The organism is Halomonas sp. XH26 (assembly GCF_024138895.1).
Lineage (GTDB): Bacteria > Pseudomonadota > Gammaproteobacteria > Pseudomonadales > Halomonadaceae > Vreelandella > Vreelandella alkaliphila.
In genome coordinates, this window is the sequence record NZ_CP071889.1 from 1324987 (window position 1) to 1382657 (window position 57671).

Annotated in this window: 48 protein-coding genes and 3 rRNA genes (2 of these 51 only partly in view); 34 read left to right on the plus strand and 17 right to left on the minus strand. The window is 51.3% G+C overall.

Features of this window, described 5'->3' with window-relative positions; translation table 11 throughout:
* The 6 genes from J4377_RS06125 to J4377_RS06150 form a co-directional block, all read left to right on the plus strand.
* Positions 1–351 carry the 3' end of an AMP-binding protein gene (locus J4377_RS06125; protein ID WP_120387210.1) on the plus strand. 1320 nt of this gene lie to the left of the window's left edge, so 351 of the gene's 1671 nt are visible here — the last part of the coding sequence; its start codon lies off the left edge, out of view; the stop codon is at positions 349–351.
* Between the two features lie 100 nt (positions 352–451).
* Positions 452–4465 carry an ATP-dependent RNA helicase HrpA gene (gene hrpA, locus J4377_RS06130; protein ID WP_253487417.1) on the plus strand — a complete coding sequence of 1338 codons (4014 nt, stop codon included), beginning with the start codon at positions 452–454 and terminating at the stop codon, positions 4463–4465.
* Between the two features lie 108 nt (positions 4466–4573).
* Positions 4574–5695, plus strand: coding sequence for a beta-ketoacyl-ACP synthase III (locus J4377_RS06135; RefSeq protein WP_253487419.1), 1122 nt, complete (start codon positions 4574–4576; stop codon positions 5693–5695).
* A 75-nt stretch (positions 5696–5770) separates the two neighbouring features.
* Entirely contained in the window at positions 5771–6571 is an 801-nt protein-coding gene (locus J4377_RS06140; RefSeq protein WP_253487421.1) for a VacJ family lipoprotein, read from the plus strand.
* An 8-nt stretch (positions 6572–6579) separates the two neighbouring features.
* Positions 6580–7773: a PP2C family protein-serine/threonine phosphatase gene (locus J4377_RS06145; protein WP_095602252.1), complete on the plus strand. Its 1194-nt coding sequence runs from the start codon at positions 6580–6582 to the stop codon at positions 7771–7773.
* Complete coding sequence (locus J4377_RS06150) at positions 7763–8278, plus strand: STAS domain-containing protein (protein ID WP_038482938.1); 516 nt, start codon at positions 7763–7765, stop codon at positions 8276–8278. Before J4377_RS06145 ends, J4377_RS06150 begins: the two co-directional genes overlap by 11 nt.
* A gap of 164 nt (positions 8279–8442) precedes the next feature.
* Here the strand turns inward: J4377_RS06150 and tal are convergent, their stop codons facing one another.
* On the minus strand, positions 8443–9381 hold the full coding sequence (gene tal / locus J4377_RS06155) for a transaldolase (RefSeq protein ID WP_038482941.1): 939 nt from the start codon (positions 9379–9381) through the stop codon (positions 8443–8445).
* A gap of 161 nt (positions 9382–9542) precedes the next feature.
* On the opposite strand from tal, the gene J4377_RS06160 reads away from it, so the two are divergent.
* The 8 genes from J4377_RS06160 to arsJ all read left to right on the plus strand — a co-directional run bounded on the left by J4377_RS06160 (position 9543) and on the right by arsJ (position 18546).
* The gene (locus J4377_RS06160; RefSeq protein ID WP_038482944.1) at positions 9543–10736 is read left to right on the plus strand and encodes a multidrug effflux MFS transporter; all 1194 of its coding nucleotides are present in this window, start codon (positions 9543–9545) and stop codon (positions 10734–10736) included.
* A gap of 51 nt (positions 10737–10787) precedes the next feature.
* Complete coding sequence (locus J4377_RS06165) at positions 10788–11519, plus strand: sulfite exporter TauE/SafE family protein (RefSeq protein WP_038486613.1); 732 nt, start codon at positions 10788–10790, stop codon at positions 11517–11519.
* A 129-nt stretch (positions 11520–11648) separates the two neighbouring features.
* Positions 11649–12662 (plus strand): substrate-binding domain-containing protein, encoded by a 1014-nt coding sequence (locus tag J4377_RS06170; RefSeq protein ID WP_038482947.1) that lies wholly within the window; start codon positions 11649–11651, stop codon positions 12660–12662.
* A gap of 151 nt (positions 12663–12813) precedes the next feature.
* Positions 12814–14064 (plus strand): phosphate ABC transporter permease subunit PstC, encoded by a 1251-nt coding sequence (pstC, locus tag J4377_RS06175; protein WP_038482950.1) that lies wholly within the window; start codon positions 12814–12816, stop codon positions 14062–14064.
* An 18-nt stretch (positions 14065–14082) separates the two neighbouring features.
* Complete coding sequence (gene pstA, locus J4377_RS06180; protein WP_038482953.1) at positions 14083–15249, plus strand: phosphate ABC transporter permease PstA; 1167 nt, start codon at positions 14083–14085, stop codon at positions 15247–15249.
* Between the two features lie 26 nt (positions 15250–15275).
* Positions 15276–16115, plus strand: a complete 840-nt coding sequence (gene pstB / locus J4377_RS06185) for a phosphate ABC transporter ATP-binding protein PstB (protein ID WP_038482956.1) — start codon at positions 15276–15278, stop codon at positions 16113–16115.
* A 156-nt stretch (positions 16116–16271) separates the two neighbouring features.
* The gene (locus J4377_RS06190) at positions 16272–17318 is read left to right on the plus strand and encodes an ArsJ-associated glyceraldehyde-3-phosphate dehydrogenase (protein WP_253487427.1); all 1047 of its coding nucleotides are present in this window, start codon (positions 16272–16274) and stop codon (positions 17316–17318) included.
* A 16-nt stretch (positions 17319–17334) separates the two neighbouring features.
* Positions 17335–18546: an organoarsenical effux MFS transporter ArsJ gene (gene arsJ, locus J4377_RS06195; protein ID WP_253488115.1), complete on the plus strand. Its 1212-nt coding sequence runs from the start codon at positions 17335–17337 to the stop codon at positions 18544–18546.
* Positions 18547–18556: 10 nt separating this feature from the next.
* Here the strand turns inward: arsJ and J4377_RS06200 are convergent, their stop codons facing one another.
* The 5 genes from J4377_RS06200 to arsH are packed head-to-tail and all read right to left on the minus strand — an operon-like array spanning position 18557 to position 21805.
* Entirely contained in the window at positions 18557–18850 is a 294-nt protein-coding gene (locus J4377_RS06200) for a CC/Se motif family (seleno)protein (protein WP_038482962.1), read from the minus strand.
* Positions 18851–18890: 40 nt separating this feature from the next.
* On the minus strand, positions 18891–19298 hold the full coding sequence (gene arsC, locus J4377_RS06205; protein WP_198350134.1) for an arsenate reductase (glutaredoxin): 408 nt from the start codon (positions 19296–19298) through the stop codon (positions 18891–18893).
* A 17-nt stretch (positions 19299–19315) separates the two neighbouring features.
* Complete coding sequence (locus J4377_RS06210) at positions 19316–19987, minus strand: NADPH-dependent FMN reductase (RefSeq protein ID WP_038482967.1); 672 nt, start codon at positions 19985–19987, stop codon at positions 19316–19318.
* Between the two features lie 15 nt (positions 19988–20002).
* On the minus strand, positions 20003–21070 hold the full coding sequence (gene arsB, locus J4377_RS06215) for an ACR3 family arsenite efflux transporter (RefSeq protein ID WP_038482970.1): 1068 nt from the start codon (positions 21068–21070) through the stop codon (positions 20003–20005).
* Between the two features lie 15 nt (positions 21071–21085).
* Positions 21086–21805 (minus strand): arsenical resistance protein ArsH, encoded by a 720-nt coding sequence (arsH, locus tag J4377_RS06220; RefSeq protein ID WP_095602241.1) that lies wholly within the window; start codon positions 21803–21805, stop codon positions 21086–21088.
* A gap of 154 nt (positions 21806–21959) precedes the next feature.
* On the opposite strand from arsH, the gene J4377_RS06225 reads away from it, so the two are divergent.
* Positions 21960–22385, plus strand: coding sequence for an arsenate reductase ArsC (locus J4377_RS06225; RefSeq protein WP_038482976.1), 426 nt, complete (start codon positions 21960–21962; stop codon positions 22383–22385).
* A 14-nt stretch (positions 22386–22399) separates the two neighbouring features.
* Complete coding sequence (locus tag J4377_RS06230) at positions 22400–24076, plus strand: methyl-accepting chemotaxis protein (protein ID WP_253487429.1); 1677 nt, start codon at positions 22400–22402, stop codon at positions 24074–24076.
* A 33-nt stretch (positions 24077–24109) separates the two neighbouring features.
* Here the strand turns inward: J4377_RS06230 and J4377_RS06235 are convergent, their stop codons facing one another.
* Positions 24110–25297 carry an acetyl-CoA C-acyltransferase gene (locus tag J4377_RS06235; protein ID WP_231658638.1) on the minus strand — a complete coding sequence of 396 codons (1188 nt, stop codon included), beginning with the start codon at positions 25295–25297 and terminating at the stop codon, positions 24110–24112.
* Between the two features lie 128 nt (positions 25298–25425).
* Here J4377_RS06235 and J4377_RS06240 point away from each other — a divergent pair, with 128 nt between their 5' ends.
* The 8 genes from J4377_RS06240 to rlmM all read left to right on the plus strand — a co-directional run bounded on the left by J4377_RS06240 (position 25426) and on the right by rlmM (position 37983).
* Positions 25426–25989, plus strand: coding sequence for a TetR/AcrR family transcriptional regulator (locus J4377_RS06240; protein WP_089037912.1), 564 nt, complete (start codon positions 25426–25428; stop codon positions 25987–25989).
* A gap of 189 nt (positions 25990–26178) precedes the next feature.
* On the plus strand, positions 26179–27849 hold the full coding sequence (locus J4377_RS06245) for an AMP-binding protein (protein WP_095602238.1): 1671 nt from the start codon (positions 26179–26181) through the stop codon (positions 27847–27849).
* 16 nt (positions 27850–27865) lie between these two features.
* A complete protein-coding gene (locus J4377_RS06250) occupies positions 27866–28633 on the plus strand; it encodes an SDR family NAD(P)-dependent oxidoreductase (protein WP_231658639.1) in 768 nt (255 codons plus the stop codon).
* Positions 28634–28886: 253 nt separating this feature from the next.
* Complete coding sequence (locus J4377_RS06255) at positions 28887–30692, plus strand: acyl-CoA dehydrogenase C-terminal domain-containing protein (protein WP_253487430.1); 1806 nt, start codon at positions 28887–28889, stop codon at positions 30690–30692.
* A 661-nt stretch (positions 30693–31353) separates the two neighbouring features.
* Positions 31354–32888, plus strand: a 16S ribosomal RNA gene (locus J4377_RS06260).
* 319 nt (positions 32889–33207) lie between these two features.
* Positions 33208–36100 (plus strand): 23S ribosomal RNA (locus J4377_RS06265).
* A 128-nt stretch (positions 36101–36228) separates the two neighbouring features.
* Positions 36229–36344 (plus strand): 5S ribosomal RNA (gene rrf / locus J4377_RS06270).
* Together the 16S, 23S and 5S rRNA genes form the textbook arrangement of a ribosomal RNA operon.
* Before the next feature lie 571 nt (positions 36345–36915).
* A complete protein-coding gene (gene rlmM, locus J4377_RS06275) occupies positions 36916–37983 on the plus strand; it encodes a 23S rRNA (cytidine(2498)-2'-O)-methyltransferase RlmM (RefSeq protein ID WP_198350099.1) in 1068 nt (355 codons plus the stop codon).
* 30 nt (positions 37984–38013) lie between these two features.
* Here the strand turns inward: rlmM and J4377_RS06280 are convergent, their stop codons facing one another.
* Positions 38014–38301, minus strand: a complete 288-nt coding sequence (locus J4377_RS06280) for an antibiotic biosynthesis monooxygenase (RefSeq protein ID WP_038482998.1) — start codon at positions 38299–38301, stop codon at positions 38014–38016.
* Between the two features lie 28 nt (positions 38302–38329).
* Between J4377_RS06280 and tusA the strand changes: the two genes are divergently transcribed.
* A complete protein-coding gene (tusA, locus tag J4377_RS06285; RefSeq protein WP_038483001.1) occupies positions 38330–38581 on the plus strand; it encodes a sulfurtransferase TusA in 252 nt (83 codons plus the stop codon).
* Positions 38582–38668: 87 nt separating this feature from the next.
* Here tusA and J4377_RS06290 read toward each other — a convergent pair whose 3' ends face one another.
* From J4377_RS06290 to J4377_RS06300, 3 genes are all read right to left on the minus strand, one after another.
* Positions 38669–39370 (minus strand): hypothetical protein, encoded by a 702-nt coding sequence (locus J4377_RS06290; RefSeq protein ID WP_038483004.1) that lies wholly within the window; start codon positions 39368–39370, stop codon positions 38669–38671.
* Positions 39371–39482: 112 nt separating this feature from the next.
* The gene (locus tag J4377_RS06295) at positions 39483–40481 is read right to left on the minus strand and encodes a DUF3080 family protein (RefSeq protein WP_038483007.1); all 999 of its coding nucleotides are present in this window, start codon (positions 40479–40481) and stop codon (positions 39483–39485) included.
* A gap of 3 nt (positions 40482–40484) precedes the next feature.
* Positions 40485–41903, minus strand: coding sequence for an MATE family efflux transporter (locus tag J4377_RS06300; protein WP_253487432.1), 1419 nt, complete (start codon positions 41901–41903; stop codon positions 40485–40487).
* A gap of 155 nt (positions 41904–42058) precedes the next feature.
* On the opposite strand from J4377_RS06300, the gene J4377_RS06305 reads away from it, so the two are divergent.
* Positions 42059–42640, plus strand: a complete 582-nt coding sequence (locus tag J4377_RS06305; RefSeq protein WP_099049300.1) for an elongation factor P hydroxylase — start codon at positions 42059–42061, stop codon at positions 42638–42640.
* Here the strand turns inward: J4377_RS06305 and J4377_RS06310 are convergent.
* Both J4377_RS06310 and J4377_RS06315 read right to left on the minus strand, forming a co-directional pair.
* Complete coding sequence (locus J4377_RS06310; protein WP_038483013.1) at positions 42637–43116, minus strand: hypothetical protein; 480 nt, start codon at positions 43114–43116, stop codon at positions 42637–42639. The two genes, J4377_RS06305 and J4377_RS06310, sit on opposite strands and share 4 nt — an antisense overlap.
* A 12-nt stretch (positions 43117–43128) precedes the next feature.
* Positions 43129–43980 carry a TatD family hydrolase gene (locus J4377_RS06315; protein ID WP_193068412.1) on the minus strand — a complete coding sequence of 284 codons (852 nt, stop codon included), beginning with the start codon at positions 43978–43980 and terminating at the stop codon, positions 43129–43131.
* Positions 43981–44249: 269 nt separating this feature from the next.
* On the opposite strand from J4377_RS06315, the gene J4377_RS06320 reads away from it, so the two are divergent.
* Genes J4377_RS06320 through J4377_RS06340 form a run of 5 tightly spaced genes read left to right on the plus strand, consistent with a single transcriptional unit; the run spans position 44250 to position 51168 of the window.
* Positions 44250–45482: an ABC transporter substrate-binding protein gene (locus J4377_RS06320; protein WP_038483019.1), complete on the plus strand. Its 1233-nt coding sequence runs from the start codon at positions 44250–44252 to the stop codon at positions 45480–45482.
* Between the two features lie 41 nt (positions 45483–45523).
* Complete coding sequence (locus tag J4377_RS06325; RefSeq protein WP_253487434.1) at positions 45524–47080, plus strand: fatty acyl-CoA synthetase; 1557 nt, start codon at positions 45524–45526, stop codon at positions 47078–47080.
* A gap of 2 nt (positions 47081–47082) precedes the next feature.
* A complete protein-coding gene (locus tag J4377_RS06330; RefSeq protein WP_198350102.1) occupies positions 47083–48225 on the plus strand; it encodes an acyl-CoA dehydrogenase family protein in 1143 nt (380 codons plus the stop codon).
* 50 nt (positions 48226–48275) lie between these two features.
* Positions 48276–49463, plus strand: coding sequence for a beta-ketothiolase BktB (bktB, locus tag J4377_RS06335; RefSeq protein WP_038483029.1), 1188 nt, complete (start codon positions 48276–48278; stop codon positions 49461–49463).
* Between the two features lie 37 nt (positions 49464–49500).
* Positions 49501–51168, plus strand: coding sequence for a fatty acid--CoA ligase (locus tag J4377_RS06340; RefSeq protein WP_038483032.1), 1668 nt, complete (start codon positions 49501–49503; stop codon positions 51166–51168).
* A gap of 3 nt (positions 51169–51171) precedes the next feature.
* On the opposite strand, the gene J4377_RS06345 is transcribed toward J4377_RS06340, so the two are convergent.
* Positions 51172–52185 carry an AraC family transcriptional regulator gene (locus tag J4377_RS06345; protein WP_038483037.1) on the minus strand — a complete coding sequence of 338 codons (1014 nt, stop codon included), beginning with the start codon at positions 52183–52185 and terminating at the stop codon, positions 51172–51174.
* Between the two features lie 153 nt (positions 52186–52338).
* On the opposite strand from J4377_RS06345, the gene J4377_RS06350 reads away from it, so the two are divergent.
* Positions 52339–54258, plus strand: coding sequence for an ATP-binding cassette domain-containing protein (locus J4377_RS06350; RefSeq protein ID WP_038483040.1), 1920 nt, complete (start codon positions 52339–52341; stop codon positions 54256–54258).
* Between the two features lie 50 nt (positions 54259–54308).
* On the opposite strand, the gene J4377_RS06355 is transcribed toward J4377_RS06350, so the two are convergent.
* Positions 54309–54761 carry a universal stress protein gene (locus J4377_RS06355; RefSeq protein WP_038483043.1) on the minus strand — a complete coding sequence of 151 codons (453 nt, stop codon included), beginning with the start codon at positions 54759–54761 and terminating at the stop codon, positions 54309–54311.
* 179 nt (positions 54762–54940) lie between these two features.
* Between J4377_RS06355 and J4377_RS06360 the strand changes: the two genes are divergently transcribed.
* Positions 54941–55483 (plus strand): hypothetical protein, encoded by a 543-nt coding sequence (locus tag J4377_RS06360; RefSeq protein ID WP_038483046.1) that lies wholly within the window; start codon positions 54941–54943, stop codon positions 55481–55483.
* Positions 55484–55491: 8 nt separating this feature from the next.
* Here the strand turns inward: J4377_RS06360 and slyA are convergent, their stop codons facing one another.
* Both slyA and J4377_RS06370 read right to left on the minus strand, forming a co-directional pair.
* Positions 55492–55944 carry a transcriptional regulator SlyA gene (gene slyA / locus J4377_RS06365; protein WP_038483050.1) on the minus strand — a complete coding sequence of 151 codons (453 nt, stop codon included), beginning with the start codon at positions 55942–55944 and terminating at the stop codon, positions 55492–55494.
* Between the two features lie 71 nt (positions 55945–56015).
* Complete coding sequence (locus tag J4377_RS06370) at positions 56016–57173, minus strand: DUF5924 family protein (RefSeq protein ID WP_038483053.1); 1158 nt, start codon at positions 57171–57173, stop codon at positions 56016–56018.
* Between the two features lie 271 nt (positions 57174–57444).
* On the opposite strand from J4377_RS06370, the gene fadB reads away from it, so the two are divergent.
* Positions 57445–57671, plus strand: the start of a protein-coding gene (gene fadB / locus J4377_RS06375) for a fatty acid oxidation complex subunit alpha FadB (protein WP_253487436.1). It continues 1948 nt past the right edge of the window; the window shows 227 of its 2175 coding nt (coding positions 1–227); it begins with the start codon at positions 57445–57447; the stop codon falls past the right edge of the window.

Sequence of the window (57671 nt, forward strand, 5' to 3'; positions counted from 1 at the left end):
TTGCAAGATGATGGCTACATCAAGATCGTTGATCGTAAAAAAGATATGATTTTAGTATCTGGCTTTAATGTCTACCCAAATGAAATAGAAGATGTAGTGGCTGCGCATCCAGATGTGTTGGAGTCTGCAGCAGTGGGTGTGCCAGATGAAGGTGCTGGAGAAGCGATCAAGCTATTCGTTGTTTCCAAAAACAGTGAGTTAGACGCTGAGACGCTGCGCAAGTGGTGCAAAAAAGAGTTAACTGGCTACAAAGTTCCGAAGTACGTAGAGTTCCGTGATGAGCTTCCCAAAACCAACGTTGGTAAGGTGCTGCGTCGACAGCTCCGCGATCAGGAAACAAGCAACGCTTAAGCGCTTAATGAGTTCACTAATAGGTGGCTGTTAGGCGTCCTGTTATCGAAGGCGTTACAATAGTCGGCCCACTCATGCAGTGGGCCGATTTTATTCTGAGATGGAAACCGAGCCTAACGTGACCACCGACACGCAAACTTCCCATGCTGACGCCCAGAACGCTTATCCACTCACCGCATTAGATGAGGAGATAAGGCACGTTATGCTGCGTGATGCACAGCAGCTAGCGCGTCGTGTGGCAGGCCTTAAGCGGCGTCAACGAGACAGAAAACCGATCGACCACGGTGTCCAACAGGTTCAGCGCGACCTTGAAAAAGCTAAGCGGCTGCTTGCTAACCGTGAAGCACTGAAGGTGGCGCTGGATTATCCTGCCGAGTTGCCTGTAGTAGAACGACGAGAGGATATCCTAAACGCTATCCGCGACCATCAGGTAGTAGTCGTGGCGGGGGAGACAGGGTCGGGTAAAACCACTCAGCTGCCTAAAATTTGTCTAGAGCTTGGCCGTGGGCGTAAAGGGGTGATTGGGCATACCCAGCCACGTCGACTGGCAGCGCGTAGCGTTGCCGGGCGGTTAGCGGAAGAAATGAGCGTGCCGCTGGGTGAGCAGGTGGGCTACCAAGTGCGCTTCAATGATCAAAGTTCCCCGAATACGCTCGTAAAGCTGATGACGGACGGTATCCTGCTGGCAGAAACCCAGCACGATTCTTTGCTGCTGCGTTACGACACGCTGATTATTGATGAGGCGCACGAGCGCAGTCTTAACATCGACTTTTTGCTGGGGTATTTAAAGCGCCTGCTGCCGAAACGTCCTGATCTAAAAGTCATTATTACCTCAGCCACCATTGATGTAGATCGTTTTGCTGCCCATTTCGGCAGTGCCAACGCGCCTGCGCCGGTGGTTGAAGTCTCTGGCCGCACTTTTCCCGTCGATGTACATTACCGCCCGCTGGCGCGTAGCGAAGAGGATGAGGATGACCGGACACTGCAAGAAGGCATTTTGCACGCAGTGCGCGAAATCGAAACCATCGAGCGTGAGAAAGGCTGGCTGCATGGTCCACGCGACGTGCTGGTGTTTTTACCCGGGGAGCGTGAGATTCGTGAGACAGCCGATTCGCTGCGACGGGCCGACTTAACCGGCACCGAAATATTGCCACTCTATGCTCGGCTTTCCAACGAAGAGCAAAATCGTGTCTTCGCTTCCCACAAAGGGCGGCGAATTGTGCTGGCTACTAACGTTGCTGAAACCTCGCTCACGGTACCGGGAATTCGCTACGTTATTGATCCTGGTTTGGTGCGTATCAGCCGCTACAGCTATCGGGCGAAAATACAGCGACTACCGATTGAGCCGATTAGCCAGGCCAGCGCCAATCAGCGTAAAGGCCGCTGTGGCCGTGTTGCGGAAGGGGTATGTATTCGTCTTTATGATGAAGAGGATTTCCTATCGCGGCCAGCGTTTACCGACCCAGAAATTCAGCGTACCAATTTAGCGTCAGTTATCCTTTCCATGCTGGCGCTGAAGCTTGGCAGTATTGAAGCTTTTCCCTTTGTCGACCCGCCCGATAGCCGATTCGTAAAAGATGGCTTTCGTTTGCTGTTTGAGCTGGGAGCGGTAGACGACCAGCAGCGCCTGACCCCGCTGGGCCGCAAGCTCGCTAAGCTACCCATCGACCCACGCCTAGCGCGCATGGTGCTGGCAGGTGCCGAACGAGGCAGCCTGAGGGATGTATTGATTGTGGTATCGGCTCTGGCGATACAAGACCCTAGAGATCGGCCTGCTGACAAACGCCAAGCGGCGGATCAAGCGCACCAGCGCTGGCATGATCCCGATTCTGATTTCGTTGCGTTGCTAAACTTATGGCATGGCATCGAAAATGCCCGCGAGGCTCTCTCAGGCAACCAACTGCGTCGCTGGTGCCGCGAGCACTATATTAACTATCTGCGCATGCGCGAATGGCATGACACGTTCCGTCAATTGCGTCAGCTGCTGCGCGATATGGACATCGACGTGCCCGCACCGCTGCCCAGAGATGAAGACGAAAGCGAAGAGCAAGCCAAGCAAGCGCGTCGTAAAACGTCAGGAAAACTGCACCAAGCGCTGTTATCTGGGCTGCTTTCTAACCTGGGAACACTACTGGAAAACCGTGAATACCTGGGCGCGCGTAATCGTAAGTTTATGATTCACCCCGGTTCAGGGCTGGCGAAAAAAACGCCGAAGTGGGTAATGGCGTTTGAACTGATTGAAACCACTAAACTATTTGCCCGTACAGTGGCGAAAATTGACCCCCAGTGGATTGAGCCTCAAGCGCAGCACTTGATAAAAAGCAGCTACAGCGAGCCGCACTGGGAAATGAAACGTGCCCAGGTAGTCGCGTTCGAGCAAGTAACGCTGTTTGGTCTGCCGATCGTTGCCCGTCGCCGTGTGCATTATGGCCCTATTGCTCCCCAAGAGTCCCGGGAGCTGTTTATTCGTCGTGCGTTAGTGGAAGGCGAATTTCAGACTAAGGGGGAGTTTTTTGCCCATAACCGAGCGCTGATTGAAGAAGTCGAGGCACTCGAAGATCGTGCACGTCGGCGCGATATTCTGGTCGATGAAGAGGCGTTGTTTGCTTTTTATGATGAACGACTCCCTCACGATATCGTTAATGGCAAAGGGTTTGAGCATTGGCGCAAGCAGGTGGAGCGTGAGTCTCCTGACTTATTAAAATTCGATATTGAGGCACTTAAAGCGCGGGATGCCAACGACGTTACTCAGGCGCAGTACCCTGATCACCTAACGTTGGCAGGGGTTGCCTATCCGGTTAGCTATCACTTCGATCCTGATGCAGAAGATGATGGCGTTACGCTGACCGTACCTGCCGCTATGCTGCCTCAGTTGCCCGTGCATGCCCTTGAGTGGTTAGTACCGGGGTTGCTGCGCGAAAAGTGTATTGCGCTACTTAAATCCCTGCCGAAAAGCATTCGTCGTCAAGTGGTCCCCATTCCCGACTGGGTCGATGCGGCACTGGAAATGCTTGTGCCTGATCAGCGCCCACTGACCGAGGCGCTTGGCGAGTTTATTCGGCGGCGAACGGGTACGCGGGTACATCCTGATGACTGGCGGCTTGACCTGCTAGCACCACATTTAATTATGAACGTGCGCGTTGTTGATCACGCTGGTAAAACGCTGGGCCAGGGGCGTGACGTACGTGCCCTGGAAAGGCGCTTTGAAGAAGCCGCCAGTAGGGGAGCCCAGGCGTTAGCAGAACAGGCTAATCAGGCCCCGGCGCTTGAAAGTCTGCCTAGTGAGCCGCTCCCTGAATCTCGGGTGACGACCCAGGCGGGGATCCGTGTCGAAGCTTACCCGGCACTGGTGGCAGAAGATTCACGCTTCAAAGTGGCACTTTTCGACCATCCCGCCAAGGCAGCGGCAGCGCATCAAATGGGTGTGGCCCGTTTGGCGATCTCACAACAGCCGGATCAGGTGAAAGCTATTAAGCGTTTGCCTGGCGTGGAAAAATGCGCATTGTTGTTTGCGAAGGTAGGAAACAAAAATGAGTTGGTTGATGATCTTTTGCTGGCGGTGTTTACTCAAGTAGTGGCTAAGCATCCTCTGCCACGTTCGGAGCAAGCCCTTAAGCAGCGCTTGCAAACTTCTGAAGAAAGCTTGTTAGCGCATGCCCAAACACTGTTAACGCATGTTGAGGCGGCGCTTAAGGGGCACTTGGCAGTAACCAAAATTTTAAAAGGGAAGCTCAATTTTGCATTGGCGCTTGTTTACAGCGATGTCAGCGCGCAGATGAAGCGATTGGTTTACCCCGGTTTTATTCGCGATGCAGGTGAGTGGTTAACGGAGTATCCTCGTTATACAGAGGCTGCATTAATCCGGCTGGAAAAAGCCGCGCGCGAGCGAGGGCGCGACCAAATGCTGATGCACGATGTCCAAGCATTAGAAACGCGTTTCGACGCGCGCCGAAAAAGCGAACGCAGGGGCGACGCAGAAGACCCAGAGTTGGTGGCATTTGGTTGGTGGATTCAGGAGCTCCGGGTGTCTCTGTTTGCCCAGCAGTTGGGTACTAAAATGCCCGTTTCTGTGAAGCGCCTAGAAAAGCGTTGGGAAGAGCTTATTAGCGTTTAACGCTTGTCGTAATACGATAATAGGCTTACGTAGTTAAGCCAATGCACCAAGATGACAACATCGATTGACAGCCAGCGACTCTCAGTAAGCCGCTAAAAGGAGAAAGGCATGACACATGTGGTGATTACCGGTACAGGACTTTACACGCCGGAACACGCCATTGATAACGCGTCGTTGGTGAAAGCATTTAACGCGTGGGTAGACAGCCAAAATGCTCGGCATGCTGATGCAATCTCACGTGGTGAACGAGAGCCGTTGTCACACTCCAGTAGCGAGTTTATTGAAAAGGCATCTGGCATTAAAAGTCGTTATGTGTTGGATGCCTCAGGAATTCTTGACCCAGCGCGAATGCGGCCTAAACTGCCACAGCGTAGCAATGATGAACCGTCTATTCAGTGTGATATGGCTACCCAGGCGGCACAACAGGCATTGGCAGCAGCTAACGTCGATGCCGCTGACATCGAGCTTGTCATCGTAGCGTGTTCGAACCTAGAACGTGCCTACCCAGCTGTGGCTGTCGAAGTTCAGCGGGCGTTAGGCACCAGCGGTTACGGTTTCGATATGAATGTAGCCTGTAGTTCAGCCACATTTGCGCTTGAAATAGCGGCCAATGCGATTGCATCTGGTAGCGTAAAGCGGGCTCTCATTGTAAACCCAGAGATCTGTTCGGCACATCTCAACTTTACAGATCGCGATAGCCACTTTATTTTTGGCGATGCTTGTACAGCAATGGTACTGGAAAGCAGTGATTGCGCTGTGTCTGATGAGCAGTATGAAATATTAGGTACGCGTCTAGTGACGAAGTTCTCTAATGCGATTCGTAATAACGCAGGTTTCCTTAATCGCGTTACCGACAGTGACCCGCTGGCGCTGGATAAGTTATTTGTACAAGAAGGGCGGCGGGTGTTCCGAGAAGTGTGCCCTATGGTTGCTCAACTGATTTCGAGCCATTTAGCTTCTCTAGAACTTTCTGGAAGCGATTTGAAGCGCATGTGGCTGCATCAGGCTAATCAGCACATGAATGACCTGATTGCGCGGAAAGTGCTAGGTGTGGAACCTAGTAAAGCGCAAGCGCCCATTATTCTTGATCGCTATGCTAATACCAGTTCGGCAGGATCGATAATTGCCTTTCACTTGCATCGTGAACAGTTAGAAGGTGGTGATATTGGTGTGATTTGTTCGTTTGGCGCAGGTTACAGTGCCGGTAGTGTTGTTATACGTCGTCAATAACAGGGCTTTGGGTTAATTTTTTTAGGCGTGAAATGCGACGAACTGCACGCCACACATGTTGAAAGAGGAGCTACCATGCTTGGGTTGTTAGCAAAGCACAAAAGCGCGTTTAGCTGGCGCTACAAGGGATTGCCTGTCTTGCTGCTAGCCGTATTAAGCATGAGTGGGTGTGCTAGTTCAGGGGGGAATGTTGGCGAGCAAGTCCACCCTGAAGATCCTTGGGAAGGGTTTAACCGTCGCGTGTTTGCTTTTAATGACGTGTTAGATCGCTATACGTTAAAACCAATAGCTAAAGGTTACCAGACGGTTACCCCCGACCCCGTACAAACTGGGGTAGGTAATTTTTTCGCTAACCTGCGTGACGTGCGAACCGCATTAAACAGTTTGCTCCAAGGCAAGCCCGCTAATGCAGGGCTTGCGACGTCGCGCTTTTTAATTAACTCGACTGTTGGCATAGGCGGGCTATTGGATTACGCCACGTTGATGGAAATCAATGCTGATAGGGAAGATTTCGGTCAAACGTTGGCGGTATGGGGATGGGATGACTCGCGCTATTTGGTGTTACCATTGCTCGGTCCTGGAACGCTACGAGATACCGCTGGGTTGCCCTTTGATATTGCTGCTCACCCTATTACCTATCTGGATGACCATACACTTAGGGCTGGTTTGACGGCACTGGATATTGTCCAAATTCGCGCAAGGCTACTGGATCAGGAAGCGTTAATTAGTGGCGATCGTTATCGCTTTGTTCGTGATGCCTTCTTACAGCGCCGTCAGTTTGAGATTAGTGATGGTGAGCTTGGGGATGACCCGTTTGCTATGGACGATTTTGAATTCGACGATACCGATTTTGGTGACGACGATTTCGCCGATTGAGGCTTAATATGGATCATTCCAAGCAGTTGATCGCGGTGATCGATGAGCCAGGGCAAGAGCGTGACGCGCTAGCAGAAGCGATTACGTGCGATGGCTTGTGGGTATTTGCAGCAGATAATATTGACAATTTGCCTGCCGACACAGCGCTCATCGTTGCTCATGCAAGGGCAGTGCCGCGCCAGCAGTGGTCGCAACTGACACATCGTTTGCCTACCTTAGTTGTCAGTGATTCTCGTCAGGACGCGGACCTAATTAAGGCAGTTGATGTTGGTTTAGTTGACTATATTGTTCATCCACTACGCCACGCAGAACTGTTGCGCCGGATGATTCGTAAAGCCATTGAGCTTCACACATTGGCTCAGGAGCGAGATCGAGACCGAGAGCGTCTGGCCGAATTAAACGAAAGCCTGGAAACGCATCTAGCCTTGCTGCGTATGGATCAACAGAGCGGTGGTCATATTCAGCGCCGCTTATTGCCTATTCATCCCAAAATCATCAACGGTGTGTACTACGATTACTGGTTTGCACCTTCGCTGTATTTGTCGGGAGACTTCCTTGACTATCAGCGCTATAACGATCGCTACAGCGCATTCTATTTTGCCGATGTGTCTGGGCATGGGGCATCCTCTGCGTTTGTTACCGTACTGCTCAAGTATCTATGCAATCGATGGCTTAATGAGTGGGATGGCCAATCGCCAGAACAGTTGGCACCTAACTGGTTGGCGGCATTAAACAGAGAGTTGCAGGACACTGATATTGGCAAACACGCGACCTTGTTTGTTGGTGTCATTGACCACCAGGAGCGAACGCTTCACTATTCGCTCGGTGCGCAGCTTCCTATGCCACTGCTAGTGTCTGGTGGTAAGCTAATGCGTCTGGCAGGAGAGGGAATGCCAGTAGGTCTTTTTCCAGATGTAGAGTATCCTTCGCTCAGCTGTGCTTTACCGGCCGATTTTCATTTATGGCTGTGTTCAGACGGTGTATTGGAATGCTTGCCGGGTAAGACACTCGACACGCGGCTCAAGGAACTTGAGCAATTAGTAAGTGAAAGTGTCACGCTTGAGCAGTTGCGCGATCGGCTAGCCAACACCAACTCCCTTCTTATAGAAGGCGATGCGGATAATGAGGCGAACCAGGACCGCGATGCTTTACCCGATGACCTAACAATCATGATGGTGAGCGGATTTGGTCATGCTGATTGAAGAAGGCCGCATTAAAGCGGCGTTCGACTCCGGTGTTTTTGTTTTAAAATTATGTGGTGACGTGCGCCTAACGCTGTGCGCCACGCTTGATACCCAAGCTCAGCGCCTTGCTGAAACGCCTGGGCTAACGGCGGTAATGATCGACCTGCGCGAAGCAACGAATGTTGATTCGACCGCGCTGGGCTTTCTTGCCAAAGTTGCTATGGCGGTAAAAGGACGTTTAGAGCATCCACCCACCATCATTGCTGATAATCCAGATGTACGACAAATGCTGGATGTGATGGGCTTTGCTCGTTTTTTTACGCTGATGGAAGCGCCATTGCAGCAAGCGTCGAAACTAACATCGGCCCTAGAAGACTTGCCTGCTGAGCCAGCTGACGAAGAGGGGCTGCGTGAACGTATTTTAGAGGCCCATCGAATTCTAATGCATATGAACGAGCACAACCGCGAACAGTTTCAACCGCTTGTGGAAATGCTCGAAGCGCAAAACACAACGGCCCACTAACGCACTTTATCTGTATATAGGTTTCAAGAACTAGGTTTCAAGAACTAGGTTTCAAGAACAACGCGTCTACTAGACAAGGCCCCCTAAGATAAACATCCTAGAGGGCCTTTTGGCTTTTTTTGTCGCCTATCTATGTTAGCGATCCAGCGGAGTCAGCAATCGAATTAGCTGCTGCGAAGCTTACTAAGCAGTTCTTCGAGCTTGCGCTGGTCAGCCATAAATTTGCGAATACCTTCTGCTAGTTTGTCCGTCGCCATTTCATCTTCGTTCATTGCCCAGCGGAAATCTGCCTGCGCTAACGCTTCACTCGGTGCGCTGCTAGCTGCTTTGGGAATAAGTTGTTGCGGCAACTCTCCTTGAAGTTCGTCTAGTTCGTTAAGTAGTGCAGGGGAAATCGTCAAACGATCACAGCCAGCTAGCGCCTGAATTTCACCCACGTTTCTGAAACTTGCGCCCATGACGATGGTGGAGTAGCCATGGCCTTTGTAGTAGTCGTAAATGCGCTTAACAGACTGCACGCCTGGGTCGTTGGCACCGCTAAAATCTGTGTCAGGGGCTTTAGCTTTATGCCAATCGAGAATACGGCCTACGAACGGTGAAATAAGCGTTGCACCAGCATCTGCACAGGCCTGTGCCTGGGCAAAGCCAAATAATAGGGTTAAGTTAGTGCGAATGCCGTCACGTTCAAGTTGGCGAGCGGCTTGGATGCCTTCCCATGTCGACGCCATTTTGATCAAAATACGCTCTGGGCCTACTCCATGCTGGGCGTATCGCTCAATCAATGAGTGCGCCTTGGCAATGGTGGCATCACGGTCAAACGATAGTCGGGCACTGACTTCAGTCGACACGTAGCCAGGTACCAGTTCACTGATTTCGCTACCAATATCGACAGCCACGCGATCTACCGCGTCTTCAAGGTCGGTGCTTTCTTTGGCAATGCTGGCAAGTCGTGCGCGTCGGTCTTCTTGCTGGGCAGCTTGCAAGATAAGCGAGGGGTTGGTTGTGGCATCTTGCGGCTGAAAGCGGCGGATAGCCTCAAGGTCGCCGGTGTCAGCGACAACCGTGGTCATCTCTTTTAATTGAGTTAGTAGGCTAGTGGCCATGCATCGTTCCTTGTCGTCGTTGAGATAGTTGTCGTTGGATACTTTAGCAAGGGCATTGCGTGGCGAACAGTGACCGACAAATGAATTGAAATCGATTATGATTAGCGGCCTATCAATTCAGAGGCATTCTCTGCTGAATAATGCCAACTTCAAGGATGTTTATGGAACTTAATCCTCGTCGAGTGGCGCTGTTGGTGGCGGCCAACACAGCGCTTGCGCCGTTTGCGATTGATGCTTACTTACCAGCCATTGGGGTACTGGCAGAAAACATCAATGCGAGTATTCATCATACTGAACTCTCAATCAGTATGTTTTTATTTGGCTTCGCAATCGGTCAGCTGTGCTTTGGACCGCTGTCGGATAGGGTGGGGCGTAAGCCTGTTTTGCTCAGTGGCTTGGTGGTGTTTATGCTCGCGAGCTTAATGATCACCACCGTCGATAGTTTGACCTCTTTGCTGGTGTGGCGATTTATTCAAGCACTGGGCGGCGGCGCTTGTGTGGTGAACTCAGCGGCGATTGTGCGCGACTGTTTCAGCGGACGTGAAGCCGCTAAAGTCATGTCAACGATGGCTATGATCATGATGCTTGCGCCGTTGGTGGCACCTGCCGTGGGTAGTATCTTGCTGCACATTGCGGGGTGGTGGCTGATATTTGTATTTTTGGCCGCTTACGCAGGTTTTTTGCTTTGGCTGCTAGGTACGCGTTTACCCGAAACACGAGATACTAACTTACCCGCAGCTTCGCCCCGCCAAGTTATACGCAATTACGCCAGTGTGCTCTGTCATAAAGAGGGGATGGGCTATATTTGCGCTGTCGCAGCTTCATTCGCTGGGCTGTTTGCTTTTGTAACCGCCTCTCCATTTTTATACTTAGACTACTTCTCACTATCGCCTAGCGTTTACCCAATGGTGTTTGGCGTCAATGTGCTTGTGATTGCGCTGTCTAATCGCGTCAATATTCATTTACTGCGTAAGCGCTCGCCACAACAGAATTTACGACTAGGGTTAACGATTCAGTTAATTGCGGCACTGGGGCTTGTTATCGCGACAGCGCTTAATTTGGCTTCGCTATATGTGGTGGTGCCTCTAGTCATGTTGTTTACCGGTATGATTGGTCTGATCACACCTAATGCCATTTCTGCGTTACTGGACCATTTTGGACATATCAGTGCCACGGCAACTGCACTGCTAGGTGGCATCCAGTTTAGTTGTGGCGCAATTGCTGGGGTGCTGGTGGGCTTGTTCCAGGTAGAGCACCTATGGCCGATGGTGCTCACTATGTTGGGGGCCGCGTTGCTGGGTAATATCGGCGTCCAAAAGCTGACAAGAAAGCCCGCTTACGGTGATTCGTACTGATGCTTTGTGCTGCTGATTGATGTTAGCGAAAAGGTGTGATGATTGATTTTAATGAATAACTCGTTGCCATGGATAGACATGCCACTTGGCGTGTGGCTAGCCTGTTCTGCCGTATTAATGCTGGGTGCTTTCGTACAGCGTGCGACAGGTTTCGGTTTGGCAGTGGTAGGGGCACCACTACTGTTGATGCTAGAACCACGTTTGGTGCCGGTAGTGCTCGTGTTGTTTGGGTTTACTGTTTCATTGCTGATGGTGCGCCACTACTGGCAAGAAATACGCCTGGACGCGATAGGCATTGCCTTGATTGGCCGCTTGCCAGGGAATGCGCTGGGCATTTGGTTATTGTTAACTGCTCCGTTGGTGGTGCTCGAAAAACTGATCGCCGCTATCGTGTTGTTTGCTGTGATAGTAACGCTGTTTCGTTTTCATCCCCCGGTAAACCGTGTGACGCTGTTCCTGGCAGGTATACTGTCAGGCGTTTTTGGCACGGTGGCTGCCATCGGTGGTCCTCCAGTCGTCCTGCTAATGCATGGCTTTCCACCTGATCGCCTGCGCGGCAATTTGGCCGCTTTCTTTATTCTGACATCTCTTCTAACGCTCATGACGCTAGCGCTTGCGGGCCAGGTATCCGCTTGGCATTTTAAATTAGCGCTCACGTTTCTACCTGCAGTGCTAATCGGTAATGCGCTGGCAGATGTGATTGCCCATCGCTTGGATAGGCGGTTACTACAAGGTGTCTCGCTTGGGCTATGTACGTTGGCTGCGTTGGGGCTGTTAATTTAGTACCAGTGTTATGCGGTACCTCGGATTAAAAATTTTTGTGATGTTACGTCCTGTCACAAAGTTGTCATTGAAACGGTGCAAAGTACGTCTTGCGAAGGCCAAAACCTTACATCGACAGGAGTATTTCGCATGAACCGTATTCTAAAAACGACCGTGATAGCGGCTGCCGTAATGAGCGTTGCCGGTGTTGCCCAGGCACGTGATCAGATCCGCATCGTAGGTTCCAGTACCGTTTATCCGTTTGCCAGCTACGTTACTGAAGAGTTCGGTGCGACTACCGGTAACCCTACGCCTGTGATTGAGTCAACAGGTTCGGGTGGCGGTTTGCGCTTGTTCTGTAATGGTGTAGGTGAAGGCACGCCCGATATCACCAATGCTTCACGTCGTATGAAGCCATCTGAATTTGAGCGCTGTGAAGAGAACGGCGTTACCGATATTACTGAAGCTAAAATCGGTTCTGACGGTATCGTTCTTGGCCAATCAACTAATAACGACGCAGCAGACTTTACCCTAGAACATATTTTCCTAGCCGTTGCCGCTCAGGTCCCCGTTGATGGTGAGCTGGTTGATAACCCTTACACTAACTGGAGCGAAATCGACGATTCTCTACCGGATCGTGAGATTTCTATCTATGGGCCGCCCACGACCTCTGGAACCCGCGATGCTTTTGAAGAGCTGGTGATGGAAGTAGCTTCAGAAGAGTTGGGAGCTTACGGTGACGAAGGTTACACCGAAATCCGCTCAGACGGCGTTTATATCGATGCAGGCGAAAACGATAACTTGATCGTTCAGCGTTTGTCTGAAGATACTAAAGCGTTCGGTATCTTTGGATACTCTTTCTTGACTGAAAACCCGGATACTATCCAGGGCGCGTCTATTAATGGTGTTGAGCCAGAAGTAGAAGCAATTAGTTCTGGTGAATATCCAGTTGCTCGCTCGCTGTGGTTCTACCTCAAGAACCAGCACGCTGATGAAGTACCGCCAATGTATGACTATGCCAACATGTTTATGGAAGAGCTGATGATTGGCAGTGATGGCTACTTGGTTGATATTGGCTTGATTCCGCTGCCCGAAGCTGAGCGTGAGCAAGCTCGTCAGCGTGTTGCTGACCGTGCTCAGTTAACTGTTGAAGACCTGAAGTAAGTTAGAACGCTAGATACAAAAGGCCGGTAGCATAAGCTACCGGCCTTTTAGTTTGAGTTGGCTATATCTTGGTGTTTGTCACATTGCTGTCATGTTTTTACTCCAAAGTGGTCGCCAACACGATTTCATTAGGTGATGCGAGAGAAATTCGATGCAAACTAACCAGCTACTTCTACTCTTTTGCACTGTGCTCTTGCTGCTTGGGCTAGCGGCCTACTTTATTGGCCGCGCAAAGGCTTCCCGTGTACGCGCGTCAGGGGCTGCGATGTATGCGCAGCCAGATCAGTATGCATGGTTTGCTGTTCTCTCAACCGCAGGGCCAGCAGTGCTAGTGGGTGCAGTCGGCTCTTTGCTTTTGTTGCTGCTAGGCGCTGAGATACCCCCGCTTTATTTGTTTGCCGCTAGTCTTGTGGTGGCCGCCGCTGGTCTCGCCGTAGGTGTTGCTCAGGTAAAACCTCAGTTCCACGCGCGCCAAGCCATTGAACGCGTTATCCGGTGGATTTTAGCGGGCGCGGCTTTGATCTCGATTTTCACAACCTTCGGAATACTATTCTCAATTATTTCAGAAGCTTTACGCTTTTTTCAGATGCATAGCTTCTGGGAGTTCATTACCGGCACAACATGGAATCCAGGTGCGAGCTTTTTAGCATCGGCAGGGCGTGGTGACGGCAGCGGTGCAGAATTTGGTTCAGTGCCGCTATTTGCGGGCACCTTTATGATCACTGCTATTGCGATGTTGGTGGCAGTGCCGGTAGGGCTGCTCTCAGCTATTTATATGTCGGAATATGCGCCTGCTAGGGTTCGTACTGTCGCTAAGCCTGTACTTGAAGTGTTAGCGGGCATTCCAACCGTGGTGTATGGCTTCTTTGCTGCCATTACCGTTGCCCCAATTATTGTAAACATTGCAGGGTTCTTTGGTTTAGATGCCTCTTATAACAATGCCGTCGCACCCGGTGTAGTGATGGGAATTATGATTATCCCGTTTATTTCATCGCTTTCCGACGACGTCATTAACTCTGTGCCAGACAGCATGCGCCAAGGTTCGCTCGCACTGGGGATGACGAAAGGCGAGACCATTCGTGATGTGGTCATACCTGCTGCTTTACCTGGGATTATTTCTGCGTCATTGCTTGGTATGTCGCGAGCGCTAGGCGAAACAATGATTGTGGTAATGGCTGCGGGGATGCGACCTAATCTAACAGCGAATCCATTAGAGGACATGACGACAGTGACGGTGCGCATTGTGGCGGCTCTTACTGGCGATCAGGAGTTTGAAAGCGCAGAAACGCTTTCAGCGTTTGCTTTGGGCTTGGTGCTATTCGCGGTGACGCTGACACTCAACCTAGTCTCAGTCTTAATGATTCGCCGCTTCCGTGAAAAATACCGCGTAAATAACCTGTAACGCCGAGGAACTGATTCGATGAGCCATACTTTTGACGAGATCAGCCAGCAGCTTAAGCGGCGTCACCGTAAGTCGGCACGCTTGAAGTGGGTATCCATGGGGGCGCTGGGTTTGGCTGGTCTGTTTTTGGTGCTGTTCTTTGCTGATATGTTGAGCAAAGGGTTGCCAGCTTTCCAGCAGGCGTACATCAATACGGAAATTCGTTATTCAGAAGAAGCTAGCCGCGATGGCCGACAAGCATTTGATGAAGACTTGATACCGCTGATTAGCCGCACTGAGGTGAGGGTAATTCCGCTCCAACTGCGTAACAACCCTGAGCTAATCGGTACGTCAGAGCAACGTTGGATGTTAGCGAACAGTGAAGTAGATCAATATCTAAAAGGGCATCGCAATCGCCTCAGCGATCAAGAAAAGGCAGAAATTGAGGAGCGTGTAGCAGCCGGCCAAGTGGATCTACGCTTCAATAAAACGTTTTTTGGTTCTGGTGATTCAAAAATTGCTGAGAATGCAGGCATTTTGTCGGCGGTTGTTGGCACAGTGATGACGATGATCGTTACCCTGCTGATTGCGTTTCCCATTGGTGTAATGACAGCGATTTATTTAGAAGAATTTGCGCCAGATAACCGCTTTACCCAAGCAATTGAAATTAATATCAACAATCTAGCTGCCATACCTTCGATTCTGTTCGGTTTGCTGGGCTTAGCGATTTTTATTAACTTCTTTGGGGTGCCGCGTTCTTCGCCACTGGCAGGTGGTATGACCTTAGCGCTGATGACGCTGCCGGTGATTATTATCTCTACGCGTACGGCGCTTCGTAGCGTGCCGGATTCCATTCGCCATGCGGCGTTTGGAGTAGGGTGCTCACGCTGGCAGGTAGTCCGTGATCATGTTCTCCCCTTGGCGATGCCGGGAATCATGACCGGTTCTATCATCGGTTTGGCACAGGCGATGGGGGAAACAGCACCGCTAATTATTGTTGGAATGGTGGCATTTATCCCTGATGTAGGGGCTTCATTTACTAATGCCGCAACGGTAATGCCAGCTCAAATATTTACCTGGTCAGGTGAGCCAGAGCAGGCGTTTGTAGAAAAAACTGCTGGCGGTATTTTAGTGCTGCTCACCATACTTATCTCACTCAACGCCTTTGCCGTTGTACTACGTAAGAAATTTGAGCGTCGCTGGTAGGCCAGCACGTCATAGAGGACATTACTATGAACAGCCATGTACCTGTCATGAACCAGCAGAACCTGCCCGACGTAGGGCAGCCTTATACGCGTAATGAAAAGGCTTGCCATGATTTAAGTATCCGCGTTCGTGATTTGAACCTGTGGTACGGCAAAACCCAAGCGTTAAAAGGGCTAAATATTGATCTGTTTCAGAAGAATGTGACCGCACTGATTGGCCCTTCGGGGTGCGGTAAATCGACCTTTTTGCGCTGTCTAAACCGCATGAATGACCTAATTCCTAGTGTGCACACCGAAGGGTTGGTCGAAATGGATGGGCAGGACGTCAATGCTTCTAAGATGGATGAAGTAGCTTTGCGCCGTCGTGTTGGCATGGTTTTTCAGAAGCCAAACCCTTTTCCTAAGTCGATCTACGAAAATATTGCCTACGCACCGCGTATGCATGACTTAGTAAGTCGTAAGGCAGATCAGGATGAGCTTGTTGAGAAAGCGTTACGTGATGCAGGCCTGTGGAATGAAGTGAAAGATAAACTGCAGGAGCCAGGCACCTCATTATCTGGCGGCCAGCAGCAGCGTTTGTGTATTGCCCGAGCGATTGCAGTACAACCAGATGTAATTTTAATGGATGAACCTACCTCTGCGTTGGACCCGATCTCTACAGCAACGATCGAAGATCTGATGGACAAGCTGAAAGAGCAGTTCACCATTGTTACCGTGACGCATAATATGCAGCAGGCCGCACGGGTAGCCGACTACACGGCATTTTTCCACCTGGGAGAAATCATCGAGTACAACGATACCAAAGTGATGTTCTCAACCCCGGCACAGAAAAAGACCGAAGACTATATCTCCGGTCGTTACGGTTAACTAAGACTGCCTGCAGGCCAGCGCCAAGCTAGCCTGCAGGCATTTTTTTAATTTCTCATATATGTTTTTTCGTATATTAGAATTACGATTTTCGCACTGTTCACCTATTCATTTATTTAGACGTTCATGTATACGTTTATCTAAATAGGAGGCCCCATGGTATTACGTATCGGTATTAACGGGTTTGGTCGTATTGGTCGATTAGCACTGCGAAGCTTATGGACTGAAGTCGAAGCTGGGGCAGTAGAGCTTGTGCGTATTAACGACCCAGGCGGTGATTCAGCAACGTTTGCCCACCTGCTTGAGTTTGATTCGGTGCATGGCCACTGGTCTCCTGGCGAAGGGATTGCAGCTTGCGACGATGCGATTGTTTTAGATAGTAAAACTGTTGCGTTTAGCGCCAATAAGGCGATTGCCGATAGTGACTGGTCTGCCTGTGACGTGGTCATCGAGTGCTCGGGTAAAATGAAAGAAACCGCCAAGCTCCAGGCATATCTTGATCAAGGCGTTGCGCGCGTAGTGGTTAGTGCACCGATTAAAGAAGAGGGCGTGCTGAACGTAGTGGTAGGTGTCAACGATCATCTTTATGACCCCGCTCAGCATCGAATCGTGACTGCCGCTAGCTGCACCACAAACTGCCTAGCCCCAGTAGTTAAAGTGATTCAGGAAACCTTTGGTATTCGCCATGGTTCGATGACGACGGTACATGACATTACCAACACTCAGACGATTCTAGATGCGCCGCACAAAGACCTACGTCGCGCTCGCGCCTGTGGTATGAGTTTGATTCCAACGACAACGGGCTCTGCAAAAGCAATTACAGCCATCTTTCCCGAACTGGAAGGAAAGCTGAATGGTCATGCCATTCGTGTGCCGCTGGCCAATGCATCGCTCACCGATATGGTGTTTGAGCTTGAGCGCGAGGTCACGGTGGAAGAGGTCAATCAAGCGCTGAAGGCGGCCGCAGAGGGAGGGCTCGCCGGTATTTTGGGTTATGAAGAGCGCCCGCTGGTATCGATTGATTATCGCACTGACCCGCGCAGCTCCATTATTGATGCGCTTTCTACCATGGTGGTCAATGGCACCCAGCTTAAGCTTTACGCCTGGTATGACAACGAGTGGGGCTATGCCAACCGCACGGCCGAGTTGGCGCTAATGGTAGCTGGTGAGAAGACAGTTAAAGAGCAGATGGACCGTGGCTGATTCGCTGTTTCTCAAAATGCGCGCTCGAGTCAGAGCGCTGCCGTTTGAAGTTCGCCAATACATGTTGATCACTGGCAACTACTGGGCGTTTACCATTACCGACGGCGCGCTGCGCATGCTGGTGGTGATGTATTTCCATCAGCTAGGTTACTCGCCGCTGCAAATTGCCATGCTGTTTCTGTTCTATGAAGCGTTTGGCGTAGTGACCAACTTGGTCGGCGGCTGGCTTGGTGCGCGGTTAGGCTTGAACCGCACGATGAATGTGGGGTTGGGGCTACAAATTGTTGCGCTTGCCATGCTGATGGTGCCCGCAGGGATGCTCACTGTTGTTTGGGTGATGGCGGCGCAGGCGCTGTCTGGCATTGCCAAAGACTTAAATAAAATGAGTGCTAAAAGTGCGGTCAAAGTATTGGTGCCTAAAGAGAGTGCCAACGCTAATAGCTCTCTCTACCGCTGGGTAGCGATGCTGACCGGTTCTAAAAATGCATTGAAAGGCCTAGGCTTTTTTATCGGCGGGTTGTTACTGACGCTGATTGGTTTCCGAGGCGCGGTGATTGCCATGGCGGTGATGCTTAGCGCGGTATTACTGGTCTCTTTATGGCGCTTAAAAGCAGACTTAGGGCGCCAAAAAGTAAAACCCAAGTTTTCGGAGATTTTCTCCAAGTCTCGTGCCATCAACGTGCTTTCAGCGGCGCGCTTTTGCTTGTTTGCTTCTAGGGATGTCTGGTTTGTCGTGGCGTTGCCGGTGTTTTTATATGACCAGCACGGCTGGACTCATTGGACAGTGGGGGGATTACTGGCAGCATGGATTATTGGCTACGGTGGGGTACAAACTCAGGCACCTAAACTTACCCGATTGATTAAAGGGGATGCCCGCGCGCTAACCGCAGGCTGGGCAGCCGCTTTAGCGGTACTAGCGATTTTGTTGGCGTTACTACCGCTGGCGCAGGTAGGTTGGCTGGTGGTCGGGCTTTTAGCGTTTGGTGTGCTATTTGCGATTAATTCCAGCTGGCATAGTTACCTGATTGTTCATTATGCCCGTGCCGATGGCGTCTCGATGGATGTTGGCTTCTACTATATGGCCAACGCCATGGGGCGTTTGGTGGGAACGTTGCTGTCAGGCTGGTTGTATATGGCTTACGGGCTGAGCGCCTGTCTTTGGGTATCGGCGGCCTTAGTGATAGCCAGTTCAGTGATGGCACTGGCGTTGCCAAAGCAGGTTGCCTAAAGGCCATTGTTTAGTCTGTTGATAACGCCGCGCCATCCACATAAAGGTGGCGCAATTTCCACCAACCTTCAACGCCAATGCGCAGCCCTTGGTTAGCAAGGTCGGGATCAATATAGATCGAAACACTATCTTGAATATGGTGCTGATAGTGTTGGGTATCTTCTGGATGGTGCGCTTCAGCTACCGCAAGATTGGCGAGGCCTCCGCAGCAGCCGTACCGTGGGGAGAGGCGGACGGTCACAACGCCGCCTTGTTGTTTGATGAAGTCGACGGCGTTGCTGTCGATATCAATGACATGGTTCATTGTTCACCCCGTACTATTGTTCTGGCATTTGGTTCCTGTATTAGCTCGCGGGATAGTAGACGGTTTCGCCATCCTCTTTGGTAAAGTGTGCAACGGGCTGCTCAAGCAGTTCCAATACTAGTTCGGATGGGCGACATAAGCGCGCGCCTTTTTGGCTAATGACGATAGGACGATTGATCAGAATCGGGTGCGCTATCATGGCGTCAATCAGCTGATCATCGTCTAGCGAAGAGTCATCCAATTTGAGCTCATCATAAGGGGTGCCCTTTTGGCGCAGCAGTTCTCGCGGTGATATCTTCATCATCGCGAGTAGCGCTACTAGGTGCTCTCGGCTGGGAGGTGTTTCCAAGTAGTGAATTACCTCGGGATCTTCGCCCGATGCCTTGATCATTGTCAGCGTATTGCGCGAAGTACCGCAGTTAGGGTTGTGGTAGATGGTGACTGACATGGTGAGTTATCTCTTGGTTAGGTGGAAAGATCGGTTGTAGGTGCATTGCGCTGAGCTGGCGATTTAGTAAACGCAGGTGATAGCGTTGTGGGGTCTTGCTCGGTTTTGTGCGACTTAGCCGCTTCTGCCCACCACGTTAATTGCCCTAGCGCGCGCCCAAAATAGTTTTCCCAGCGTTCTTGCTCCTGGGCAAACTCCCCGTCATCGTTCAGCGCTTCCTGCGCTTTAGGTATATGGATCATGGCGGACACTGGCAGGCAGCCAAGCTCAGATAGAAATGCGCGCATGCTAACGGCGGCACGCACGCCTCCCCATTGCCCCATGGAGTAAGTCACGATAGCGCTGGGTTTGAATGCAAACAGTGATGCACCGAAATGATTCAGCAAATGGCTCAGCGCCGGGCTCATGGAGTGGTTATATTCGGGGCTGACCATCACGTAGCCATCGGCTTGTTCAATCTTGCCTGCAAGAGCTTCAAGATCATCGGGAACCGCTGTTTTTGCGTAAGCAAAATGTGGCTTGAAAGGGCCGTTAAGGTCTAACGTTAGCGGGTCTATAACCTCTGCCGTTGTATCGGGTAGCGAGCTAAGTAGGCGTTTGCACGCCTGGGATACCCGCTCGCCTAAACGAGCAGGGGCGGGCGGCGTAGAGGTTCGAGTTGAACCGAGAAAAACTAAGTAATGTGCCATCCGAGTATCTCTTTGTTATGCGTTTTCAGGAAAATGCTGACGCGTTTTGTTGGCAATGCGTACCAGTGCGAGCATAAGCGGCACTTCAACTAAAACACCAACTACTGTGGCTAGCGCGGCGCCTGACTGTAAGCCAAACAGTGCAATGGCAGCTGCGACCGCCAGTTCAAAAAAGTTGCTGGCGCCGATCATTGCGCCAGGCGCAGCGATGTTGTGCGGCACACGCCACGCTTTGGCCCAGCCATACGCGATAAAGAAGATCAAAAACGTTTGGATAATCAGAGGAATAGCGATCAATACGATATGCAGCGGATTGTTCAGAATAACGTCGCCTTGGAAGGCGAATAGAAGCACTAGCGTAATGATTAACCCGATGGGCGTGATTGGGCCAACGCGCTTCATAAACACGCTGTCGTACCACTCGGTGCCGCGCTTGGCGATCAGTGTTTTACGGGTGAAATAGCCCGCTGCAAGTGGAATCACGATGTACAGCACCACCGACAAAATAACCGTGTCCCAGGGCACTTGAATATTTGAGATTCCTAGTAACAGCACCACAAGCGGCGCAAAGGCAAACAGCATAATCAAGTCATTCAAAGCTACTTGAACCAGCGTGTAAGCCGCATCACCTCGAGTCAGGTAGCTCCATACAAATACCATCGCGGTGCAGGGAGCTGCCCCCAATAATATGGCGCCCGCTAGATATTGACTGGCCAGTTCCTCAGGAATAAATGGCTGAAAAATCACCATGAAAAACAGCCAGGCCAAGGCGAACATTGTGAAGGGTTTAATCAGCCAATTGACAGTGGTGGTAATGGTTAGGCCCTTTGGCTGGCGGCGCACTCCTGCAATAGCACTGAAATCAATCTGCGCCATCATGGGAAAAATCATCGCCCAGATTAATACTGCAATCGGAATGGAGACCTGGGCATACTCAAACCGTGATAACACCTCTGGCACTGCAGGAGCGAACTGCCCAAGTGCAATCCCTGCGACAATGGCAATTGCTACCCATACGGAAAGGTAGCGTTCAAACAGCCCCATATCGGCACTAGTGGGTGATGTGTTGCTCTGGGTCGTCATAAAGCCACTCCCTGATCAAATAGCACGTTGACTGACGCGTTTGGAGACTTCTTCAGCGCTTTCTTTGCGTTCGGAGTAACGGTCGGTTAGCAGATCGCTGCGTTCACGAACCAGCAGTGTGAACTTCACCAGTTCTTCCATAACATCAACAATGCGGTCATAAAATGGAGAAGGCTTCATGCGACCGTTGTCATCAAACTCCATAAAAGCCTTAGGTACCGATGACTGGTTTGGAATCGTCACCATGCGCATCCAGCGTCCTAAAATACGCAGCTGATTTACCGTGTTAAATGACTGGGAGCCACCGCACACCTGCATTACTGCAAGCGTTTTACCCTGGGTGGGGCGAACGCCGCCTAAGGCAAGAGGAATCCAGTCAATTTGTGCTTTCATAATGCCAGTCATTGCACCGTGGCGTTCAGGTGAGCACCACACCATGCCATCGGCCCACTGTGCCAGTGTACGCAGCTCATCCACTTTAGGGTGACTTGAATCTTCCGCATCCGGCAGGGGTAAGCCCCGCGGATCAAAAATCTTTGTACTTGCCCCCATTGCATTGAGTAGCCGAGCGGCTTCTTCAACGGCTAATCGACTGAATGAGCGTTCCCGCAGTGAACCGTAAAGCAGCAGGATTTTGGGGGCAGGTTGGTCACTCGAGGGAAGCCTCAATGTTTCATGATTGGGAGCTTTAAACAGACGGCTGTCCACGTTGGGTAAATCATCAAGCAATGCCATTGGCGGTGCTCCTTTTATGTCGAAGAAGTGGTTATTGATCGTTATGATATATGTTTTTTCGTATATTTGTACCGGTAACTAGCAGGCTGCAATAATGACGTCATCTTGAAGGCGTAAATTGCTTAAATTACACCCATCAAGAGGTCATTTATTTATGCCAAAGCGCCGCGTGCTGTTCCTTTGTAATGCCAATTCTGCACGGTCTTTGATGGGAGAAGCGCTGCTTCGCCAGATGGCAAGTGATCGTTTTGATGCTTTTAGCGCAGGTTCCGAGCCAGATGAACCCCATGCGCTAACGTTAGAGGCACTGCATAAACAGGGCCTTGATACGGAAGGATTGCGTAGTAAGTCACTGGATGAGTTTGAGGACGAGTACTTCGACTTTGTCATTGTACTTTGCGACAAGGCGCAACAGGTTTGCAGAGACTGGCAAGGGCGCGCCAGAGAAGTGCTTTTCTGGGATATTCGTGATCCGAGGCTAATTAGTAAACTAGATGCATACGAGCAAGCGCTATTAGAAATCCGTCGGCGTCTGCAGCTATGGCTGTCCCTGCATGCTCATGATCAGCCACGTGGTTGAAAGAATTTATGCGTATGGTGAATAGTTTAAGCGTTAAAGCAAGCTGGGCGCTGGTGTTAGTGACCTTCACCTGTCTCATATTGGCAATTGGTGGGTTGGGGTTATTTGCCAATCACTTTGGCCGTGAGGCGTTTACGTCGCTGCAGCAACGAGACATGAATCAGGTACGTGAGCTTAACGGGGCCTATACCCAGCTGCTGCGTGCTCGTATACAAATGAACCGAGCTGCTGAGCTAATTCGTACTCCCTCTTTTGAGCGTCCAGAACCTTTGTTAGAGGAAGCCGGGAGCTTGTTGAATACGGCTTCAGCCCGCTTTAACGCTTTCTACTCGAGTTTTGCTGAGGATGAGCGGCTTGAGCTTGTGGATCAGTTGGCGAATAATTTCCACTCACTAGTTAATAATAATTTAAGTTTGCAAATGATGATGCTGGAAGAGCGCGATGTTCGAGGCTTCCTATCTGGCGAGTCTCGCGTGGATGAGAGTAGTCAGCAGTTTGTGACTGCTGCGGAAGCCTTCTACGGTTATTCGGTCGCCCGTGGCGCTGGGCTGCTTGATCGCTTTCAAAAAGTATCGTCGCTACTATTTTGGGGGGTGCTTGGCGTTGTTGTTGTGGCAATGCTGGTCATAGCGTTAGTGGTATGGGGCGTGCGTAACAATGTTTTGCAGCCTTTGCGTGCAATAACGCAGCACTTTCAACGCATTGCCAAGGGCGATTTATCAACGCCAGTCGAAGCCCATGCCGCGAATGAAATTGGTCTGTTGTTTAGCGAATTGGCAAACATGCAGCATTCGCTGACGTCGACGGTGAACCATCTTAACAACAGCAGCCAACAGGTTTACACCGATAGCCAAGTCATGGCAGCTCAAAGCCAACAATTGGCGGGGCAAACTGACTCGCAAGTATCCGCACTCGTGCAAATGGCGGCAAGCCTCAAGCAGTTAACCGCAACCGTAAATCAGAATGCAGAAAGTGCGGCGCATGTGAGTCAAGCGACGACGGGTGTCGCTCATAAAGCGCAGCAAGGTGATCAAGTGATTGCCCAGTTCATAGCGACTATGCAGGCCATTAACAAGCACTCCGAAGAAATACAAAGCATTATTTCCATGATTGAAAGCATTGCCTTCCAAACGAATATTCTGGCTTTGAATGCTTCTGTTGAGGCAGCGCGTGCGGGTGAGCACGGGCGTGGCTTTGCTGTGGTGGCCAGCGAAGTACGAGCGTTAGCAACGCGCAGTGCTGATGCGGCACATGAAATTCGGTCGCGTATTGAAGCATCTCGCCAGAGTGTTGAGGAGGGGAGTGAGTTATCTCAGCAAGCGGGTGAGCATACGCGCGATATTATGCAGTCGGCCACTCAGGTAGAGCAGTTGATGGCAAGGATAGCCAGTGCGTCGGAAGAGCAGCGACGTGGTATTGAGGAAGTGAACAGGGCGGTCACGCAAATTGATATGACAACTCAAGATACGCTGAAGCTGGTCAATCACGCGGCACAAAGTGCTGAAGGACTAACTCAAGAAGCTCTGAAAATGCGTGAATATGCTGGTCAATTTCGCATGGTTGAGGATCAGCTTAGCAATAATCATGATGATATCAGTGAAGTTACAGAGGCGCCCAGGTCGTTGGACTGGCAGACATTGGCCACTTCAGAAAAGTATGGCGATAGGGAGGATAAACGCGCCTTGGCATGATCAGTATGGCAAGGCGCGGGAGGGTTGATTATATTAGTCGATTAGCTCAACGGCCACAGCGGTGGCTTCGCCACCACCAATGCACAGGCTGGCAATACCACGTTTGCCGCCTTTGGTGCGTAGGGCGTGAATAAGCGTCGCAATGACGCGTGAACCTGTTGAGCCAATTGGGTGCCCTTGGGCACAAGCGCCGCCAAACACGTTGACTTTCTCGTGGGGTAGCCCCAAGTCATCCATCGCCATTAACGTAACGACAGCGAACGCTTCGTTAATCTCAAACAGATCAACATCGTTAACACCCCAGCCAAGCTTTTTCATCAGCTTTTCAATGGCACCGACTGGCGCAATGGTGAATTCGCTTGGATGGCGAGAGTGGGTGGTATGGCCAAGCATTTTGGCTAGTGGCTTCACACCATGGCGCTGTGCGGCTTCATGGCTGGCCAAAATAAGTGCGGATGCACCGTCGGAAATTGAGCTAGCGTTGGCAGCCGTAATAGTACCGTCTTTGGCAAACGCCGGGCGCAACTGGCGAATTTTATCTAGCTTCGCTTGGAAGGGCTGTTCATCATGCTCGACCAGCGTTTCACCTTGGCGTGTGGTTACTGTTACCGGCGCCATTTCTGCCGCTAAGTGGCCGTTATTGGTAGCGTCCATAGCGCGCTCTAAGGATGCAATGGCAAAATCATCCAGGCGCTCGCGCGTGTAGCCACGCTCTGAGGCAACATCCTGAGCGAAAACCCCCATCAATTTGCCGGTTTCGGCATCTTCTAAGCCGTCAAGGAACATGTGGTCCTTTAGCTCGCCATGACCTAGACGATAACCGCCACGCGCTTTAGTGAGTACGTGTGGGGCATTAGACATCGATTCCATGCCGCCAGCGAGAAGCACTTCCCCCGTCCCGGCTTTGATCAAGTCGTGGGCTAGCATGGTGGCTTTCATGCCAGAACCACACAGTTTATTGATCGTAGTAGCACCATTGGCATCGGGAATGCCAGCCTGACGCATGGCCTGGCGGGCTGGCCCTTGTTTTACGCCGGCGGGTAGTACACAACCCATGATGCCTTCTTCAATAACGGATGCTTCGATACCCGCTCGCTCTATGGCAGCGCGGATTGCAACGGCCGCAAGTTCGGGAGCCGTCATGCTGGAAAGACTACCCATCATGCCGCCCATTGGCGTGCGGGTGGCAGATAAAAATACAACCTCGGTGGCATTACTCATTTGTGCGTCTCCTGTCGGATTTCTTGTGATTATCTTGCTGTAAGCTTAGTGATGCGTTGACCCGTTGGCGGGGCTGTGGTCTTCTCCTAAGTAACCAAGCAAGCGCTAGTGTAAATGACATGAATGTAATGAATGCTTCCCCTCGCCGCAAGGAATTGACACGTTTAGCGGCTCAGCTATTCGTCCAAGAAGGCTTTGATCGCACCACGGTGCGTATGCTGGCGCAAGAAATGGGTATCAAGTCTGGCAGCTTGTTCCATCACTTCAAAGATAAGCAGGAAATCTTAGCTGCGGTAATAGAGGAGGGTACCCAGAATGCTCTTAGTATTGCTAAAGCAGCGCTTCAAGAGTGCGACAATGATCCTGAGGCGCGTCTGCATGCTATGGCCCGAGCGCACTTAGAGACACTTTTCGCTGATCGCAATGCCCATGTGGTCGCGTTATTTGAATGGCGACGGTTAGATCCAGATGCGAGTGCCCATTTAAGCCACCTGCGGGATGCTTACGAAGCACTATGGGTAGAGGTTATCGATGATGCGCTGGCAGCAGAGCTTATTCACGGTGACCGCTTTCTTGTATCGCGATTTATATTGGGTGCCCTGAATTGGACGGTACGCTGGTACGACCCTAGTGGGCCGCGCACACCCGATGATCTAGCCGATGAGCTGGTCGCGATGATTATGGCCCGTTAATACCCCTTCTCGACCAACGTCTAATCTATTTACGACGCTGATTGCTTGCGCTCCCGCGTAAATGCTTTTAGCGTTAGTTTAATTGCAAGGTTTCCGTTAACGTAAACGGACAAAAATAAAGCGTAGAACGAAACCTGGCCTGTCTGTTTGCGTACAACTGCTCACGACTAACAACATAAGAGAGCCATCATGACAGCAACATCAGCGTCACTACCCACATATTCCACCTTCCTGGAAGGCTTTACGGTTGACACCATGATTGCCAGGCTGGATGACCATCAGGATGGTTGCCTTAATGCCTTCGAGGCATGCTGCGGTCGTCATGTGCGCCAGGGGCGAGGTGATGTGCTTGCGCTCGTGCAGGAAGATATCAATGGACAAACCCATACGCTGACGTATGCAGAACTAGACGAGCAGAGTGGCAAGCTTGCTGGCTGGTTTAAGGCCCAAGGGCTTGGTGAAGGGGACCGTATTGCCTGCATGCTGCCGCGCTCAACAGCACTGTTAGTGGCGGTTCTTGCCACTTGGCGAATTGGTGCGGTTTATCAGCCGTTATTTACCGCGTTCGGTCCTGATGCGGTGGATTATCGCCTGGGGCGCGCTGACACCAAGCTGGTTATTACCGATCATGCTAATCGCTTTAAGTTTGATGGGCTAAGCCAGTGCCCGCCTGTTTTGGCAGTAGGCGGGGCCACTAGCGAGCATCCTAATGATCATGATTGGCAGGCTGCGTTGACGCATACGTCAATGAGCGAAAAGCCACCTCGTCTTGCCCCTGAAAAACCTTTTCTTCAGATGTTTACTTCAGGCACGGTAGGTAAGCCAAAGGGAGTGGCTGTGCCGCTTTCCGGTATGACAGCGTTTGCTCTCTATATGGAGCTGGCAGTCGATCTTCGTGACGATGATCGCTTTTGGAATATGGCTGACCCTGGTTGGGCATACGGGCTTTATTACGCGATTGCTGGGCCGCTGCTGCTCGGTGTTACCACGCACTTCTGCGAGGCGGGTTTCAGTGCAGAAGGTGCCTTGGCGTTCATGAAGCGTCACCATATTACTAACTTCGCCGCGGCGCCCACGGCATACCGCTTAATGAAAGCGTCAGGACTGTTCGATGACGCCCACCAAACCTTAGAGCTTCGCGCGGCGAGTTCGGCAGGCGAGCCACTGAATACAGAAGTAGTGACCTGGGTGGAGAAGTCGTTAGGTTGTCCGGTCATGGATCACTATGGTCAAACAGAAACCGGCATGACCTGTAATAACCATCACTCCCTTGATCACCCCAAACACGTTGGAGCGATGGGTGTGCCAATGCCGGGCTACCGCTTGGCTATCTTGGATGCCGAGTATAACGAGCTGCCGCCCGGTGAGCCGGGTGTGCTTGCAGTTGATATCAAAAACTCACCCGCCCACTTTTTCCAAGGGTATACCTGGCAAGAAAAAGATCCCTTTGTGAACGGTTACTACCTGACTGGTGATGTAGTTATCCGCAATGAAGACGGCTCGTTTCAATTTGCCGGACGTGATGACGACATTATTACCACCGCAGGCTACCGAGTTGGCCCTACGGATGTTGAAAACAGTGTCATGACCCACCCTGCGGTTGCCGAATCTGCAGCGGTTGGCCAGCCAGACGAGATTCGTGGCGAGGTCATTAAATCTTATATCGTACTGCGTGATGGGTATGAGGCTAGTGAGGCGCTTGCTGATGAGATCCGCCAGCAAGTGCGTGAGCGTCTTTCTACTCATGCGTTCCCCAGGGTTATCGAATTCGTCGATGAGCTGCCCAAAACGCCTAGCGGCAAGATTCAGCGCTTCAAACTTCGTGCCCAAGCGACTGAGCAAGCACGCAACGACAAATAATCAAAGGAAAGTTGAAATGCAGGTGAAGGATTGTACGTTTTTAATTACTGGTGCTGCTTCAGGGCTAGGTGCGGCAACGGCAGAGCGCCTAATAGCTGCCGGTGGGAGCGTTGTATTGTGTGACATGAATAATAGCGTGTCGGACCATGCTAAACGCTTAGGTGGTCGTGCAGTGGCCTGCATAGCTGATATCACCTCTGCCGAGCAAATGCAGCAGGCGATTGACGAAGCGATTGCACTGGGAGGTGGCAGCGGCCTTTCGGGTGTTATTCACTGTGCCGGCGTAGTAAGCGTGGCCAAACTGGTTGACCGTAATGGCAATCCCGCAGACCTGGAAAGCTATGCAAAAACGATCAACATTAATTTAGTGGGTACGTTTAATGTGATGCGTTTGGCGGCAGCCGCCATGGCCAAAAATACGCCCAATGAGAGCGGTGAGCGGGGCGTAATTATTAATACGGCTTCTATCGCGGCATTCGATGGGCAGGTGGGGCAGTGTGCTTACAGTGCTTCGAAAGCCGGTGTTGTGGGAATGAGTTTGCCGGCTGCTAGAGAGCTATCGCGTCATGCTATTCGCGTTATGGCGATTGCGCCTGGCGTTTTTGAAACGCCCATGATGAGTGAGATTCCTGACGAAGCGGCTCAAGCCTTAGCCGCTGCGGTGCCTTTCCCCAAACGGCTGGGTAAGCCAGATGAGTTTGCTCAGTTGGTCGAACAGATTATCACTAACCCAATGTTGAATGGTGAAGTAATTCGGCTGGATGGCGGCATTCGAATGCAGTAATTGGGCTGAAAAATTAGTAGCGTCTGATAACCTGCCAGCACTTTTGCTGGCAGGTTTTTTTGTTTATAGATCAATTTTTTACCGGCTGGTCGACCAAAGTTGTAGCGGTTTTGGGTGTTATATTCAAACGACCGCTTGACTATGATGCGGCTGCGCGCTAGTTTTCAAACATGTGTTTGAAAGTGGCTTTTTTGGAATCTAAGCCGTACTAAAAATGTAAGCCGCTTTCAGCCCCCTGCTCAGGAGAAGTGACATGCCCAGCTATCAAGCCCCCTTACGTGATATGCGTTTCGTTATGGACGAAATGTTTGACTATCCCAGCCACTATGCAGCGCTACCCTGTGGTGATGAAGCGTCTCCAGACGTCGTGAATGCGATTCTTGAAGAGGGCGCGCGCTTTGCCCGTGATGTGCTACTTCCGCTCAATCAAAGTGGCGATGAAGAGGGGTGCTTGTTAGAAGGTGGCGAAGTTAAAGCGCCGCAAGGTTTTAAAGAAGCGTATCAGCAATATGTTGAAGGTGGCTGGCCAAGCCTAGCAGCAGATCCTGAACAGGGCGGCCAAGGTCTTCCGCCCTCATTGGCGATGATGCTGTCTGAAATGATCTGCGCAACTAACTTAGCGTGGGGTATGTATCCAGGGCTTTCCCATGGTGCGGCCGATGCGCTTCGGCACCATGGCACTGATGAGCAAAAGGAAACCTACCTTACCAAGCTGGTTGAAGGCGTTTGGACGGGCACTATGTGTCTCACCGAGCCGCACTGTGGTACTGACCTCGGGTTAATTAAGACGCGTGCGGTGCCTAATGAAAGTGGTGCCTACGCCATTACAGGTACTAAGATCTTTATTTCTGCTGGCGACCATAATCTGGCAGAAAACATTGTGCACCTCGTATTAGCCAAACTGCCTGGGGCTCCTGAGGGCTCGAAGGGTATTTCTCTATTTGTTGTGCCTAAGTTTATGCCAGATGCTCAAGGCAATCCCGGCGATCGTAATGGCGTTTCCTGTGGCTCGCTTGAGCACAAAATGGGCATCCACGGTAATGCGACTTGTGTGATGAACTTTGATGGTGCGACGGGCTATTTAGTTGGAGCGCCTAACAAAGGCTTGGCGTGCATGTTCACTATGATGAATGCCGCACGTCTTGGGGTGGGCATTCAAGGTTTAGGCTTAATTGAAGCCAGTTTCCAAAACTCGCTTAGTTACGCTCGTGACCGGTTACAAATGCGTGCCCTTTCTGGTGCTCAAGCGCCTGAGAAAGTAGCAGACCCGATTATTGTTCATCCGGATGTGCGCCGTATGCTGCTAACCCAGAAGGCGTTCGCCGAGGGTGGTCGCATGCTGGTGCTATACACCGCTCAAATGCTAGATATCGTTGAACACGGTAAGCCTGGCGAAGAGAAAGAGCGGGCTGAAACTCTACTTGGTCTATTAACGCCTATCGTGAAAGCGTTTCTCACTGAAGTTGGTTTTGAGTGCACCAATGAAGGCGTGCAGATTTTTGGTGGGCACGGCTTCATTAAAGAGTGGGGAATGGAACAGCTGGTGCGTGATGCGCGTATTACCCGTCTCTATGAAGGTACTACCGGCATTCAGGCGTTAGACCTGCTTGGCCGAAAGGTGTTGATGAGCCAGGGTGAATCGCTAAAAGTATTCACCAAAGAGATCCATAAGTTCTGTAAGACGGAAGCTGATAACCCAGCTCTAAAAGAGTTTGTTGAGCCGCTAGCGAAGCTAAATGCTGAGTGGGGCGAGCTAACGATGGGCGTGGGTATGAAAGCCATGCAAGACCGTGAAGAAGTGGGGGCGGCTAGCGTCGACTACCTCATGTACTCCGGCTATGTCACCTTGGCGTACCTTTTTGCCCGCGCAGCTAAGCAGTCGTTGGTGGAATTAGAAGGTGGCGATAAGGCGTTTTATGCGGCCAAGTTGAATACTGCTCGTTTCTATTACCAGCGCCTGCTGCCGCGTACTAAAGCACATGCTCAGATGATTCAAGCGGGTGCGGGAAGCCTTATGGCGATGTCGAGCGAAGATTTTGGCTTGGGCTTTGAGATTTAAGCATTAGGTTTAACTGAGCACTCTCTGGTCAGGGGACTGATCGGTGGTTTGCGGCAGGCTTGTTCTTAGAACAACACCTGCCGCTTTTTTATTTCAATTTATTTTCCAATAGCTCTTGCCAAAACGGCAGCGAATCCGTAAAGTACGCATCCGCTGCCGGGGACGCACAGCGTTACCAGCGGTGAATAAAGGTGAAAACCTTCGGTTTGTCAGAGAGTTAGAAGAACTCAGCAGCAATATACTGCGATGTCTTCCAACGCTTTTTGAAACGAGCCGCGCCAGAAAGCAACGTTATCTCGCTTTCTTCGCTCACTCGCTTCACTCACTCAAAACAGTGATTGACAAACACTAGGAAATGCGTAGAATACGCCTTCCTCGCTGAGGCAAGCCAGTTCATCGGCTAGCCAGTTACTTCTTCGGAAGTTCAGCAGTGAAAACAGCTCTTTAACAATTTGATCAGGTAATTCATGTGGGCGCTTGCCGATGAGGGTGATAAATCACCAAATATCAAGGCAAGCGGTCATGAGAACGACAGTTTTTAAACGTAAGTTTTTAAACAATAGTTGAATGAATTCGTTTGAACCTTGAGCCAAGTTTGATGCGCTTTTGTTGTTCGTAAACATCACGTTTTCGAGTGACGAGTAAGCATCACAATGATTTTAAACTGAAGAGTTTGATCATGGCTCAGATTGAACGCTGGCGGCAGGCCTAACACATGCAAGTCGAGCGGTAACAGGGGTAGCTTGCTACCCGCTGACGAGCGGCGGACGGGTGAGTAATGCATAGGAATCTGCCCGATAGTGGGGGATAACCTGGGGAAACCCAGGCTAATACCGCATACGTCCTACGGGAGAAAGGGGGCTCCGGCTCCCGCTATTGGATGAGCCTATGTCGGATTAGCTAGTTGGTGAGGTAATGGCTCACCAAGGCAACGATCCGTAGCTGGTCTGAGAGGATGATCAGCCACATCGGGACTGAGACACGGCCCGAACTCCTACGGGAGGCAGCAGTGGGGAATATTGGACAATGGGCGAAAGCCTGATCCAGCCATGCCGCGTGTGTGAAGAAGGCCCTCGGGTTGTAAAGCACTTTCAGCGAGGAAGAACGCCTAGTGGTTAATACCCATTAGGAAAGACATCACTCGCAGAAGAAGCACCGGCTAACTCCGTGCCAGCAGCCGCGGTAATACGGAGGGTGCAAGCGTTAATCGGAATTACTGGGCGTAAAGCGCGCGTAGGTGGCTTGATAAGCCGGTTGTGAAAGCCCCGGGCTCAACCTGGGAACGGCATCCGGAACTGTCAAGCTAGAGTGCAGGAGAGGAAGGTAGAATTCCCGGTGTAGCGGTGAAATGCGTAGAGATCGGGAGGAATACCAGTGGCGAAGGCGGCCTTCTGGACTGACACTGACACTGAGGTGCGAAAGCGTGGGTAGCAAACAGGATTAGATACCCTGGTAGTCCACGCCGTAAACGATGTCGACCAGCCGTTGGGTGCCTAGCGCACTTTGTGGCGAAGTTAACGCGATAAGTCGACCGCCTGGGGAGTACGGCCGCAAGGTTAAAACTCAAATGAATTGACGGGGGCCCGCACAAGCGGTGGAGCATGTGGTTTAATTCGATGCAACGCGAAGAACCTTACCTACTCTTGACATCCTGCGAACTTGTGAGAGATCACTTGGTGCCTTCGGGAACGCAGAGACAGGTGCTGCATGGCTGTCGTCAGCTCGTGTTGTGAAATGTTGGGTTAAGTCCCGTAACGAGCGCAACCCTTGTCCTTATTTGCCAGCGGGTAATGCCGGGAACTCTAAGGAGACTGCCGGTGACAAACCGGAGGAAGGTGGGGACGACGTCAAGTCATCATGGCCCTTACGAGTAGGGCTACACACGTGCTACAATGGCCGGTACAAAGGGTTGCGAGCTCGCGAGAGTCAGCTAATCCCGAAAAGCCGGTCTCAGTCCGGATCGGAGTCTGCAACTCGACTCCGTGAAGTCGGAATCGCTAGTAATCGTGAATCAGAATGTCACGGTGAATACGTTCCCGGGCCTTGTACACACCGCCCGTCACACCATGGGAGTGGACTGCACCAGAAGTGGTTAGCTTAACCTTCGGGAAAGCGATCACCACGGTGTGGTTCATGACTGGGGTGAAGTCGTAACAAGGTAGCCGTAGGGGAACCTGCGGCTGGATCACCTCCTTAAACGATGCATCATCCCTCGCGGTAAGCGCTCACAATGAATTACCTGATCAGAATGCTGTTGATACGCAGTGATAAGCGTTTTCTTTATGTTGAAGAAAGAGAAAAGACCTTTTTGAAGATCTTCTTTAAAGACCTTTCTTTTTCTTTTAACGTGAAAAAAGCACTCGCTTATCACTGCGCATAGCAGTCGCTCTTTAACAATGTATATCATGCTGACATAAACGTTTTAAAACGTTTATACGTAATTGTTTTGTGATACGTCTCAAGCGTATCCGGCAATCGTTATCATTGCGAGATACCAGACTCCTTCGGGTTATAGGGTCAAGCAATGAAGCGCACACGGTGGATGCCTAGGCAGCCAGAGGCGATGAAAGACGTGGAAGCCTGCGATAAGGCTCGGCGAGGTGGCAAACAACCTGTGACCCGGGCATTTCTGAATGGGGAAACCCACTCATCATAAGATGAGTATCTTGCGCTGAATATATAGGCGTAAGAGGCGAACCAGGGGAACTGAAACATCTAAGTACCCTGAGGAAAAGAAATCAACCGAGATTCCCCTAGTAGCGGCGAGCGAACGGGGACCAGCCCTTAAGCATGTGACTGATTAGGCGAATGCGCTGGGAAGCGCGGCCATAGTGGGTGATAGCCCCGTAGTCGAAAATCTGATCATGTGAAATCGAGTAGGTCGGGGCACGAGAAACCTTGACTGAAGACGGGGGGACCATCCTCCAAGGCTAAATACTCCTGGCTGACCGATAGTGAACCAGTACCGTGAGGGAAAGGCGAAAAGAACCCCGGAGAGGGGAGTGAAATAGATCCTGAAACCGTGTGCGTACAAGCAGTAGGAGCAGACTTGTTCTGTGACTGCGTACCTTTTGTATAATGGGTCAGCGACTTATATTCAGTGGCGAGGTTAACCGTTTAGGGGAGCCGTAGGGAAACCGAGTCTTAACTGGGCGACACAGTCGCTGGATATAGACCCGAAACCGAGCGATCTATCCATGAGCAGGGTGAAGGTTGAGTAACATCAACTGGAGGCCCGAACCAGGATCTGTTGAAAAAGATTTGGATGACTTGTGGATCGGAGTGAAAGGCTAATCAAGCTCGGAGATAGCTGGTTCTCCTCGAAAGCTATTTAGGTAGCGCCTCACGTATCACCGCCGGGGGTAGAGCACTGTTTCGGCTAGGGGGTCATCCCGACTTACCAACCCGAGGCAAACTCCGAATACCGGTGAGTGCAAGCGTGGGAGACACACGGCGGGTGCTAACGTCCGTCGTGAAAAGGGAAACAACCCAGACCGTCAGCTAAGGTCCCGAAATCCTGGTTAAGTGGGAAACGATGTGGGAAGGCTCAGACAGCTAGGAGGTTGGCTTAGAAGCAGCCATCCTTTAAAGAAAGCGTAATAGCTCACTAGTCGAGTCGGCCTGCGCGGAAGATGTAACGGGGCTAAACCAGGTACCGAAGCTACGGGTTCACACTATGTGTGAGCGGTAGAGGAGCGTCGTGTAAGCCAATGAAGGTGGATTGAGAAGTCTGCTGGAGGTATCACGAGTGCGAATGCTGACATGAGTAACGATAAAGGGAGTGAAAAACTCCCTCGCCGGAAGACCAAGGGTTTCTGTTCGACGCTAATCGGAGCAGAGTGAGTCGGCCCCTAAGGCGAGGCCGAAAGGCGTAGTCGATGGGAAACAGGTCAATATTCCTGTACCGGACATGATTGCGATGGGGGGACGGAGAAGGCTAGGTGAGCCAGGCGTTGGTTGTCCTGGTGAAAGTGAGTAGGCTGGTATCTTAGGTAAATCCGGGATGCCTTAAGGCCGAGACACGAAACGAACTGACTACGGTCAGGAAGTCATTGATGCCACGCTTCCAGGAAAAGCCTCTAAGCTTCAGATCATGTGCGACCGTACCCCAAACCGACACAGGTGGTCAGGGTGAGAATCCCAAGGCGCTTGAGAGAACTCGGGTGAAGGAACTAGGCAAAATGGTGCCGTAACTTCGGGAGAAGGCACGCCGGCGTAGGGTGACGAGACTTGCTCTCTAAGCCCGAACCGGTCGAAGATACCAGGTGGCTGCAACTGTTTAGTAAAAACACAGCACTCTGCTAACGCGCAAGCGGACGTATAGGGTGTGACGCCTGCCCGGTGCCGGAAGGTTAAATGATGGTGTTAGGATTCGTCCGAAGCTCTTGATTGAAGCCCCGGTAAACGGCGGCCGTAACTATAACGGTCCTAAGGTAGCGAAATTCCTTGTCGGGTAAGTTCCGACCTGCACGAATGGCGTAATGATGGCCACGCTGTCTCCACCCGAGACTCAGTGAAATTGAAATCGCCGTGAAGATGCGGTGTACCCGCGGCTAGACGGAAAGACCCCGTGAACCTTTACTATAGCTTCACACTGGACGCTGATGTTGCCTGTGTAGGATAGCTGGGAGGCTTTGAATCTCGGACGCCAGTTCGAGGGGAGCCAACCTTGAAATACCAGCCTGGCATCATTGGCGTTCTCACTCAGGTCCGTTATCCGGATCGAGGACAGTGTGTGGTGGGTAGTTTGACTGGGGCGGTCTCCTCCCAAAGAGTAACGGAGGAGCACGAAGGTACCCTCAGCACGGTCGGACATCGTGCAGTGAGTGCAAGAGCATAAGGGTGCTTGACTGCGAGACAGACACGTCGAGCAGGTGCGAAAGCAGGTTCTAGTGATCCGGTGGTTCTGTATGGAAGGGCCATCGCTCAACGGATAAAAGGTACTCCGGGGATAACAGGCTGATACCGCCCAAGAGTTCACATCGACGGCGGTGTTTGGCACCTCGATGTCGGCTCATCACATCCTGGGGCTGAAGTCGGTCCCAAGGGTATGGCTGTTCGCCATTTAAAGTGGTACGCGAGCTGGGTTTAGAACGTCGTGAGACAGTTCGGTCCCTATCTGCCGTGGGCGTTGGATGTTTGAGAAGGGCTGCTCCTAGTACGAGAGGACCGGAGTGGACGCACCTCTGGTGTTCCGGTTGTCACGCCAGTGGCATTGCCGGGTAGCTATGTGCGGACGGGATAACCGCTGAAAGCATCTAAGCGGGAAGCCCCCTTCAAGATGAGACATCCCTGAGGCCTAGAGCCTCCTGAAGGGCCCAGCGAGACCAGCTGGTTGATAGGCACGGTGTGGAAGCGCTGCAAGGCGTTGAGCTAACGTGTACTAATGGCCCGTGAGGCTTGACCCTATAACACCCAAGGGGTCTGGTCGTAGTGATAATGAAAACCGGATACGCGCTTCCTGTCAGCGACAGGAAACGAGAGACGCCACAAAACATCAGTAACATGTTCAGCATGATATGCATTAAAAGTTACGCCTGACGACCATAGCACGCGTGAACCACCTGATCCCATGCCGAACTCAGAAGTGAAACCGCTTAGCGCCGATGGTAGTGTGGGGTCTCCCCATGCGAGAGTAGGTCATCGTCAGGCACTTATTGAGAAACCCCGGCCATTTGGTCGGGGTTTTGCTTTTTAGGGGTCTCCCCTGGAGAGTAGCGGAGCGCCGCCCGGATCATCGTCAGGCACTTATTTAACAAAGAACCCAGCCAACCGGCTGGGTTTTTTGTTTGCGCGGAAGAAAAAAGCATCCCCTAGCCCCCTATCACAAAGCGGCCACCTGCCGGTTATTTCCGAGTTACCGCACCGTCATTCCCGAGAGGGTTTACCGGGAATCCATCTTGACCTTGGCCTGTAGCCGCCCGAACCCCCAGGTCAACATGGATTCCCGCTAAGGGCCTGCGGGAATGACGAGAGCGGCTCGGAGAGCTGGGTGCCGTCATCGTCAGGCAATTATTAACAAAAAACCCCAGCTTCAACTGAAGCTGGGGTTTTTTGTTGATCGCGATAATGTTTTAAGTTCATCAAGCAGATAAATCATCGCTACTAATCTCACTACTTAGAAAGCAATTGAAAGAAAATGCTATGATGCGGCGATTAGCGGGGGCATTTTATTCTGAATAGATGTTCACCTATGACATGAAATTACTTTCGAGGTGAAAGGGTGAGTGAAACAGTACCCACATCGTGGCTTGTCTATTGCCGCCCAGGGTTTGAAAGCGACGCACTGGCTGAAATGCAACACCACGCCAAACAGCACGAGGTAAGTTGCGAACCTGCGAAAGGCGAAGGTTGGGTGAGTTTAACGCGCTTAGATAAAGAGCCGATTAATGATTTGCATCGTAAAGCGGCGTTTAAGCAACTTATTTTTGCTCGCCAAAGTCTAGCTGCACTGCCTGCGCTCACGCTGTCCCGAGATGATAGGCTTACGGCTATTCTCGATCAGGTAAAGTCGAGTCGTTGGAGTTTTGAGGAAATTTGGCACGAAACGCCAGATACCAATGATGGCAAAGCATTGGCAGGCTTAATTAAAGCGCTGACTAAGCCATTGCAGAGTATGCTAAAAAAACGGGGCGCCTTGCGTGGTAAAGCCGGTGCACGTCGTTTACATATTTTCTGGACGGATGGTGATCGTGTTCAGTTGGGTATGAGCTTTCCTGACAATCGAAGTGAGCTGATTAATGGTATACGTCGCCTACGTTTCCCATCCCGTGCGCCAAGCCGATCAACGCTGAAGTTAGAAGAGGCATGGCATGAGTTTATTCCCCGAGAAGAGTGGGATGCACGGCTTGCGGATCATATGCAGGCAGCGGATTTAGGGGCCGCCCCAGGTGGTTGGACTTGGCAGTTAGTCCAGCGTGGCATGTATGTTTATGCCATTGATAATGGGCCAATGGACAAGCAGCTAATGGCTACGGGACAGATAGATCATCTTAAAGAAGATGGATTTACTTGGGAACCGCCGCAACGAATGGATTGGCTAGTTTGTGATATCGTCGATAAGCCTGTGCGCGTGTTGGCAATGGTGGAAAGATGGTTAACTCGGAAATGGTGTCGAGAGGCAATTTTTAATTTAAAACTGCCCATGAAGAAACGCTGGGACGAGGTTGATCGCTGCATTAGCACTTTGGAAGATGCGTTGGAAGCGGCGGGAGTGCGCGCTACGATTACATGTCGCCACCTCTACCATGATAGGGAAGAAGTGACGGTTCATGTAAGGCTCGCTCACTAATTTAAAGGTCAGCAGAGTAGCGTAAGGGTGTCAACAGCCTGGTTCGTACACGCGGATAGTTTCGTCTTCTGTTAATAGAGGTAGGATGCTCTGCATGGCCGCTGCACGTGCTTCACTTGAATGCCACTCTTTCCAAGCGCGAAGATCGCGCCATTTGGTAATCATCAGGCGGCGATCTGTATGGCCAAGTTCGACGAGCGTTTCTCCACCGACAAATCCTCGTACGCCAAGTGAAACGCGCATTGCTTCGCGGGCAGCTAGTTCATATTCTTCTTCCAGGCCAGGCATAATACGCCGTTCAATGATTACTTTGATCATGCTGTCTGTTTCCTAAACGAGATTGTAGATGACTGATAATACGTATGACCCAAGTGCCTTTGATGCATCGTTAGACACAACGGGTTTGTATTGCCCTGAACCTATCATGTTAATGCATAACAAGGTGCGTGATATGACGCCAGGGCAGGTGTTGAAGGTAATAGCAACAGACCCCGCAACGACTCGTGATGTGCCAAAATTTTGTCAATTTTTGGGACACCAGCTACTGCTGCAAGAGGAGTCTGATGACCACTACGTGTACTTTATTCGCCTAGCGTAAGGCTTCTGCAGCTATGCGAGGCTAGCCATTAATATTGGTTTTAGGCTCTGGCTTTGATTGGGTAGCCTCGCAAGTGCTTATTTAAGATCACCCCTCTTTATTTGGAACAACCATCATCGCCAAAGCTTCCAGTGTCGCAGGGTCTTCATCCATAATGCGGCTAGCGATATGGCGTTGAAAAAAGTAAACCGTGCGATGGCGGGAGTGGGCATCGTAAAGGCACTTGTCACCCAGTAGGATGGGAGACATCGTGGCTTGCTGTTCATCGGCAAGAACTGCTTCAACGCTTCCATCGCTATAGAGACGCCATCCATAGACTTGCTTCATATTCCAGGGTGCATCGGGATGATTCATGCATAAAGCATGAGTGCCAAGGGTGTCTGGAAGCTGTTGAATCAGCGTAATATCTCCTGAAGCTTCATACTCGAAGTAACTGGCTGAAGCCATTAGCTCGTCGTATTTATGATCAGGAGGAAGGGCGAAAATTTCTTCGGTTTCTGGATCGCGGTAGCCAATAAACTGGCCATTTTCATGGCTGTCGAGTTCATGGCAAGCAGCGAGCTTCTCCATCCATGGCACAAGGCCAATGACGTTACCGTTCTCTTGTAGCCCCCAGGCCAAAACAGGTAGGCCGTAATACGTGTCGGGACTCGCAGCGAGCTGGTAGACCATCTCTAACCCATCTAGCTCAGGGGCTAGGCGGATCAAACATTTTTGCGCCTGCTGACGCTGACGCACGGTTTCCAGGTCGATGACCTGGGCAGAGCGGGGTGACAGGGATGCGCCCATAATGTCCCTCCTTGTGCTGCGTGGTCACGACATCGGTAAACAGCGTATGCTGCCTACCACTTAGTTCACCAATAGCACAGGTTGCCCAGAAGGTTAAGGGGGTTTGTGATTTTTAATTATCGGAGCAGCTAGTAAATTGATCTCGCAACGCTTGGTGTTGTGCTTTTACTTGTTGAAGTTGCTGCCAGGGCGCCTGTGGGTTGTTCAATGATAACCAAGTGTTCTGATAGTTTTTAACCGCTTCAGGTGGCGTTATTTGGTGGGCATTAATTAGTCGGTTAATTGCTGTAAGCCACTTGAGAGAAATCTGCTCAACTTGATTAAATCCTGCTGGAAAATCATCTTGCAGGCATTCACTAGTGGTTAAGCGCGTTGACTCAAGTACTAGGTTTGCCTCCGTTAAGCGTTGGTGGGCGAGCAACAGTGTGCGTAAAATTTCTGCTGTTAAAGGCCTCTCTTGCAGCGCTTTAAGGTGGTTTTCAAGTGCTGAAGAGTCCTGTTGCCATGCTTGGCTAAATTGGTGTGTGACCATTCGCTCAAGGTAATCAACTGCAACCAGTTGATTGTCAATATTAGGTAGTTCAGAGCTATTTAAAGGGGCACTTGCTCGGGAAAAGCTTTTTTCCCACTCTTCAGAATCAAAAATGGCATTCCAGCTGACCGCTGGTAGCTGTTCTGTCTTGAGTTCAGTTAGTTCAGCCAATCGCGCTTTATTGTCATCACTTAAGCTGTCAGGAATATCACTGTTCCAGCAGGCACTTAGGCGTTGCCATAGCGCGCGTTCGTAAAGCCAGTGCTGGCTAGGGGGAGCAACGCGGCCCAACTGATTGTTCCGTGCTGCAATGAGTGATGTTATCTGGCACTCACGTAACGCATAGATATTCAGCATACCCTCTCGAGTTTCAGGAATATTGAATAGTCGCTCTCGACGTTCAGGAAATTCACCAATATTAGGTGGCGGATGACGCTCAATATTGGCAATTGAAAGATCGCTAGTGAGCTGTTGGTGATACTCTACCCAGGGCTGTTCGGCACCATTGTTTCCGCAGCCCACTAGTACCAAGCTGGCACTGGTAGTCAGCCATAATATAGCTTGAGGGTAGAGTGCCATTGCTTACTCCTGTTGACTAATCCACTTTAATCGCCAAGCAAGTAATAGTGCGGCTGTGCTGAGCCCCGCAATCAGGCCTATCCAGTAACCATGCACCCCCAACGGGTCAGACATGTCACCTATACCGTGAGTTCCTAGCCAGTGACCACCGCCTAAACCGACAATCCAGTAAGAAAGTACGGTAATGACCATCACGATTCGGGTGTCTTTATAACCTCGTAATGCACCTGCTAGGTTGACTTGAAGTGAATCTGATAGCTGGAAAATTACTGCCAGGGATATGATGGTGAGCGCCAAAGCCTGGATGTCGGCATTGGAGGTATACAACGAAATCACCGACACCGCTGTAAACCAAAGTAATGTACTGTTGATGACGGCCACAATGACACTGATCACGATACCGTTCCAAGCAACAGTGCGCGCCATAGCAGAACGTTGTTGGCCCAATGTATTACCCACGCGTACGGTAAGTGCCATGCTCAAGGACATCGGCAGCATAAAGAGAATAGACGTGAAGCTTAGAGCAATTTGGTGAGCCCCTACAGTGACCTCTCCAAAGCTGGCAATAAACAGGGCTATCAGTGTGAATAACGTCACTTCCACGAAAATAGCCACACCGATGGGCACACCCACTACTACAAGCTCGCGGATGCCGGACAGTGTTGGTGGCGTCAGCGTTTGCCAAATCGAGACGCTTTGGTAGGTACGTCCTTTACGGGTATAGAGCGCCATTGCAACGGCCATTGTCCACATCGAGAGTGCTGTAGCGATGCCGCAGCCGAATGCGCCTAGTGCCGGTAGCTGTTGCAGAGCGCTGGGTAATCCATCACCAAATATATTAACTAGGCCATCACCGCCATAGATAAGTAAATAGTTACTGGGAATATTAACGGTTAGCCCCACCAAGCTAATCCATAACGCGGGGCGGGTGTGATTCATGCCATCTGAAAAGGCTCTAAGCGCCTGAAACAAAGCGATTCCGGGCATGCCGAAGGCAACAGCGGAAAGGTAGGCAGCAGACTCTCTTGCAACCGCAGGGGGAACCTTCATAAGTTCGAATATCGGCGTTACGACTGTCCACAGCAATGCAGCGGCAGTGAACCCGAGTACTAATGCGACCCACAATGCCTGATGAACCGCAGGGCAAATCTCAGCATTTCTCTTGCCGCCCAAAAGGTGCGCCACGATAGGTGTGAGGCCCATCAACGTACCGGTCATAAATAGCATCAGTGGCATCCACAGGCTTGAGCCAACCGAAACGGCAGCTAAGTCGGTGGCGTTATGCCTGCCGGTCATGATGACGTCGACCACGCTCATGCCCGCTTGTGCGAGTTGGGCGCCGCAGATGGGTAGTGCTAACGCTACCAACGTGCGTGTTTCTGGCCAATAGATGGATTTTATATTGCTAGTGAAGCCGCCCACGGTATGTTTCCTGTTTAGCAAAGTGACCCAACAAAAGCCGATAGAGTAGCAGGAGTTACTAGGATCTCGGTAGCTGTCTAATGATTTGCCATCTCTTTATCATCGGGACAAGGCGCGGGTATACTTTACGAAATGAACGACGACGTAGGTATATAGTGACTCAAGAGCAGGAGCGTTGGACGCTTCACGACATAACGGCGCTGTTTGATGGTGTGTTTTTAGCACGTTATCAGACGCGATTAATCAAAGGTGGCGATGAACCCCTATATCGCCCAGCTACATCTGAAACACCTTATCATCAGGTGATTTTTGCGCGCGGCTTTTTTGCTAGTGCACTGCACGAGATTAGCCACTGGTGTATCGCAGGAGAGAAGCGTCGGCAGTTGGAAGATTACGGGTACTGGTACTTGCCTGATGGGCGCGACGCCCAGCAGCAGCACGCCTTCGAACAAGCGGAGATTGCCCCGCAGGCGCTGGAAAAGCTGTTTACTCGTGCCTGCGGACGCATATTCCACGTTAGTGTAGATAACTTGGGTGGGGATGTTGAGGTGGATCGTGAGGCGTTTGCCAACAAAGTAGATGCCAGAGCAGCACGTTATTTAGAAGAGGGGCTGCCATTGCGTGCCAACGCTTTCTTTATCGCATTGACACGCTATTATCAGCATCAAGATACCTTGGTGCAGGCCATTAAACAGGGGCAGCGAGAACTTGACGTGGCGCTGGTCGCGTCGGCTTAGTCTTTCTCGGTAAGCTGCTTGTGAAGCGTTAGCATTACTTCAATTTCGTGCTCGGGCCGCATCGGTTCGAGCCCCATGTCGTTAAAAATTTCGCTGCGTAAGCGGTGCCAATCTCTCGCACTAATCGCTTCATAAAGCACCTGTGCAGGCGCTAATTCAACAAAAGGATCCAAGCCGTAGGTGTCAAAGAGCCGAGCCAGCGCTGCTTCATCCTCACCGTTATCGCTAGTGTACAGCGTAGCCGAGAAGTGATCGGTCTCTAGTTCACGTATGACATCCAACGGGCTGACGCCGAGGCTTTCTAGCTCTTCAATGCTATAAGAACCCATCACGTTCGTGTCTTCACTGATCCAGCTATCGTCAGGCTGAATGAGTGTCTGTTTAATGCGTCCATCAGGTAGAGACCAGGCAATAGCCAGCGGCAAGCCGTCATCTTCGCCCGTCTCAATGGCAATAAATCCTGGGTAATCAGCCACGCTTCGCTCCTTTTAAGCTTCCGCATCAAGGCGGAAAAAATGCTGGGCAGTGCGGGTTGTTGCGTTCCCCAGCTCGGTTTCAGTCACGTCATGCCACTGGGCAATCTCTCTTACAATCCATGGTAGCAAGGCTGGCTCGTGACGGCGTCCTTTTAGTTTGGCTGGAAGGTTGCGAGGCAGCAGGTAAGGACAGTCAGTCTCTACCATTAACCTTTCTAACGGAATATCTTTCACTATTGAACGAAGGTGATGACCTCTGCGCTCATCACAAATCCAGCCGGTTAATCCAATATGAAGATCTAAATCGAGATAGCCGTGCAGCGTATCTCGGTCAGCGGTGAAACAGTGAATAACGGCTTGGCTGATATCATCTCGCCAGCTATGCAGCATTTCACGCATTCGTTGCCCCGCGTCACGTTCGTGCAAAAATAGCGGTAAGCCACTTTCAGCAGCGAGCGCCAACTGAGCCTCAAACGCTCGCTCTTGCTCGTGAGGCGTTGAAAAATTGCGATTAAAGTCCAGCCCACACTCGCCCACGGCAACCACTTCAGGTTTTTGATGAAGCGCTTTCAACTGGCGCGCCACATCACTACTCCACCCGCTAGCATCGTGTGGGTGAACCCCGGCAGTCGCATATATGCCTGGGGTCTGTTTAGCCAGCTCTACGGCTTGCTCAGCGTGTTCAATATCAGTACCCGTCACTATTAAGGTAGCTACATTGGCCGCTTTCGCCCGCGCAATGACATCAGCTAAATCACGCTGAAAACTCTCGTGAGTCAGGTTAGCGCCGATATCCACCAAGGGGGCACCAGAACGAAATTGCAGCGCCTCGGGTAAAAAACTATCCACAGCACTTGTCGCCAAGCGTCACACTCCCAGTGTTAGTTAAATATTCGATAGCAGCCAGCTCTCGTTAATTATTTAGCCAGCTGTAAAACGCCATTGTAACGCTGGAGAGTAACAACGACTAATGGTCTATCCCGGATGGATATCTCATTCGAATGGCACGAATTGCAAAAAAACTGGCTCGATAGGTAAACAGTAAAGCAGTTTTTACTTTTAACATGAGGGTGAAGCATGAAATAAATCGGGCTTAAGGCTCATTTAATAACAACAATAGACAGGTGAAAAGCATGCATTTATCACGTCATTTCGCTATTTCTGTGCTATCGGCTGCGGTCATTACGGCTAGCTATGCGCCCAGCGTAGCCGCCAATGAAGGTATTTCAGATAATGAAATCCGTATTGGTTATCTAGCTGATATGTCAGGCGTTTATCGCGATCCCATAGGCCCATTAGGGCAAGACGCCATTGAGATGGCAATTGAAGATATTGGCGGCAGCGTACACGGTGCCCAAGTTGTCGTCTTTAGTGCTGATGATCGCAATAGCCCTGATGTTGGCTCAAGCGTGGTGCGTGAATGGATTGATGAACGCAATGTCGACATGGTCACTGGCTTAGTGGCTTCATCGGTTACATTAGCAGCAGTAGGCTTGTTAGAAGAGGCGGATAAACTTGGCTTAGTGAACGGCGCTGTTTCTTCGAGTGTCACTAACGAGCACTGCTCTCCTAACCATATTCACTGGGTTTACGATACTTGGGCGATGTCCAATGGCACGGCAAAGGCAATTACTCAGGAAGGCTATAAAAACTGGTATTTACTCAGTGCCGACTACTCGTTTGGTCATGCGCTTGAAGCAGATGTAGAGCGGGTGGTCACGGAGAATGGTGGAACGATAGTAGGTAGCGCACGACACCCCTTTCCGAACAGTGACTTTTCCTCTTTTATGCTGCAGGCCCAGGCATCGGGCGCTGATGTAATTGCCCTCAATAATGCTGGTGGTGACACCATCAATGCCGTTCAAACGGCAGGCGAATTTGGCATTACTCAAGCCGGGCAGATTCTAGCCGGCATGGTGCTGTTCAGTACTGATATACGCAGCATTGGCCTGGAGAACGCTCAAGGGCTGCAGTTTACTAAAGCATGGTATTACGACTTAACTGATGAAACGCGTGCCTGGGCAGAGCGTTTCCGTGAGCGCACCGGCAGCATGCCGACCATGGTGCATGCAGGGCTCTATTCCAGCACCCGCCACTATTTAGAAGCCATTGAGGCCGCGGGAACAGACGACACGCAAACCGTTCGTCAGCAGATGCTCGATACCCCCATTAACGATGTTTTTGCAACGAACGGCTACATTCGTGAGGACGGCCGTATGGTGCATGACATGTATCTCGTTGAAGTGAAAACACCGGAAGAGTCAGTTGATGAGGATGACCTCTTCAGAGTTGTGCGCACTATTCCCGCCGAGGAAGCATTCCGGCCACTTTCTGAAAGCGTTTGCCCACTCGTCAACAATTCGTAAAACGCTGAAGCCCTAACAACACATAACAATAAGGACTTGGCATGGAACAGACATCCTTAATTCATCGTAATACGATTGGCGCTGCGCTAAACCGCAGCGCTCGCAAATATTCTCAACAACTCGCACTAACGTTTGGTGAGCGAACCTGGAGCTATCAATCGCTTAACGATGCCGCTAACAGCGTAGCTAGTGGTTTGTTAGCGGCCGGTCTTTCTCCTGGGGATCGGTTGGCGGTATATGGTAAAAACTCAGATGCCTATGTCATTGCCTGGCTTGCTGCCACTAAAGCGGGCTTAGTACATGTGCCTATTAACTTTGCGCTAAGTAGTGATGAACTGCGCTATATCCTTGAGCAGTCCGGGGCGAAAGGAGTGCTAAGCGATAGTTCGTTAGCTGACAAAGTTCAGGAGGCAACCCAAGGTTTAGCATTAACGGTCAATGGAACACTGCATGCTGATCAACAAGATATCCAGTTGGGTCGTTTTGATGTCTTGGCTTATGTGCATTCCTCGCCATCAACAAGGGAGCCAGCGGTCGCCGTAGAGGGAAGTAGTCTGGCACAGCTGCTCTATACCTCTGGCACAACGGCAGCGCCTAAAGCGGCAATGATGACCCACCAAGCGCTGATGGCGGAATATATGGCCTGCATGGTGGAGCTGGATATCAAGGGAAGTGACGCCATGTTGGCCGCTCTTCCGCTTTACCACTCGGCACAAATGCATGTTTTTTTGATGCCGGCTTTACTACTTGGCGCCCCCATTCATTTGCTTGAAGCACCGCTTCCGGATAGCTGTCTGACGGCGATTGCCGAACAAAAAATCGTATCGTTCTTTGCGCCGCCCACGGTGTGGATCAGCTTGCTACGTCATGCTGACGTTGATCAGTTTGATTTAACCTCGCTCAAGAAGGCGTACTACGGCGCCTCGATCATGCCGGTGCCTGTTTTGGAAGAGATACAGCAGCGATTCTCCAGCGTTGGTTTATATAACTGCTATGGGCAGAGTGAAATTGCCCCCTTGGCAACGGTATTACGTCCAGATGAGCATGCTGAGCGTCCTGCGTCGGCGGGGCGGCCGATACTTACGGTGGAAACACGCATTGTTGATTTGGAAATGAACGATGTTGACTCGGGCGAGCATGGCGAGATTGTCCATCGTTCGCCGCAGTTAATGATGGGCTACTGGGATAAGCCGGAGATGACCGCTGAGTCCTTCCAAGGCGGCTGGTTTCACTCTGGTGATGTGGGCTACTTCGATGAAGCAGGCTACTTATATGTCGTGGACCGGATTAAAGACGTTATCAATACGGGGGGCGTGTTGGTTGCCAGCCGTGAGGTGGAAGAGGCGCTGTTTAAGCACTCGGCTATTTCGGAAGTAGCGGTGGTGGGGCTGCCTGACGAAAAGTGGATTGAAGCGATTACCGCCGTTGTTGTGGTGAAAGAGGGGCAAGTGGCTAGCGAGGATGAGCTCATCCAACATGTCAAAAGCTTGATTGCACCCTACAAAGTTCCTAAGCGTGTGGTGTTTGCAGAGGCTCTGCCAAAAAGCACCGCAGGTAAAATTCTTAAACGTCACCTGCGCAAAGACCTAAAGGAGTGAGCATGGACGAGCAAACACAGGCGCTGTTTCATGACATGATCAGCCGCTGCTTAGCGCAGGAAGTGGCGCCTTTCTATGACCAGTGGGAAGCGGACGGTGAAATACCGCGCTCTTTATGGCTAGCGCTGGGTGCCGCTGGTCTATTGGGGATTGATCTTGATGAGACCTATGGTGGCTCAGGTGCCGATATTGCCATCACCCAACGGGCACTGGAGGAGATGTCTCGGCAAGGGTTTGGTGGGCTAGCCAGCGCTTACAATATTCACGCCAATATCGTGATGCCTTATCTGCAAAATTTAGCCACTGATGAACAGCGCGAAACCTGGCTGCCCCGCATGGCAAGCGGGGAGTGGTTGGGGGCGATTGCCATGAGCGAGCCGCATGCTGGCAGTGACTTGGCAGCGATGAAAACCCGCGCCACCAAAACAGCCGATGGGTGGCTACTCAACGGCAGCAAGCTGTTTATTACCAATGGCCAAGTGGCCGATCTCGTTATTGTCTGTGCAAAAACAGACCCCAGTGCAGGTGCAAAAGGGGTCTCGCTGTTTTTGGTCGATACGTCACTTCCTGGTTTTTCCCGTGGCAAGCCCATTAAGAAAATTGGCCAGCACGCCAGCGATACGGCAGAGTTAGCATTTGACCAGCTGCAACTGCCTAACAGTGCCTTATTAGGGGAAGAGGGCGCTGGGTTTCGCTACCTAATGCAAGAGCTGCCCCGAGAGCGCTTAGGCGTAGGCGCGCAAGCGCTTGGCGCGGTAGAGGGCGCGTTGGCATTAACGCTTGATTACGTCACCCAACGTCACGCATTTGGTCAACGCGTGGCCGATTTTCAAAATACCCGCTTTACGCTGGCTGAGATCAAGGCACAGCTGGATGTCGCGCGTGCCTACTTCGATCAGTGCGTTAATAAGTACCGCCACGGCACGATGACAAGTACCGAGGCCGCGATACTCAAATTACAGCTTAGCGAGCTGCAGTGTCGTGCTGTTGATCGGTGCCTTCAGCTGTTTGGTGGTTATGGTTACACCCATGAATATCCCATTTCACGCTTCTATTTAGACGCACGTGTGCAAACTATTTACGCCGGTAGTTCTGAGATTATGAAAGAAGTGGTCGCACGCTCGCTGTTGGGCAAAGTGGCTTAAGCGCTTTTCTTAAGTCCTTTTCCGCTGTGCGTCATTACTAAGGAGAGATTATGCAACTGGATAGCGTTGTTATTGTAAGCGGTGCCCGCACCGCTATTGGCGGGTTTGGTGGGTCGCTCTCATCTTTCGCGCCCCATGAGTTAGGCACTATCACTGCCCAGGAAGCACTACGCCGTGCGGGCGTTGCTGGCGCTGATATCGACCACTCTGTGTATGGCCATATTATTACCACTAGCCCAGAAGATGCCTACCTTGCCCGCCATATTGCGTTGAGTGCGGGTGTGCCAAAAGAAGCCGGTGCCTTTAATGTTAACCGGCTATGTGGTTCCGGCGTGCAGGCAGTGATATCCGCTGCGCAGCAAATCGCTCTGGGCGACAGCCGCTTAGCATTGGCAGGTGGGGCTGAATCCATGTCGCGAGGTGCTTATCTACTGCCGCCCCAAGCACGCAATGGCATACGCCTAGGCGATGCCAATATCCAGGATCTTACCCTCGGTATTCTTAGTGACCCATTTGGCAGCGGACATATGGGCATGACCGCTGAAAATATCGCTAAGCAGTATGGCTTAAGTCGCGAGCAGCTCGATCAGTTTGCGGTGGATAGCCATCGTAAGGCGGCAAAAGCCATTGCAGAAGGGCGTTTTGACGCACAAATCGTGCCTGTTGAGGTGACAAAAGGAAAACAGACGGTTTCCTTTGCCCGTGATGAGCATGTGCGAGAAGGTGTTGAATTAAGCGATTTAGCCCGGCTTAAACCGGCCTTTAAAAAAGAGGGAATAGTAACGGCAGGAAACGCCTCTGGGATCAACGATGGCGCTGCGACCTTGGTGCTGGCGCATGCTGATGAAGCACAGCAGCGCAATTTAACGGTGAGGGCGCGACTTCGCGTGGCAACCACCGCCGGTGTGGAGCCTTCGGTAATGGGGTTAGGGCCAATCCCTGCGGTGAAACGCTGCCTCCAACAGGCAGGGCTGACGATCAATGACATTGATGTGATTGAGTCCAATGAAGCGTTCGCGGCACAAGCAATGGCGGTTGCCGATACGCTGGGTTTCCCATTGGAAAAACTCAACCCGAATGGTGGTGCGGTGGCGCTCGGTCATCCAGTAGGCGCGACCGGTGCCATCTTGATCCTAAAAGCCTTACACGAATTGGAGCGACGTCAGGGCCGCTATGGTTTGATCACGCTGTGTATCGGCGGTGGGCAGGGCATTGCGCTGTTAATAGAGCGCGAATAACAAACGGTTTTCCAATAACAATCGACAGGTGTGTTTTATGTCTACGGTAACGCCAAAAATACTTCCTTCTACGCCGTCTGCGACTAGCTCGCCGCTGTTAATTAGCGACTTGCTGGAGTCTGGTGTTCGAATGGCGGGGAATAACCAGATTGTTTATCGAGACCAGAGCCGTCATGACTATCAACGTTTTCGTGATCGGGTACACCAGCTTGCCCATACGCTAACAGCACAGGGCGTTCAGGCGGGTGATGTGGTGGCGGTGCTGGACTGGGACAGCCATCGTTATTTAGAGTGCTTTTTTGCCATTCCAATGATTGGTGCCGTGCTACACACCGTCAACGTACGTTTGGCGCCTGAGCAAATTCACTACACGATGGAGCACGCTGAAGACGTCTTTGTGCTGGTGCATGAGGATTTCGTACCGCTACTGGAGCCACTTGCTGATCAACTGCCCAACATACGCGGTTACCTACTTTGCCAAGAAGCGGCGAGCCAAGAAACACAAAGCACAGTCAGCACGTCGCTGCCATTAGTGGGTGAGTTTGAGGCGTTGTTAAGTGAGCAGCCAACTCATTACGAGTTCCCTATTTTTGATGAAAATGCAGTGGCTACGCTGTTCTACACCACGGGCACCACCGGCAACCCGAAAGGGGTGTTTTTTACCCACCGCCAATTAGTCCTGCACACACTAGGTGAAGCCAGTACCTTCCAAGCACCGGGTTGTGAATTGCTCAACCGTGACAAGGTATACATGCCCATCACGCCGATGTTCCATGTGCATGCCTGGGGCGTGCCTTACACTGCCACGTTGATGGGGGCGACTCAGGTATACCCTGGCCGCTATGAGCCGGAAATGTTGGTCAAACTGCTGATGAACGAAAAGGTCGATTTCTCCCACTGCGTGCCAACGCTGTTAAATATGGTGGTTAGCGCTGACGCTATCGCATCGAAAAAAATTGATTTAACCGGTTGGAAGGTGCTTGTGGGCGGCAGTGCGCTAACTCAAGCCCTGGCTAGCCGTGCTTGGTCACTCGGCATTGATACGCGAAGTGCCTACGGCATGTCAGAAACCTGTCCGCTGCTAACCGCTGATATTTTGCCTCAGGATGTTGCCGAAGCCGATTTTGAAGTGCAGCTTCTCTGGCGGTGTAAGGCTGGTTTACCCGTGCCCCTAGTGAAATTACAGGTGGTTGATGCCAATGGAGAACCGCTACCCCATGATGGCGTCAGTGTTGGTGAAGTGCGTGCCCAGGCACCCTGGTTAACCCAGGCGTACTACAAAGAAGAGAAACGCAGTGAAGAGCTTTGGCGGGATGGATGGCTGCATACCGGTGATGTTGGCTCGATTGATGAGCATGGTTTCTTGGCCATTAGCGACCGTATTAAAGATGTCATCAAAACCGGTGGAGAGTGGCTCTCCTCACTTGAGCTGGAAAGCTATATTAGCCAATGCCCGGGTGTGGCGGAAGTGGCGGTAATTGGCGTTACAGATGATAAATGGGGTGAGCGGCCAGCAGCGCTCGTTGTCCCTAGCGATGTCAATAACCCACCCACGGCAGAGGAAGTACAGGCGTTTATGGAGCAGTTCGTCGAGCAGGGCAGCATTAATCGCTGGGGTATTCCATCGTTGATTCGTTTCGTAGATGAAATTCCTAAAACCAGTGTCGGTAAGCTGGATAAAAAGCGCATTCGCACTGAGATATAAACGCTAGCGTTTTATGCCCGCCGTTTGTGCCTTGCGGTAAGCGGCGGGTGAATCTCCTGTCCACTGTTTAAACGCTCGGCTAAGACAAGCAAGGTCTTCAAATCCTAGTTTTTCTGCGATGGTTGTCAGTGGTTGTGTGCTGCGAGTGAGTGCTTGAATGGCATAGTCGCGACGGTATTCGTCTTTAACCGCCTGGAAATGAGTACCTTCAAGTTTCAAGTGTCTTGAGAGTGTCCGCACGGACATATGTAGCGCATCTGCCACATGCTGAACAGTGCATGAGGTGGGTAAGTGGCGGCTAAGATGTTCGCGAACGCGGTGAGTAATCAAACGATCTTCAAAAGAGACGTAGAACCAGTCAGCCGGTGCGCGTTGTAGAAATGCGCCAAGATGCTGTTTCGTTTGGCGTATGGGGTGGTTGAGAAACACCTTATCAAAGTAAACAGCTGTTTGCGGTTGATCAAATTTTAGCTTGCCGGGATAGAAGTAGAGATAGTCAGCACTGTGAGCAGGTTGGGCGTAGCCGCACTCCATCAAGATAGGTGGAATTTTGCGTGCGATCATCCAGGAGGCGATACCGTGAAACAGTTTCAGCATCAATTCATGAATCAATATTCGACTGCCGCGAAGCGGGGCGCGTTCTTCCAGCGCCATCCGAGCAAAGTCGCCTTCAATAGTAAAGTCGTAGCCGAAATCATCTAATAGAATGCGAAAAAACTGCGTATAGCGATGAAGCGCAACATGCAGCGTTGGTGCATCTAGCAAGCTCAAGCACAGCAGCTTTAGTGTTCCACAGCGTAGCGGCCTGGAGAAAAAGCAGGGTGTTTCATCATCTAGCTCAAGGGCAAGGAGGCGGTAAAGCTCGGCAAACTGCTCAACAGTGACTCGGCCGTTCGGTGCGCTGAGTAGAAAGGGGGAAATTCCAGCAAGCTCTAGGTAGCGGACAGGGGAATGCTCAGTGGCGGGTAAGCCACACAGTAGTTCGTTCACAAAGTGCATTGAGACGGTGACGGTCACGATGTCAGCCCTAAACGAGTAGCTTGGCGCTACCTTGTTATTATCACGTGATGGTGGGACGTTAGCACGATGTGTCGTTTGGCTCTATAAGGGCTCTCCTTAACGCGAGCGCATGCGTTACACTGTGCGGCTCATGATGAAGGAGGACACTGCGTGACCTTGTTACGACTCGAACAGCTGCAACTCGCTTACGGCACCCAAGTACTGCTTAACCGCGCCGACCTAACGGTTGAAAAAGGCGAGCGGCTGGCGCTGGTCGGGCGCAACGGCACCGGTAAATCAACGCTATTAAAACTGGTCGCGGGCGATATTCATGCCGATGATGGTTCCATTTGGCGTGCACCGGGCTTGAAGATTGGCGTATTGTCCCAGGAGCTGCCTGAATCCTCAGGCATGACGATTTTTGACATGGTCGCTCAGGGGCTGCCGGAAGCGGGGGAATTGCTTTCTGAATACCAGCATTTGATCAATGATCCAGACCCCGACATGAACCGCATGGCCAAGCTGCAAACCCGCATTGAGGCTATCGACGGCTGGTCTTTCCATCAGAGCATTGACGTTGTACTCACCCGTTTAGGGTTACCCCCTGAAGCTGAAATGAGCGCGCTTTCCGGTGGCTGGCGCCGCCGTGTTGCGTTGGCGCGAGCATTGGTTTCTGAGCCGGATTTACTGCTTCTTGACGAGCCTACCAACCATCTCGATCTAGACACGATTGCTTGGTTGGAAGAGCAACTGCTGGCCTTCAACGGCGCGGTATTACTGATTACCCACGACCGTGCCTTTTTATCTAAGCTGGCCACCACGATCCTTGAGCTAGACCGAGGCAAGCTTGGCCGTTATCCCGGTAACTATGCAGAGTATCAAGAGCGTAAGCAGCACGAGCTTGAAGTAGAAGCGCGAGAAAATGCGCTTTTCGATAAAAAACTAGCCCAAGAAGAAGTCTGGATTCGTCAAGGCGTCAAAGCGCGGCGTACACGCAACGAAGGGCGTGTGCGTGAGCTTGAGCAGATGCGTTTGGAGCGTAGCCAGCGACGTGAACGTCAGGGGACTGCCAACCTCACTGTCGACAGCGGCGAGCGTACTGGTAAGCGGGTAGTCGAGCTGAAAGGCGTAACACAGCGCTTTGGTAATGATGTCATTCTGCGTGATGTGAATCTTGAAGTGATGCGCGGCGACCGTATTGGTTTTCTTGGTCGCAACGGTGCAGGTAAAACAACGCTGCTGAAAATCTTGCTCGGCGAGCTTGCTCCAACAGAAGGTAGTGTTCAGTTGGGGACCAATTTAAAGGTCGCTTATTTCGATCAATTGCGTGCAGGTTTAGAGCTGGAAAAAACCGTCTACGACAACGTCGCACAAGGCAGCGATCGGGTAACCGTTGGTGGAAAAGATCGCCACGTAATGAGCTACCTTCAGGATTTTCTATTCACACCTGACCGTGTTCGACAGCCGGTGAAAGCCCTTTCCGGCGGTGAGTCCAACCGTCTGTTGTTAGCCAAGCTGTTTACTCAACCAGCCAACGTATTGGTGTTGGATGAGCCTACCAACGACTTGGACATGGAAACCCTGGAGCTGCTTGAAGAGCTGCTGCTGGACTTTGATGGCACGCTGCTACTGGTCTCTCACGACCGAACATTTATGGATAACGTCGTGACCAGCATGCTGGCCTTTGAGGGCGAGGGTTATGTGCGTGAATACGTGGGTGGCTACACGGATTGGATTCGCCAAGGAGGTAAACTGCCGCCTGCTCCGTGGGAAGGCGCTGCCCGCCAGAACACTGAACCGACCAGCATTGCAGTTGAAAAAACGCCAGAGAAGCCGGTTGCTGAGCCCGTTAAGAAAACCGTTAAGCTCTCTTACAAAGTGCAGCGAGAGTTAGATGCGTTACCTGCGGAGATAGAGCGCCTTGAGAATGAAGTAGAGGCGTTAGAGCAAGAGATTGGCGACCCCGCTTTCTACCAGCAAGAAGCCAGTGCCGTTACAGCGAAATTGCAAGCGTTAGAAAACGTACAGCAAACACTTGAAACGGCAATGGAGCGTTGGATGGAGCTTGAGGCGATGGCTAGCGGTGACTGACATCAGTATCGAATGAGTAAAGGCACCCAATGGGTGCCTTTCTACATTGGTTACTCGTCGCTCTCTTCACCTTTTTTGCCGACCCGAACGGCCAAAACGTCGCACTGTGCGCCGTGAAGTACGCCGGTAGAAGTGGAGCCTAGCAGCAGGGCAAAGCCATGGCGCCCATGCGAACCAACAACGATCAGGTCGACGTTGTGCTCTTCTGCAAAACGATGAATTTCCGTGTCCGGCATGCCGACAACGACATGTTGATCAGCGGGCTCGACGTGAGGGGCGGCAATTTCAGTCAGCCGCTTCTTCGCGTGGTCATCCAGCTGGTCTTGAATGCTGGTGAGATCCATCGGGATGTCACCACCGTAAGCGAAGCCCAATGGCTCAAGGGTATGCATGATCGAAATCTTGGCGTCGTCATTGCGAGCAGCAATCGCGACTGCACGCTCTAAGATTTTATGGGAGTCTTTAGTTAAATCAACGGCTACTAAAATGTGGTGATAGCTCATGGCTTATCTCCTTCGTGATAATTAACAAAGAGAACGCTTTGTTAGATGACCTTTACTTTAGGCTTCAAGTGCCATCTTAACAACGATCTATGTCATGCTTTTTTAAGTTAACCCGATAGTATGACTAATTTTAACATCAATGCTTATGGCTAGTATTTGCGACGAGGAGAAGTGGCTAGATGGAGTGGCTTATTATTATTTTTATATCGCTGTTTGTTATTGCACCGGTAATGTGGCTTAAGCCCAGCCCGCGGCAGAAGCGCCATATGGCGCTGCGTTTGAATGCCGCCAAGAAGCACGGGGTAGTGATCAAGATGGAGAAGCCCCCGTTGCACAATTTTCGAGGCACGATGCCCGCTTATCGGTGGTGTTTTTCCCAACAGCAGCCAGGGCCTGATTTTGTGTTAGTGCGTGAATCGAACGCAAGTGAAGCGCTGGAGCTTTATCATGCTGGGTGGCGCTGGCGCATTGCACCATTACGGCCATTGCCAGAAATGGCAAGCGCTACTTTGAAAGCCCTGCTAGAGCGCCTTCCACAAGATGCTTTGGTGGTCGAGTCAAACGCGACGGCGTTAACGCTATGGTGGTGGGAGTCACAAACTGCGGAGCGTTTTGCTATCTATGGAGAAGATTTTCAGACGCTAAGAAAGGCGCTTAGCGGATTGTCAGACCGCCCTGCTGCAAAGCCGCTAAACGGGGCTGGTGAAACAGCAGGGCACTGATGGACGTCTTACGCCGAGGGACCGTCTTGGTCTCTTAACTGAATCGCCATACCATTGGACTCTATTAGCGCTAGCCACTTGTCTAACTGATCTAGGTCACTCTCACTTAGGCCCGCCAGCATCTCTTTGCGTGCCTCCTGGACGACGCTGTCGATTTGTTCAAGTAGCGGCATTGCCGCTGGCGTCAGATAGAGTCGTTTGCTTCGGCGATCATTATCGCAGGCCCGTCGCTCAACCAGCCCTTGTGCTTCGAGTTGTCCAAGGGTTCTAACTAATGAGGGCGCTTCTACGCCAATCACCCTTGCTAAATCACACTGTGGGTTGCCTTCGCCTAACTTCCATAAATGGTAAAGCGTCACCCAGCGTGTTTGTGTTAACCCCAAGGGTGCAAGCCTTCGATCAAGAATAGAGCGCCACAAGTGGGGCAGACGTGCAATGCGAAAACCAATTGTTGAAGCCATAGTAAACAGCTACCGAAAAATGTAAGTAGGCGAATTGTCATAAGCTGCGCCGCTGAATGCAAGGCGTTATGTTATTCGTCCGTTGATAGATCGTTTTCAGAATTGTTGTTTCCGGGTATAAAGCGCCGCAAATTTAGCGCACTCAAGCCGCTAGGTTGGATTTTGCTATCCGCTATCGTGGCTTTTTCCAAATCTTCCGAAACAGTAAACCGGATCAGCCCCAGCCGTTGTCCGCTAGCTGTCATAATGTCGATACGCCACTCTCCCGACGGCGCTTCTGGGAAATTTTGCTTATGGCTCCACGCACGATAGCCCTTTTCCCGTCCACCGTTGATAGCAAGTTCTACTTCATCTAACAATTCGCCGTTGTGGTGCCATGCATGATGAATTGTCTCGCTTAATCCACGCGGCGCCCGAATGGCGGTGTAAACGTAAAGGCCGGTAGAGCGAATTGCGTCTGGCGTAAGTGCCATGGTTCCCTGCGGCTCGCGGCTCTGAATATCCAGCGCTGGGGAAAGTGCACTGTTTGTCATCCATAAGCTGGCGGGAGGGACCCATATTTTGCCGAGCCAGGCCGCATAGGCCAACACGATAGTGAGCGCAAAGAACCCGCACCAGCGCGTTAACGAGCGTTTTTTAAGTAAGTGCCAAAAACTGGGCAACGCTACAAGTATGGTGATCACCAGCGCAAGGATCAAGCTTTGGCCAGTCGTCAGCTGCAGCATGATAGGCAGAATAACCAGTACCACTAAAAAGACACATTGGGCATGAAAGATAAAATAGAGGCTTCGCCAGCGCCCAGCGAGTTTGTAATAGAGCGGATCTATAATCGACAGTATTGCCATTGCGATCACTAACAGCGCAAATAGTGTCTGCCCGCTATTCCACACGGTTGTAACCAGGATAAACGGCAACGTAAAGAAAAGTGTTTCCTGGTGAATCATTTGGGCGATAAAGGTAGTGACACCACGGGGCAAGGTGGGATGGCCGCGTTTAGCAAGCCAGCGCCCGATGAGGCTCTCAGAAAGCAATAGCAGCCAGGCAAAAAGAAGTCCCAGCGCTAATACCGCCCCTAGCCACTGTTGGCGGTCCACCAGAAAAAAACTACCTAACCCGGCGCCAAACGCGATAGGTGGCCACAGCCAGCTCCAGGGCTTTAGGCGTTCGACAGTACGTTCAACCCGTGCTTGTAGTGCCGTTATACGGGCGGGAGTAAAGAAACTACCCATGGCGTTGTTGGCTCATAAATGAAAACAGCATGATCGTTGGATTCGTCGGTAAAGTCGATGCGTTCCCTATCCTGTCTATAAAAAGCGCAAAAAATGTGGGCCTGCTGTAAGTTGATTTGTGTAAGTGCACTTGAGAGATAAGCGCATTAGCCAAAAGTCAGGGCTTGACGTTCCTCATTATCTCAACCAAGCTTACGCAATCAAACGACCGTATGAAATGCGTGGCAGGTCCGATTAATGGTGCCAGCCCGAACTTGTGGAGAGAGCGCGGATGATCTATCAAGGCAATGCCATCACGGTGGAGCGTCGTGACACCCAAGGTGGCAATGACATCGCTAAGCTCACTTTCGATCTGAAAGATGAGTCCGTTAATAAGCTGTCCAGTGCTGTTGTGGCAGAGTTGGGCGAGGCAGTAAAAGCGCTTCAAGCTGAAAGCGGCCTACAGGGGTTGATGATTAGCAGCGGCAAAGATGCGTTTATTGTCGGCGCTGACATCAC

What these genes read in the sequence shown, in the direction of transcription:
- hrpA (WP_253487417.1), top strand. Translation starts at nt 452, where the DNA reads ATGGAAACCGAGCCTAACGTGACCACCGACACGCAAACTTCCCATGCT.
- J4377_RS06135 (WP_253487419.1), top strand. Translation starts at nt 4,574, where the DNA reads ATGACACATGTGGTGATTACCGGTACAGGACTTTACACGCCGGAACAC.
- J4377_RS06140 (WP_253487421.1), top strand. Translation starts at nt 5,771, where the DNA reads ATGCTTGGGTTGTTAGCAAAGCACAAAAGCGCGTTTAGCTGGCGCTAC.
- J4377_RS06145 (WP_095602252.1), top strand. Translation starts at nt 6,580, where the DNA reads ATGGATCATTCCAAGCAGTTGATCGCGGTGATCGATGAGCCAGGGCAA.
- J4377_RS06150 (WP_038482938.1), top strand. Translation starts at nt 7,763, where the DNA reads ATGCTGATTGAAGAAGGCCGCATTAAAGCGGCGTTCGACTCCGGTGTT.
- tal (WP_038482941.1), bottom strand. Translation starts at nt 9,381, where the DNA reads ATGGCCACTAGCCTACTAACTCAATTAAAAGAGATGACCACGGTTGTC.
- J4377_RS06160 (WP_038482944.1), top strand. Translation starts at nt 9,543, where the DNA reads ATGGAACTTAATCCTCGTCGAGTGGCGCTGTTGGTGGCGGCCAACACA.
- J4377_RS06165 (WP_038486613.1), top strand. Translation starts at nt 10,788, where the DNA reads ATGAATAACTCGTTGCCATGGATAGACATGCCACTTGGCGTGTGGCTA.
- J4377_RS06170 (WP_038482947.1), top strand. Translation starts at nt 11,649, where the DNA reads ATGAACCGTATTCTAAAAACGACCGTGATAGCGGCTGCCGTAATGAGC.
- pstC (WP_038482950.1), top strand. Translation starts at nt 12,814, where the DNA reads ATGCAAACTAACCAGCTACTTCTACTCTTTTGCACTGTGCTCTTGCTG.
- pstA (WP_038482953.1), top strand. Translation starts at nt 14,083, where the DNA reads ATGAGCCATACTTTTGACGAGATCAGCCAGCAGCTTAAGCGGCGTCAC.
- pstB (WP_038482956.1), top strand. Translation starts at nt 15,276, where the DNA reads ATGAACAGCCATGTACCTGTCATGAACCAGCAGAACCTGCCCGACGTA.
- J4377_RS06190 (WP_253487427.1), top strand. Translation starts at nt 16,272, where the DNA reads ATGGTATTACGTATCGGTATTAACGGGTTTGGTCGTATTGGTCGATTA.
- arsJ (WP_253488115.1), top strand. Translation starts at nt 17,335, where the DNA reads ATGCGCGCTCGAGTCAGAGCGCTGCCGTTTGAAGTTCGCCAATACATG.
- J4377_RS06200 (WP_038482962.1), bottom strand. Translation starts at nt 18,850, where the DNA reads ATGAACCATGTCATTGATATCGACAGCAACGCCGTCGACTTCATCAAA.
- arsC (WP_198350134.1), bottom strand. Translation starts at nt 19,298, where the DNA reads ATGTCAGTCACCATCTACCACAACCCTAACTGCGGTACTTCGCGCAAT.
- J4377_RS06210 (WP_038482967.1), bottom strand. Translation starts at nt 19,987, where the DNA reads ATGGCACATTACTTAGTTTTTCTCGGTTCAACTCGAACCTCTACGCCG.
- arsB (WP_038482970.1), bottom strand. Translation starts at nt 21,070, where the DNA reads ATGACGACCCAGAGCAACACATCACCCACTAGTGCCGATATGGGGCTG.
- arsH (WP_095602241.1), bottom strand. Translation starts at nt 21,805, where the DNA reads ATGGCATTGCTTGATGATTTACCCAACGTGGACAGCCGTCTGTTTAAA.
- J4377_RS06225 (WP_038482976.1), top strand. Translation starts at nt 21,960, where the DNA reads ATGCCAAAGCGCCGCGTGCTGTTCCTTTGTAATGCCAATTCTGCACGG.
- J4377_RS06230 (WP_253487429.1), top strand. Translation starts at nt 22,400, where the DNA reads ATGGTGAATAGTTTAAGCGTTAAAGCAAGCTGGGCGCTGGTGTTAGTG.
- J4377_RS06235 (WP_231658638.1), bottom strand. Translation starts at nt 25,297, where the DNA reads ATGAGTAATGCCACCGAGGTTGTATTTTTATCTGCCACCCGCACGCCA.
- J4377_RS06240 (WP_089037912.1), top strand. Translation starts at nt 25,426, where the DNA reads ATGAATGCTTCCCCTCGCCGCAAGGAATTGACACGTTTAGCGGCTCAG.
- J4377_RS06245 (WP_095602238.1), top strand. Translation starts at nt 26,179, where the DNA reads ATGACAGCAACATCAGCGTCACTACCCACATATTCCACCTTCCTGGAA.
- J4377_RS06250 (WP_231658639.1), top strand. Translation starts at nt 27,866, where the DNA reads ATGCAGGTGAAGGATTGTACGTTTTTAATTACTGGTGCTGCTTCAGGG.
- J4377_RS06255 (WP_253487430.1), top strand. Translation starts at nt 28,887, where the DNA reads ATGCCCAGCTATCAAGCCCCCTTACGTGATATGCGTTTCGTTATGGAC.
- J4377_RS06280 (WP_038482998.1), bottom strand. Translation starts at nt 38,301, where the DNA reads ATGATCAAAGTAATCATTGAACGGCGTATTATGCCTGGCCTGGAAGAA.
- tusA (WP_038483001.1), top strand. Translation starts at nt 38,330, where the DNA reads ATGACTGATAATACGTATGACCCAAGTGCCTTTGATGCATCGTTAGAC.
- J4377_RS06290 (WP_038483004.1), bottom strand. Translation starts at nt 39,370, where the DNA reads ATGGGCGCATCCCTGTCACCCCGCTCTGCCCAGGTCATCGACCTGGAA.
- J4377_RS06295 (WP_038483007.1), bottom strand. Translation starts at nt 40,481, where the DNA reads ATGGCACTCTACCCTCAAGCTATATTATGGCTGACTACCAGTGCCAGC.
- J4377_RS06320 (WP_038483019.1), top strand. Translation starts at nt 44,250, where the DNA reads ATGCATTTATCACGTCATTTCGCTATTTCTGTGCTATCGGCTGCGGTC.
- J4377_RS06325 (WP_253487434.1), top strand. Translation starts at nt 45,524, where the DNA reads ATGGAACAGACATCCTTAATTCATCGTAATACGATTGGCGCTGCGCTA.
- J4377_RS06330 (WP_198350102.1), top strand. Translation starts at nt 47,083, where the DNA reads ATGGACGAGCAAACACAGGCGCTGTTTCATGACATGATCAGCCGCTGC.
- bktB (WP_038483029.1), top strand. Translation starts at nt 48,276, where the DNA reads ATGCAACTGGATAGCGTTGTTATTGTAAGCGGTGCCCGCACCGCTATT.
- J4377_RS06340 (WP_038483032.1), top strand. Translation starts at nt 49,501, where the DNA reads ATGTCTACGGTAACGCCAAAAATACTTCCTTCTACGCCGTCTGCGACT.
- J4377_RS06355 (WP_038483043.1), bottom strand. Translation starts at nt 54,761, where the DNA reads ATGAGCTATCACCACATTTTAGTAGCCGTTGATTTAACTAAAGACTCC.
- J4377_RS06360 (WP_038483046.1), top strand. Translation starts at nt 54,941, where the DNA reads ATGGAGTGGCTTATTATTATTTTTATATCGCTGTTTGTTATTGCACCG.
- slyA (WP_038483050.1), bottom strand. Translation starts at nt 55,944, where the DNA reads ATGGCTTCAACAATTGGTTTTCGCATTGCACGTCTGCCCCACTTGTGG.
- J4377_RS06370 (WP_038483053.1), bottom strand. Translation starts at nt 57,173, where the DNA reads ATGGGTAGTTTCTTTACTCCCGCCCGTATAACGGCACTACAAGCACGG.